General features: G+C 37.3%; 51 protein-coding genes and 2 pseudogenes (2 of these 53 running past the window's edge). 44 read left to right on the top strand and 9 right to left on the bottom strand.

From position 1 onward, the window contains the following. The 31 genes and pseudogenes from RT723_RS07410 to RT723_RS07260 all read left to right on the top strand — a co-directional run. Positions 1-1001, top strand: the 3' portion of a protein-coding gene (locus RT723_RS07410; RefSeq protein WP_216054514.1) for a protein-glutamate methylesterase/protein-glutamine glutaminase. The gene continues 169 nt to the left of window position 1, outside the view; the window shows 1001 of its 1170 coding nt (coding positions 170-1170); the start codon falls outside the window, past its left edge; it ends in the stop codon at positions 999-1001. Continuing rightward, positions 994-1743: a flagellar motor protein gene (locus tag RT723_RS07405; RefSeq protein ID WP_315946512.1), complete on the top strand. Its 750-nt coding sequence runs from the start codon at positions 994-996 to the stop codon at positions 1741-1743. The genes RT723_RS07410 and RT723_RS07405 overlap by 8 nt, the downstream gene beginning before the upstream one ends. 11 nt (positions 1744-1754) lie before the next feature. Beyond that, positions 1755-2720: an OmpA family protein gene (locus tag RT723_RS07400; protein WP_315946511.1), complete on the top strand. Its 966-nt coding sequence runs from the start codon at positions 1755-1757 to the stop codon at positions 2718-2720. 9 nt (positions 2721-2729) lie between these two features. Continuing rightward, positions 2730-3497: a ParA family protein gene (locus RT723_RS07395; protein WP_315946510.1), complete on the top strand. Its 768-nt coding sequence runs from the start codon at positions 2730-2732 to the stop codon at positions 3495-3497. Between the two features lie 5 nt (positions 3498-3502). After that, positions 3503-4321 (top strand): annotated as a pseudogene (locus RT723_RS07390) (chemotaxis protein CheW); the annotation flags it as partial. Positions 4322-4393: 72 nt separating this feature from the next. Continuing rightward, a complete protein-coding gene (locus tag RT723_RS07385; RefSeq protein WP_315947168.1) occupies positions 4394-4888 on the top strand; it encodes a chemotaxis protein CheW in 495 nt (164 codons plus the stop codon). Positions 4889-4959: 71 nt separating this feature from the next. Continuing rightward, entirely contained in the window at positions 4960-5397 is a 438-nt protein-coding gene (locus RT723_RS07380; RefSeq protein WP_315946509.1) for a DUF2802 domain-containing protein, read from the top strand. Positions 5398-5580: 183 nt separating this feature from the next. Beyond that, positions 5581-6348, top strand: coding sequence for a flagellar basal body rod protein FlgF (locus RT723_RS07375; protein WP_315946508.1), 768 nt, complete (start codon positions 5581-5583; stop codon positions 6346-6348). A 22-nt stretch (positions 6349-6370) separates the two neighbouring features. Further along, positions 6371-7159 (top strand): flagellar basal-body rod protein FlgG, encoded by a 789-nt coding sequence (gene flgG, locus RT723_RS07370; protein ID WP_216054506.1) that lies wholly within the window; start codon positions 6371-6373, stop codon positions 7157-7159. An 18-nt stretch (positions 7160-7177) separates the two neighbouring features. Beyond that, positions 7178-7900, top strand: coding sequence for a flagellar basal body L-ring protein FlgH (gene flgH, locus RT723_RS07365; protein ID WP_315946507.1), 723 nt, complete (start codon positions 7178-7180; stop codon positions 7898-7900). Positions 7901-7909: 9 nt separating this feature from the next. Beyond that, positions 7910-9004 (top strand): flagellar basal body P-ring protein FlgI, encoded by a 1095-nt coding sequence (locus RT723_RS07360; protein ID WP_315946506.1) that lies wholly within the window; start codon positions 7910-7912, stop codon positions 9002-9004. 46 nt (positions 9005-9050) lie between these two features. Then, the gene (locus RT723_RS07355; RefSeq protein WP_216054504.1) at positions 9051-9461 is read left to right on the top strand and encodes a hypothetical protein; all 411 of its coding nucleotides are present in this window, start codon (positions 9051-9053) and stop codon (positions 9459-9461) included. A gap of 211 nt (positions 9462-9672) precedes the next feature. Continuing rightward, on the top strand, positions 9673-10749 hold the full coding sequence (flgJ, locus tag RT723_RS07350) for a flagellar assembly peptidoglycan hydrolase FlgJ (protein ID WP_315946505.1): 1077 nt from the start codon (positions 9673-9675) through the stop codon (positions 10747-10749). Between the two features lies 1 nt (position 10750). Then, a pseudogene (gene flgK, locus RT723_RS07345) lies at positions 10751-11685 on the top strand (flagellar hook-associated protein FlgK); the annotation flags it as partial. 183 nt (positions 11686-11868) lie between these two features. Continuing rightward, entirely contained in the window at positions 11869-12762 is an 894-nt protein-coding gene (locus RT723_RS07340; RefSeq protein WP_428983647.1) for a flagellar basal body rod C-terminal domain-containing protein, read from the top strand. A gap of 10 nt (positions 12763-12772) precedes the next feature. Then, on the top strand, positions 12773-14284 hold the full coding sequence (gene flgL, locus RT723_RS07335) for a flagellar hook-associated protein FlgL (RefSeq protein ID WP_315946502.1): 1512 nt from the start codon (positions 12773-12775) through the stop codon (positions 14282-14284). 314 nt (positions 14285-14598) lie between these two features. Then, complete coding sequence (locus RT723_RS07330) at positions 14599-16140, top strand: flagellin N-terminal helical domain-containing protein (protein ID WP_315946501.1); 1542 nt, start codon at positions 14599-14601, stop codon at positions 16138-16140. Positions 16141-16507: 367 nt separating this feature from the next. After that, entirely contained in the window at positions 16508-18085 is a 1578-nt protein-coding gene (locus RT723_RS07325; protein WP_315946500.1) for a flagellin, read from the top strand. Positions 18086-18251: 166 nt separating this feature from the next. Beyond that, entirely contained in the window at positions 18252-19814 is a 1563-nt protein-coding gene (locus RT723_RS07320) for a flagellin N-terminal helical domain-containing protein (RefSeq protein WP_315946499.1), read from the top strand. Between the two features lie 105 nt (positions 19815-19919). After that, complete coding sequence (locus RT723_RS07315; protein WP_315946498.1) at positions 19920-20366, top strand: flagellar protein FlaG; 447 nt, start codon at positions 19920-19922, stop codon at positions 20364-20366. A gap of 36 nt (positions 20367-20402) precedes the next feature. Then, positions 20403-21827, top strand: coding sequence for a flagellar filament capping protein FliD (gene fliD, locus RT723_RS07310; RefSeq protein WP_216054496.1), 1425 nt, complete (start codon positions 20403-20405; stop codon positions 21825-21827). Continuing rightward, positions 21827-22108 carry a hypothetical protein gene (locus RT723_RS07305; RefSeq protein WP_216054495.1) on the top strand — a complete coding sequence of 94 codons (282 nt, stop codon included), beginning with the start codon at positions 21827-21829 and terminating at the stop codon, positions 22106-22108. Before fliD ends, RT723_RS07305 begins: the two co-directional genes overlap by 1 nt. Before the next feature lie 12 nt (positions 22109-22120). Then, entirely contained in the window at positions 22121-22495 is a 375-nt protein-coding gene (fliS, locus tag RT723_RS07300) for a flagellar export chaperone FliS (protein WP_216054494.1), read from the top strand. A 70-nt stretch (positions 22496-22565) separates the two neighbouring features. Next, positions 22566-24422, top strand: a complete 1857-nt coding sequence (locus RT723_RS07295; RefSeq protein WP_315946497.1) for a hypothetical protein — start codon at positions 22566-22568, stop codon at positions 24420-24422. Further along, entirely contained in the window at positions 24415-25035 is a 621-nt protein-coding gene (locus tag RT723_RS07290) for a phytanoyl-CoA dioxygenase family protein (protein WP_315946496.1), read from the top strand. The genes RT723_RS07295 and RT723_RS07290 overlap by 8 nt, the downstream gene beginning before the upstream one ends. Before the next feature lie 300 nt (positions 25036-25335). Further along, the gene (locus RT723_RS07285; RefSeq protein WP_315946495.1) at positions 25336-26277 is read left to right on the top strand and encodes a hypothetical protein; all 942 of its coding nucleotides are present in this window, start codon (positions 25336-25338) and stop codon (positions 26275-26277) included. After that, a complete protein-coding gene (locus RT723_RS07280; RefSeq protein WP_315946494.1) occupies positions 26262-27284 on the top strand; it encodes a hypothetical protein in 1023 nt (340 codons plus the stop codon). Before RT723_RS07285 ends, RT723_RS07280 begins: the two co-directional genes overlap by 16 nt. Before the next feature lie 44 nt (positions 27285-27328). Next, a complete protein-coding gene (locus RT723_RS07275) occupies positions 27329-28093 on the top strand; it encodes a TylF/MycF/NovP-related O-methyltransferase (RefSeq protein WP_315946493.1) in 765 nt (254 codons plus the stop codon). A 9-nt stretch (positions 28094-28102) separates the two neighbouring features. Then, positions 28103-28948, top strand: coding sequence for a phytanoyl-CoA dioxygenase family protein (locus tag RT723_RS07270; protein ID WP_315946492.1), 846 nt, complete (start codon positions 28103-28105; stop codon positions 28946-28948). Between the two features lie 45 nt (positions 28949-28993). Continuing rightward, positions 28994-29749 carry a hypothetical protein gene (locus tag RT723_RS07265; protein ID WP_315946491.1) on the top strand — a complete coding sequence of 252 codons (756 nt, stop codon included), beginning with the start codon at positions 28994-28996 and terminating at the stop codon, positions 29747-29749. Next, on the top strand, positions 29749-30432 hold the full coding sequence (locus RT723_RS07260) for a class I SAM-dependent methyltransferase (protein WP_315946490.1): 684 nt from the start codon (positions 29749-29751) through the stop codon (positions 30430-30432). Before RT723_RS07265 ends, RT723_RS07260 begins: the two co-directional genes overlap by 1 nt. Here the strand turns inward: RT723_RS07260 and RT723_RS07255 are convergent. Together RT723_RS07255 and RT723_RS07250 are read right to left on the bottom strand one after the other, a co-directional pair. Beyond that, positions 30405-31136, bottom strand: a complete 732-nt coding sequence (locus RT723_RS07255; protein WP_315946489.1) for a WbqC family protein — start codon at positions 31134-31136, stop codon at positions 30405-30407. The genes RT723_RS07260 and RT723_RS07255 overlap by 28 nt on opposite strands. A 20-nt stretch (positions 31137-31156) precedes the next feature. After that, on the bottom strand, positions 31157-32284 hold the full coding sequence (locus tag RT723_RS07250) for a DegT/DnrJ/EryC1/StrS family aminotransferase (protein ID WP_315946488.1): 1128 nt from the start codon (positions 32282-32284) through the stop codon (positions 31157-31159). 267 nt (positions 32285-32551) lie between these two features. On the opposite strand from RT723_RS07250, the gene RT723_RS07245 reads away from it, so the two are divergent. The 4 genes from RT723_RS07245 (at position 32552) to RT723_RS07230 (ending at position 37485) form a co-directional block, all read left to right on the top strand. Then, the gene (locus RT723_RS07245; RefSeq protein ID WP_315946487.1) at positions 32552-34117 is read left to right on the top strand and encodes a flagellin N-terminal helical domain-containing protein; all 1566 of its coding nucleotides are present in this window, start codon (positions 32552-32554) and stop codon (positions 34115-34117) included. Between the two features lie 127 nt (positions 34118-34244). Next, on the top strand, positions 34245-36017 hold the full coding sequence (locus RT723_RS07240) for a flagellinolysin (protein ID WP_315946486.1): 1773 nt from the start codon (positions 34245-34247) through the stop codon (positions 36015-36017). A gap of 93 nt (positions 36018-36110) precedes the next feature. Then, on the top strand, positions 36111-36923 hold the full coding sequence (locus RT723_RS07235; protein WP_315946485.1) for a flagellin N-terminal helical domain-containing protein: 813 nt from the start codon (positions 36111-36113) through the stop codon (positions 36921-36923). A 109-nt stretch (positions 36924-37032) separates the two neighbouring features. After that, complete coding sequence (locus tag RT723_RS07230; protein WP_315946484.1) at positions 37033-37485, top strand: DUF2919 family protein; 453 nt, start codon at positions 37033-37035, stop codon at positions 37483-37485. 18 nt (positions 37486-37503) lie between these two features. On the opposite strand, the gene RT723_RS07225 is transcribed toward RT723_RS07230, so the two are convergent. Continuing rightward, positions 37504-39141, bottom strand: coding sequence for a response regulator (locus tag RT723_RS07225; protein WP_315946483.1), 1638 nt, complete (start codon positions 39139-39141; stop codon positions 37504-37506). A 156-nt stretch (positions 39142-39297) separates the two neighbouring features. Further along, positions 39298-40449 carry a methionine adenosyltransferase gene (gene metK, locus RT723_RS07220; protein WP_315946482.1) on the bottom strand — a complete coding sequence of 384 codons (1152 nt, stop codon included), beginning with the start codon at positions 40447-40449 and terminating at the stop codon, positions 39298-39300. 271 nt (positions 40450-40720) lie between these two features. Here metK and RT723_RS07215 point away from each other — a divergent pair, with 271 nt between their 5' ends. Both RT723_RS07215 and RT723_RS07210 read left to right on the top strand, forming a co-directional pair. Further along, positions 40721-43534 (top strand): M16 family metallopeptidase, encoded by a 2814-nt coding sequence (locus tag RT723_RS07215; protein ID WP_315946481.1) that lies wholly within the window; start codon positions 40721-40723, stop codon positions 43532-43534. 209 nt (positions 43535-43743) lie between these two features. Beyond that, on the top strand, positions 43744-45912 hold the full coding sequence (locus RT723_RS07210; protein WP_315946480.1) for a M3 family metallopeptidase: 2169 nt from the start codon (positions 43744-43746) through the stop codon (positions 45910-45912). Positions 45913-45992: 80 nt separating this feature from the next. Here RT723_RS07210 and RT723_RS07205 read toward each other — a convergent pair whose 3' ends face one another. Further along, entirely contained in the window at positions 45993-46493 is a 501-nt protein-coding gene (locus RT723_RS07205) for a DM13 domain-containing protein (protein WP_315946479.1), read from the bottom strand. 279 nt (positions 46494-46772) lie between these two features. On the opposite strand from RT723_RS07205, the gene tkt reads away from it, so the two are divergent. From tkt to RT723_RS07190, 3 genes are all read left to right on the top strand, one after another. Further along, positions 46773-48764 (top strand): transketolase, encoded by a 1992-nt coding sequence (gene tkt, locus RT723_RS07200; protein WP_315946478.1) that lies wholly within the window; start codon positions 46773-46775, stop codon positions 48762-48764. Between the two features lie 108 nt (positions 48765-48872). Further along, complete coding sequence (gene epd, locus RT723_RS07195) at positions 48873-49907, top strand: erythrose-4-phosphate dehydrogenase (protein WP_315946477.1); 1035 nt, start codon at positions 48873-48875, stop codon at positions 49905-49907. A 59-nt stretch (positions 49908-49966) separates the two neighbouring features. Further along, positions 49967-51130: a phosphoglycerate kinase gene (locus tag RT723_RS07190; RefSeq protein ID WP_216054470.1), complete on the top strand. Its 1164-nt coding sequence runs from the start codon at positions 49967-49969 to the stop codon at positions 51128-51130. Positions 51131-51225: 95 nt separating this feature from the next. On the opposite strand, the gene RT723_RS07185 is transcribed toward RT723_RS07190, so the two are convergent. Then, positions 51226-51957: a glutathione peroxidase gene (locus RT723_RS07185; RefSeq protein ID WP_315946476.1), complete on the bottom strand. Its 732-nt coding sequence runs from the start codon at positions 51955-51957 to the stop codon at positions 51226-51228. Positions 51958-52056: 99 nt separating this feature from the next. After that, on the bottom strand, positions 52057-53133 hold the full coding sequence (locus RT723_RS07180) for an energy transducer TonB (RefSeq protein WP_315946475.1): 1077 nt from the start codon (positions 53131-53133) through the stop codon (positions 52057-52059). Positions 53134-53275: 142 nt separating this feature from the next. Between RT723_RS07180 and RT723_RS07175 the strand changes: the two genes are divergently transcribed. Beyond that, positions 53276-54403 carry a MalY/PatB family protein gene (locus RT723_RS07175; RefSeq protein WP_315946474.1) on the top strand — a complete coding sequence of 376 codons (1128 nt, stop codon included), beginning with the start codon at positions 53276-53278 and terminating at the stop codon, positions 54401-54403. Between the two features lie 75 nt (positions 54404-54478). On the opposite strand, the gene RT723_RS07170 is transcribed toward RT723_RS07175, so the two are convergent. Then, positions 54479-55153: a nitroreductase family protein gene (locus RT723_RS07170; protein WP_315946473.1), complete on the bottom strand. Its 675-nt coding sequence runs from the start codon at positions 55151-55153 to the stop codon at positions 54479-54481. 100 nt (positions 55154-55253) lie between these two features. Continuing rightward, positions 55254-55760 (bottom strand): DUF3087 domain-containing protein, encoded by a 507-nt coding sequence (locus RT723_RS07165; RefSeq protein WP_315946472.1) that lies wholly within the window; start codon positions 55758-55760, stop codon positions 55254-55256. Positions 55761-56012: 252 nt separating this feature from the next. Here RT723_RS07165 and RT723_RS07160 point away from each other — a divergent pair, with 252 nt between their 5' ends. The 3 genes from RT723_RS07160 to RT723_RS07150 form a co-directional block, all read left to right on the top strand. Further along, entirely contained in the window at positions 56013-56441 is a 429-nt protein-coding gene (locus tag RT723_RS07160; protein WP_315946471.1) for a hotdog fold thioesterase, read from the top strand. After that, on the top strand, positions 56441-57214 hold the full coding sequence (locus RT723_RS07155) for a HupE/UreJ family protein (protein ID WP_315946470.1): 774 nt from the start codon (positions 56441-56443) through the stop codon (positions 57212-57214). Before RT723_RS07160 ends, RT723_RS07155 begins: the two co-directional genes overlap by 1 nt. Positions 57215-57443: 229 nt before the next feature. After that, positions 57444-57671 carry the start of an enoyl-CoA hydratase gene (locus RT723_RS07150; RefSeq protein ID WP_315946469.1) on the top strand. The gene runs 522 nt beyond the window's last position, so 228 of the gene's 750 nt are visible here — the first part of the coding sequence; it begins with the start codon at positions 57444-57446; the stop codon falls past the right edge of the window.

Raw genomic sequence — 57671 nt, 5'->3', positions numbered from 1 at the left:
AAATGCCGGTGATGGACGGTATTACCGCTGTCCGTCATATAATGAAAGAGTCACCGACACCAATAATCATGTTTTCATCACTGACTCATGATGGTGCTAAAGCGACTTTAGATGCATTAGAAGCCGGTGCTTTAGACTTTTTACCTAAAAAGTTTGAAGACATTGCAAAGGATAAAAAAGAAGGGACCAAGGTTCTTCAAGACAGAGTACATGCCTTAGGTCGACGCTCTGGCATGATGCGACGACCTGTAAGAGCGCCTTCGTCAACGTTGACCAGTTCAACCTCCACAAGAACTCCTACATCTAGTTTATCCAGACCTACTTCAGGTATATCTGCTAGGTCTACAACATCGTCATTATCAAATAACTTGGGCCGTCCATCGATTAGCCGAAGTAATGTGGCTAGAAAGTCGTCAGGCAAAAGTTATAAGTTACTAGCGATAGGCACTTCAACTGGAGGTCCTGTAGCATTACAAAAAGTACTTACAAGTTTACCAAGTAATTTTAATTTACCCATCATTTTAGTACAGCATATGCCAGCAGCCTTTACACCAGCATTTGCGGTTCGATTAAATTCGTTATGTAAGATCTCAGTAAAAGAAGCTGAACATGGCGATGTATTAAGACCTGGGGTTGCATATTTAGCGCCTGGCGGTAAACAAATGTTGATTGAAGGACGAGCACCAAACGCGACGATAAAAATATTAGAAGATAATTCAGCCAAAATGACGTACAAGCCTAGCGTTGATTTATCTTTTGGTAGCGCCGCAAAAATATATGGTGGTGATGTGTTAGGGGTCATTCTAACTGGCATGGGAGCTGATGGCCGTGAGGGTTCAAGAATGTTGAAACAACGCGGTGGTAAAATTTGGGCTCAAGACGAACAGAGCTGTGTTGTTTATGGAATGCCTCAAGCGGTCACGGTTGCTGGTATTGCAGAAGAAAACATCTCATTAGATGAAATGGGGCCTGCAATTTTAAAAGAGCTAAACTATGGATAAGCTTGCCTTTACAGGCTTAGTGATTGCTATCGCTGCTGTTTTTGGTGGTTACGCGGTTGAAGGAGGTGGCATATCCGCTTTATTTCAGTTACCTGCTTTTATTATTGTGTTTGGTGGCACTTTTGGTGCCGTTATGTTGCAAACGCCAAAATCAGATTTTATTCATAGTATTACCTTGTTTCCATTAATTTGGAAATCGCCAACTTATGACTTCAATTTATATAAACTGAAACTTTGTAAATGGGCTGACATCGCTCGACAAAAAGGTTTTTTAGCGCTTGAACATCAGGTCCATACAGAAACAGATCCCTTTGTAAAAAAAGCTTTAATGATGTTAATCGATGGCGTGGATAAAGACGTGCTTAGAGAATCTTTAGAGTTAGAAGCCCAGCTAGAAAGTGAACATAAAAATAGAGCGGCTAATGTATACGAATCACTGGGGGGATATAGTCCAACTATAGGGATTATTGGGGCTGTATTAGGCTTGATCCAAGCAATGGCCAACATTAATGATCCTCTTGTCTTAGGCCAAGGTATAGCAACGGCATTTGTAGCCACAATATATGGTGTTGCCAGTGCAAATTTATTATTTATCCCTTTTGGCGAAAAGCTAAAAACACAAATTGATGAAGAACTTTTATACCGCGAAATGATCATTCTTGGTTTGCTAAGTACTGCAAACGGAGAAAACCCACAGAATATTTCCAGAAAGTTAGACGCTTATCAACGTGAATTTGTATAGAGTAATAACGTATGGGCCGACTAAGACGCGTTAGTGAGTTAAGCAAACATCCAAGTCAAGAACGTTGGATGGTTTCCTATGCTGATTATATGACCCTTATGTTTGCTTTATTTGTTGTTTTATATGCTTCTGCAATCGTGAAAGAAGATTCTTTTAATGTCTTATCAGAGTCGTTGGGCAAAGTTTTTCAAATCGCTGGCGATAAAGGCAAAGGTTCTCAAGGTGAAGGTTTATTAATGAATCAAGTTGCTCAAAACGAGTTACTTGACGGCAATCACTTACTGCCAGAGAAAGGACCTAAGTTAACCACTGAAGATTTATCAATTACAGAGTCTTTAGATAAAAAACTGGGTAACCCTTTACAAGGTTTAAAACATGATATGCAAATGGCATTGTACCAATTGACTGAAAATGGATTAGCAAAGTTTGAGTTGGATGATGATTGGTTAACGATTGAGTTAAATTCAGGTATGTTATTCGCATCGGGTAGTGCCACAGCAAGCCCTGCGGCTTCTATAATTTTAAATCAAATAGCTAAAGTATTATCGAGTGTAAATAACCATATTGAAATAAGAGGTTATACGGATAGCCTTGCTATTAACAATGAAATATTTACTTCTAATTGGCAATTATCTGCAGCTCGTGCTGCATCTGTAACTAGTTTGTTAGAAGATTTTGGCATCACCCAACAACGACTTGCAATTAAAGCCAATGGTTCAAATGATCCCATTGCGACAAATGAAACCGTTGAAGGCCGAGCGAAGAATCGCAGAGTTGTCATTGCATTATCGAAATTTGGGTTAGAGCATGATGAAGTATCGGATGATAAAGTTAAATTACAACAAGATTTAACGGATAAAGTATCTAAGATGGCGTCTGATGAAGATGAGATCCAAGTTATAAAACTACCACATGGTGGTTTGAGGATCACAACCAGAAAAGATCAAGAACGAACAGCAAACGATAAAGACCAGTAGGTGAATAAATTGAAGATCTGGACAGTTGCGAATCAAAAAGGTGGAGTCGGTAAAACGACAACCGTCGTTACTTTAGGTGCTATTTTGGCCCAACAAGGCCATAAGGTCTTAATGTTAGATACCGATCCACATGCTTCATTAACTTATTATTTCGGTATTGATTCAGAAGAGCTTGAACACGGGGTATACAATGTATTTACTCAATCAGATAGCATGAACCGTGATGATTGGAATTTATGTATCTGGGAAACGCCAGTAGACAATTTAAGTATATTACCCGCCACGATGGCCATGGCGACATTAGATGGTATTTTAAGTAAAAAGCCAGGAATGGGATTAATTGTCAAAAAAGCGCTCACTAAGTTTGCAAGTGACTTTGATTATGTCTTAATTGACTGTCCACCGGTATTAGGTGTATTGATGGTAAATGCACTTGCCGCATGTGACAAAGTATTAATTCCAGTACAAACTGAATGTATGGCGTTAAAGGGCTTAGAGCGCATGTACCGAACAATGGAGTTGATCCAAACATCTCAATCTAAAACCTACGATATTTGTGTTATACCAACTATGTATGACAAGAGAACAAAAGCATCGATTGCCGCTTATCGTGAATTACGAGATACCTACGGTAATAAAGTGTGGGAAGGTGTTATCCCCATTGATACAAAATTCAGAACGGCCAGTATGGAAAAGCTGCCTTTGCCTGTGTATGCAAAAAATGCCCGTGGTGTTTTTGCTTATTCAGAATTATTGAAAAAATTAATATCAGAGTAATATAGATGTTCGCAAGTGAAAAAGTAATGTTGGACTATTTAGGTCAACTGTTAAATGAAGATGAAAATGCGATCGAATCAGTTGGCGATAGCAATTCGTCGTTAAAACAAGCTACTCAAAATCTAAGCTCTGATTATTTGGCTAAAGCGCCACTACCTGAAAAACAACAATCCCAATTGAGACCAATTGTGTCAGCGGTAAGTAATGTGAAAGCTTATAAAGAACAACCTGAGCCGCTAATTGCAGAGCCAAATGCAGTTGAAAAGTTGTTGCAACAGGTGAACGTTGAACAAGAATTACAAATAAATATTAAAGATGAGGCTAAATCAGTCGATTTAGTGAGTACGGAAGTAGATATTCAAAGCCAAGCTGAAGTTGTGGTTGAACCGCAGCAAAAGGCGGTTGTAGTAGACGAGTTTCCTGATAAACCATTTCAAGCTTTATTTTTTGAGGTCGCAGGTTTAGTGTTAGCCGTGCCATTAAAAGAGTTAGGTGGTATTCATAACTTAACGGAAGTGAATAGTTTGATTGGTAAACCAAAGTGGTTTAAAGGTGTCATGTTAAACCGTGAGAAAAAATTAAATGTGGTTGATTCTGCTCTTTGGGTAATGCCAGAAAAGTACGATGCAAACATGAAAGACTCGATCGATTATAAGTACTTAATAACCTTAGGTGAGAGTGATTGGGGATTAACGGCAGAAAAGCTCGTTGAAACTGAAACGATTCACCCTGACGCAGTAAAATGGCGTAATGGTCAAGGTAAAAGACCTTGGTTGCTAGGTACGATTAAAGAAAAAATGTGTGCTTTGTTGCATGTCAGCGATTTAATTGCCATGCTTGAACAAGGTGTAAATGCTAGACAAAAAATAGTAGGTTTTCAATTAGGAGTTGCTCAAATGAGTGAAGAAAGAGCCCCAGTAAATCATGTAGCCGATGGCAATGACGAAGTATTGCAATGGGTAACGTTTAAGCTAGAGGAAGAAACCTACGGTATAAACGTTATGCAAGTTCAAGAAGTCTTGCGTTATACAGAAATTGCACCTGTACCAGGTGCGCCAGATTATGTTTTAGGCATTATTAATTTACGTGGTAATGTAGTGACGGTTATCGATACTCGAGCTCGTTTTGCGTTAATGTCAGGTGATGTGAGTGATAATTCTCGTATCGTCATCATCGAATCTGAAAAACAAGTTATTGGCATTATGGTAGATAGTGTTGCTGAAGTGGTTTACCTTAAGACGTCTGAAATAGATAGCGCACCAAATGTTGGTACCGAAGAAAGTGCTAAATTCATTCAAGGTGTAAGTCATAGAGGCGGTGAGCTACTAATTTTAGTAGACTTAAATAAATTAATGTCTGATGATGAATGGGACGAAATATCTGATTTATAATTATCGGATATTTATTAATTTAAGGCAGCTATCGCTGCCTTTTTTATTCTAATATTTAAAATGGTTTTATCATGTATTGGCCTGCAATAAACAGTGTTGTTATCTTATGTTTTGCTATTGTTATTATTTTAGCGTTTAGTCAAATTATACGTCGTTTAGCCGACAAACAAGACGATATCGATGTGCTGAAAAAACAGTTAGATGAGCAAAACGACAAAATAACAATATATGAAAATATCACCAACCGACAGCAGCAGCAGATAACTGATATCAATAAAAACCTTACCGCTTGTTTAGCTCCACTTGAACAATTAGAAGTCCGAATTGAAGAAGTAGCAAGCACGACTCAATTATTGCAAAGTAATATTGACTCAGAATCCAGTGAACATAAGTTGTATGGTCGGGCTAAGAAAATGATAGAGATGGGCGCAGACATTGATGAACTCGTTGTTGAGTGTGAAATTCCTCGTGCAGAAGCGGAACTATTAATTTCTATTTATAAAAAATAAGTAATTTACATCAACATATTTAAACATTTCACAAAATCAGTCTAGCTTAATCTATCTCTAGGTTATAAGCCTTTAAATACGATACAGATCTATAACCCTTCCAAATTTCATATCCTTTGGCACGTTTAGTGCAATCTCAAAACAACAGTAATAATCACGTCGAAATATTGACAGGGGACACCAATGGACAAGCTTTTATATGTATCCATGTCCGGAGCTAAACAAAACTTAATTGGCATTTCAATGAATGCTAATAACTTAGCCAATACCCGAACAGCCGGTTTTAGGTCTGATTTTGAACAACAGCGTTCTATGCAGGCATTTGGTGAAGGTTTACCTACACGGGTTTTTGCAATGGCTGAACGTCCCGGCTCTAATATGGATCACGGTTCAATTTCGACGACAGGCCGAGACTTAGATATTGCAGTATCTGGTAGAGGTTGGTTAGCTGTACAAGATAAACAAGGTGACGAAGCTTATACACGAGAGGGTAATTTACAAATTACCAACGACGGTATGTTAACGACGGCAAAAGGAACACCAATCATAGGTGAGAATGGTCCTATTATTATCCCATTACCTATAGAAAAAGTCGAAATAGCTGGAGATGGAACCATCACTGTGAGACCACAGGGGGCACCTGCAAACTTCCTTGAAGTCGTTGACCGAATTAAATTAATAGAACCACCAACCGACGGCGCATTAACAAAAGGTGCGGATGGTTTATTTCGTTCTAAAGAATCAATTTTATCAAATGAATTATGTAGCTTTTGTGAAGCATCGCCAAATATCGGCATTGTAAGTGGCGCGTTGGAAATGAGTAACGTCAATCCTGTTGATGAAATGGTGCAAATGATATCTCACCAGCGCCAATATGAATTGCAAATAAAAATGATGACCAAGGCTGAAGAAGTAGATAAAAGCCAAGATCAGTTATTACGAATTGTATAAAAGAATTAATTAGGAGACTTCTATGCATCCAGCATTGTGGATAAGTAAAACGGGTCTAGACGCCCAACAAACAGATATAGCGGTTATTTCTAATAACTTAGCGAATGCGAGTACGGTTGGTTTTAAGAAAAGTCGAGCAATATTTGAAGACTTGTTGTATCAAAACATCAATCAACCAGGTGGGCGCTCTTCTCAAGATACGGAAATGCCCAATGGTCTAATGGTGGGTGCTGGCACAAAAGTTGTAGCTACTCAGAAGAATTTTTCGCAAGGTAACATGACCACCACAGATAATAGTTTAGATTTCATGATCCAAGGAAATGGATTTTTTGAAATACAACGTCCTGATGGCACCTTGGCTTATACCAGAAATGGACAGTTTTCTATTGATGAAAATGGTCGTTTAGTCACATCTGGTGCGGGCTTCCCATTACAGCCTGAAGTTAATATTCCTGAAGATGCACAGTCAGTAACTATCTCACAGCAAGGTGAGATCAGTGTTCAAATTCCAGGCCAAGGCGCTGGTGTGGCAATAGGGCAGTTAACCATTACTGACTTTATTAACCCTGCTGGTTTAGAACCAATTGGACAAAACTTATTTACTGAAACTGGAGTCAGTGGTGCGCCTAATCAGGGTAATCCTGGACTTGATGGTTTAGGTATTGTTGTTCAAGGCGCATTGGAAACATCGAATGTAAATGTAACGGAAGAATTGGTAAACATGATTGAAAGTCAACGAGTTTATGAAATGAACTCAAAAGTTATTTCAACAGTAGATCAGATGCTTAGCTTCATTACTCAGCAACTTTAATCGAGTAGGAAAATAATTATGAATCAAATTTTTCAACAACGACTAATCAAAAAAATGAACCGTTGTGGGCGTTTAATCTTAGTTACAGGGCTTGTTAGTTTTTTGACGGCTTGTGCTGTGAACCATAACGTTGAAAAAGAAGATCCATTTTTTGCTCCGATTATGCCAGAGATACCTACAGAAAACGTGGTATCTACCGGTAGTTTATACCATACGGGTTGGTCTAATGGATTGTATTCAGATACTAAGGCTAGGCGTGTTGGCGATATTATAACGGTATTGTTATTGGAAAATACTCAAGCGTCAAAAACAGCAAAAACTGAAACTAAAAAAGAAACGGATGCGAGTTTGTCGCCTTTAGTTGGTTTAAATGGACTGGCTCCTACTATTGGTGGAAATACTTTAGAGTTAGGGCTTGAGTCCGATGGCAATTTTAAGGGCGATGCTAAATCAAATCAAAGTAACAGTTTAAACGGCAAGATCACCGTACATGTGTTGAGAGTATTACCTAATGGTAATTTAATCATACGCGGTGAAAAGTGGTTAACACTTAATACAGGTCAAGAATTTATACGTATTACCGGTATTGTTCGCTCAGAAGATGTAGCGTCAGATAATACAGTCGAATCGACACGAGTGGCTAACGCTCGTATTTCTTACAGTGGTAAAGGCTCTTTAGCTGAAACTCAAGAAGCGGGTTGGTTAGCGAGCTTCTTCATGAGCACAGCGTGGCCGTTTTAGGAATACGATATGAAAAAATTACTATTAAGTTTATGTTTATTCACTTTGATCATTTCGCCGATAGCTGAGTCTGTTCGGATAAAAGATGTGGCCATGGTGCAAGGTATTCGTACTAATCACCTAGTTGGTTACGGATTAGTGGTGGGTTTACCAGGTACTGGTGAATCAACTCGGTATACCGAACAAAGCTTTAAAGCTATGTTGGCTAATTTTGGTATTCAATTACCAAGTAGCTTAAAACCTAAAATTAAAAATGTTGCAGCCGTTGTGGTAAGTGCTGAACTTCCAGCTTTTTCAAAACCAGGTCAAACCATTGATATCACGGTGTCATCCGTAGGTAGTGCAGCAAGTCTGCGTGGCGGGACATTATTACAAACCTTTTTAAAAGGTGCGGACGGTAATATTTATGCAGTCGCTCAAGGTTCGTTAGTGGTTGGAGGATTGGGAGTGCAGGGGCTAGATGGTTCTCAAGTTGTCATTAATACGCCAACAGTAGGAAGAATACCTAATGGAGCTTCAGTGGAGCGAACGGTACCAACGCCTTTTGGCAATGGTGATTACATTACTTTTAATTTAAATGAACCTGACTTTACTTCGGCAAAAAGGTTATCTGACACGATTAATAATTTGGTTGGACCTAATACGGCCAATCCAATAGATGCTGCATCAATAAAAGTATTAGCTCCAAGAGACATCTCACAGCGAGTTGCGTATTTATCGGAATTAGAAAATTTAGAATTTAAACCAGCAGATGCATCCGCAAAAATAATTGTCAACTCACGTACAGGTACCATAGTGATTGGTAAAGATGTGCGGCTAAGAGCTGCCGCTATCACTCATGGCAGTTTAACGGTCACCATTGCAGAGAATCAGCAGGTCGATCAACCAGAGCCATTTGCTAATGGTGAAACGGTTGTAACCAATCAAACCATCATAGATGTCGCTAGAGACGATACCAGAGCGTTTGTATTTGACCCAGGTGTCAGCTTGGACGATCTTGTTCGCGCTATTAATCAGGTGGGCGCAGCGCCTGGTGACTTGATGGCAATTTTAGAAGCATTAAAACAAGTAGGTGCTATTGACGGTCAACTGATTGTTATTTAACAGCTATTAAAACGTAAGAAATAACTAGAAATAAAGGGGAATAGTTATGAATTTTGCAAACACACTTGTTACCAACGTAACAGCAAACCAGGATACTAACATTGCCGTTTTGGAAATGTTAGAAATGGATACTAACCAAGAAGTACAATATCATGTTTATGAAGTTGCCTTCGCAGACAAAAAGATATTCTGCTGTTTATCTGGTGGTATCATTGCAGACAATGAAATTCAATTTACACCAATTGGCTTAGGTGCTTTTGAAGCAATGACTAATATTAAAACAGAAGTTGAGTTTGAATATTTTGCAGACGAGATTAATAAAGCCAATGGCAGTATTTCAGATCAAATTGAAGAAATTTTCACCCGCGTTCCAAATAACGCACGTGTATGTCTAATTGGTGACATTACAGGTGAATTAAAAGATGAGTTAAGTAAGTATTTTAAACTACTTCACTAATCGCATTGAACCCTTCTGATGAACCTGTCTAGTTAGGCAGTTTTCATCAGGGGATTTCATTTTATATAACCACGTAAAACCTTCCTTGAATTTAATCATTTTTTTGTAAAATTCCGCGCATTTCCATCATTAAAAACCACCTAATTAACATCTTGGCTCAGTTTTTGATATATCCCATTATCGAATAATTGGAAAGTCAAAAGAATGTCAAATGAGTAAGATCGGCGATGTTAACAACCACCTTGATTTAACTGGCCTACAGCAGTTAAAAGCACAGGCAACGAAAGATCCGGAAAGTAAAGAGGCGCTTAAACAAGCGGCAGCTCACTTTGAATCTATCTTTATTGGCATGATGTTAAAATCAATGCGTCAAGCTAATGCTGCATTTGAACAAGACAATCCAATGAATTCCAATACTACTAAGTTCTTTCGTGATATGTATGATCAACAATTGGCGACAGATATGGCGTCAAATGGTAGTATGGGACTTGCTGATATCATTGTTAAACAATTAAGTAATGATACTGAGAATTATAAAGCGGCAAGTACATTAAGAAATAACGCAGATTTAACTAGGCAATCATATTACCTAGACAATAAACCAACACAAACACAAACACTAACAAATGCAAATACCGATACGGTATCCAAACCTGATTCTCTGCTAAATGATTTTAATAAAGTCATTGATAAAGGCTTTTCGGCTATTGGCTCTGAAAAACCAGTGGCATCAGAACTCAGTCAAACCCAACATAAATCCAATAAGGCGCCGGTTAACTTTGAGTCTCCGGAGCACTTTGTAGATTCATTGTGGCAGTTCGCTAAGAAAGCCGCGAGCAAAATTGGTGTTAATCCAGCCGTTATCATTGCTCAATCGGCGCTTGAAACCGGCTGGGGGCAGCACATCATAAAAGATAAACAAGGTGAGTCTAGTTTTAATTTATTTAATGTCAAAGCGCACAGAGATTGGGATGGTGAAAAAGCCGCACAATCAACCCTAGAATTTGAGAAGGGGGTTGCGGTTAGAAAAACGGAACCATTTAGGGTTTATAATAACTTCACCGAAGCGTTTGATGACTTTGTAAAATTTCTTAAAAGTAATTCTAGATACGAAGGTGCTTTAGAAAAAGCAGCTGAACCGGAACAATTTTTGCAACAGCTACAAAAAGCGGGATATGCCACAGATCCAAGATACGCAGATAAAATCATTGGCATATTAAATAGCAGTACATTCAAAGATGTTGTTGGCAAAGTTATACAGTCAACGAACAGCAAGGTAGGGGCATAACATGGCAGGTGGTATTTTAGGTACAGGCGTATCTGGATTAGCAGCAGCACAATATGGTTTAGATACCACAGGTCACAATATCGCAAACGTAAATACCGAAGGGTACAGCCGTCAGCGTGTTGAAACCGTGTCCACTGTTGGTAACGCTTTTAGAAGTACATTTTTGGGTAACGGTACTCAACTTTCAGCAATCGAAAGAACGTTTAATGAATATAACTTTAAAGAAGTTATGTTCAACTCGTCGCAGTTTGAATATAACAATACCAATTATGTAAATGCTTCAAGAATAGATAATTTATTAGCGGATCCTGATACAGGCATCACTGTCACATTTGAAGAAATGTTTGACGGTATTAACGGTATTGTTGAAGAACCAACAATTATATCTGCACGTAATGTACTCATTGGCCGATCAGAAACGGTAGCCAATCGTTTTAATACACTATTTGAAGAAGTTGGTTTACAACACTTAGGTGCGATTAACGAAGAGATCCAAACATCTGTCCTAGAAATCAATTCAATGACTGAAGAAATTGCCTTCTTAAATACTAAAATTCAAGTTGAAAACGCAGTTGGTAGCCAGGGTTTTCCACCCAATGATCTATTAGATAAACGAGATTTGTTGTTAAAACGGTTAAGTGAAAAGATCCAAGTAAAAACAATTGAGTTACAAGACGGTACGATGAACGTAACTGTAGGGCAAGGTATAACGTTAGTGACGGGGGGATTTCAATTCCGTTGTCGGCAGAAAGAAATGAATTTGATAGTAACATGATGGAAATTGGTATTTCTGCCAATTCAACGACTGAAAATAAATCAATTATCACCAATCAATTAGATGGTGGTTCATTAACCGGCTTGTTTGATACCCGAGACAACATGATACTGCCAGCTATACAAGAGCTTGGTAAATTAGCAATTGCAATCGCAGACAGTTTTAATCGTCAACAATCATTAGGTTTAGATTTGAACGGGGATGCGGGACAGAATATTTTTAGAGATATTAACGATCCTCAGGATGTATTAGCAAGAACGTTAAACTCATCAAATAATACAAATAAGACTAATTTTGAACTGTACATCAGAAATACTGAGCAGTTAACTTCTCAAGAATTTGATATGGAATACGATGGGACAAATCTTGATATCTATGACGATGCCGGTAATTTAGTACAACAGTTTGACCCTGCCGATATTGCTGCAATGTCAGCAGGCACACAGTTGATTATAGGTGATACAGGTTTAGCGATGGCTATTGATGTTAATCAATTATCCGCTGGTGATGAGTTCAGACTGAGACCAACATATTATGGTGCTAATCAAATAGAAAGCATTATTGACGATCCTGAAAAAATAGCGGCAGCTGGAAATCCATTAGATATTGCGGAAGTTAATAACCCAAACAACGTTAAATTTAATTTATATGAAATAACCGGTAACTCTAGTGTGGCACCTGGACCTTTACCAGATGATTCAATTAGCATCGAAATTGATGCAACAGGTACAACATATCAAGTTCTGGACTCTGGCGGTGCGGTAATAAGTGGCCCATCGGCAATACCTGCAGACCAAATAATAGATGACCCAATCACGGGTATCCGTTTTGAACTTGAAGGTGTGTTAGCCGGAAGTGAGGTGTTTACAGTAACCCATGCTGATAATCCTGGGGTGAACGAAACTAAAGCGTTTGGCCCAGGTAACAATGAAAATATTTTAGCTATGTTAGCGTTTCAATCCGATCGAAGAATGGATGGCGGAACCAATAGTTTTTCTGAAGCTTATGCGGATCTTGTAACGTCAGTGGGTGTGGAAACTAAAAGTCGAGCAATATCAGCAGATTCTTTTGGGACTTTGTTGTCAGGTGCCGAACAAAGGTTAGCGGGTATCCAGGGAGTAAACCTTGATGAGGAAGCTGCTAATTTAATTCAATATCAGCAATCGTATGCAGCAGCAGCTCGAATAATTACGGTTGCTCGTGAAACTTTCCAAACGCTGTTATCGGCAGCGGGTTAGGGAGTAAATTATGACTAGAATTGCAACAGCTAACTATTTTGCTAGAAACATGGCGAGCTTACAGTTGAGACAATCGAATTTAGATCGTGCTCAAATGGAATTATCTACCGGTAAACAAATCATAAAACCGTCAGACGATCCAACCGGCTCGAATTCGATGATACGTTTGCGTCAAGAAATTGAAGTATCTAATCGTTATATTGTGTCTCAAGAATCTGCGGAGCGTTTTAATTTAACCAGTGAGTCAGCAGTGGCCAGCATGACTGATGTGATCTTTCGTGCTGAAGAGTTGATGTTGCAATCCATCAACGGAACCATGGATAAAAATAGTTTGGCGGCAATTGCAGAAGAGTTACAACAACGTTTAGAGCAATTTGAGGGCTTAACTAATACAACTAACGCGAATGGTGATTTTATATTCTCGGGATTTCAAACCAATACACAAACCTATGTAGTTGATGATTTTGGTTATCGCCAATATCAAGGTGATAGTGGACAAAGAGAAGTGTTGATTGCTGCGGGTTTTAAAGTCAAAGTTGGCGATCCGGCAAGTCAATTTATCGAAAATGTACCTTCAACATCTGCGTCATATGTGCCAACAGCCAATGCCGCAAACCTGTCAAGCTCGTCAATTTCTATGGGATTTGTCACTCAATCTGCAGAATATGAACGTGCAGCACAGAATGCGCCATTTACGGTGAATTTTATTGCTGGAGCGGGCGCTGGGCAGGTGAGAGTTGAAGTGCTAGATAATGGTGGAGTCGCTATTCCGTTAGAACCAAACAAGTCAAATTTTTTAGACATTACACCGGGCGATAAAGTACAGTTTAATGGCATTGAGTTTTCGACCCAAGCGAATCCAGCTCCTGTCGCAGGCGATTCATTTCAGTTTGATAGCTCATCAAATACAAGTGTCATGTGGACTTTGCAAAGAGCCATTGATGCGATGGGAATGGTCAGCTCCAGTTATACTGGCTCGCCAGATATAACAAATGCGTCAACGGCAACATTAACGGGCGGAAATATAGTGGACCCTGCGGTTGGCCATACAATTGATGATTTCACCGTGAACATTTTAGCTGGCGGATTATATGAAGTGTATGACAGTGCAGGCTCTTTAGTAGAAGGTCCTAGTGATTATACTAATGATAATAAAGTCACCTTTAATGGGGTTGAATTTGATGTTGGTGGCGTACCCGCAGCTGGAGATGTTTTTCACATCGATAGACCTGACTCTCAAGCTAGAACTGACTTAGTTAGTGATTTATTAACTGAATTAAAGTCTGGGTTGACGACAGTTGATAACACTCGTTCATCAATGGGCGCTCGTTTAAATGCGATTGAAGTTGAAATGTCAGCCCAATATCGTTTTCAAGAAGTCACTAAATCAACGTTGGCGAATATTGAAGAAATTGATATTTATGAAGCCATCACTAATTTAGAAATGTCGAAAACTGGACTGCAAGCATCACAGCAAAGTTTTGCAATGATGCAAAAATTATCATTGTTTGATTATATCTAATCATTATTAAGGACTAAGGGGTATTTATACTAAGTCCTAATTTAAAATTTGGCGTCAAATTGCCGCCATCCTTCCCAATTTTGCCGATAACACAAGTTATTAAAAATCCTACTAACAAAGCCTATATTTCCACCACATCTCTAGTGTTAATTTTCAATACCATCGTAAGTTATTGATTATAGTCGTTTTAGTGAATTCCTTTGTAATTATTCTTAATAAATAAGTTTGACAAATAAGTTGGCACGTAAGATGCAAATCGTAGTTTGGAGAAAGAACTTTAGGTTATTTATCTATAAAGTTCTAAGGAGAAAACAATGGCATTATTTGTAAATACTAACGTTGCGTCAATTAACGGCCAACGTAACTTAATGGGCTCAACAAACGGCCTTGAAACCTCGATGAATAGATTGGCATCGGGATTAAGAATTAACAGTGCACGAGACGATGCGGCCGGTTTGCAAATTTCAAATCGATTAACATCTCAAATTAACGGTCTTAATGTAGCAATGCGAAATGCAAATGATGGCATTTCAATGGCTCAGACTGCAGAAGGCGCGATGCAAGAATCAACGAATATCTTGCAACGTATGCGTGACTTATCTATCCAGGCGGCAAATGCCACCAACTCAACAGTAGATAGAAAAGCACTACAAGAAGAAATTATTCAGCTTAAATCTGAATTAGACCGAATTGCGAATACCACAACATTCGGTGGACAAAAATTATTAGATGGTTCGTTTGGTGTTCAACAATTCCAAGTAGGTTCACAAGCAAATGAAACCATAGCAATATCTATTAATTCGGCTCAAATCGATGATCTAGGTAGTGCAAGATACAACATGGCAGGCTCAAACCTTGCCGCTTCGGCAAATACTACATTAGGTTCCGCTGTTGATTCAAATAGTCATTTAATGGCTACAGCAGCTGAAACATTAACTATTGCAGGTATTAATACTGGTCAAGTATCTATCGCACAAAATGATTCTGCGGCAAATATCGCCTCTAAGATAAACTCAATATTTAATACAACTGGTGTAAATGCAGATGCTAAAACGGTATTACGTTTAGAAAACTTTGCAAATGCAGCTGCTGGTGATGGTATTAGTTTTGATTTATCCAACGGTACTGCAACGGAAACCATTTCATTTACAGCTACCGGTGTAGTCGAAGATGATTTGCAAACGTTAGTGAATAAAGTTAATGAAAATGCGGCCGTATTAGGTATAGGCGCTGTATATGATGCCGCATCTACATCTATTATCATGACCTCGGAAGCGGGCGATAATATTGGTATTACTAATTGGGCTGATTCTGGCGGTGGCGATGCGACTGTTGATATTCAAGGTCGCTCTTATGCGGATGACCAAGACGTTGGTGCTGCAGTAACTTTAGATGCTGGAACGCCTGCAGATACAGATGCGACTGTAAAAGGTCAATTACAAATGGACAGTACGGTATTGTTCAGCGTAAGTTCAAATACGGCTAATAGCGATTTATCCGGTTTACCTGGCGCAAATGATTTGGCACAAGCCGTTGAAGTTTCGATTGAAACTATAGATGTGACAACCGCAATTGGTGCTCAAGATGCAATTGCGATTATTGATGGCGCTTTAAGTAAAATCGATAGAAATCGTGCAACATTAGGTGCGGTCCAAAATCGTTTACAATCAACTATTCGTAACTTAGCAAACATTGTTGAAAACTCTTCTGGTGCTAGAGCACGTATTAGAGATACAGATTTTGCTCAAGAAACTGCTGAATTGACTCGTAACCAGATCCTTCAACAGGCGGGTACTTCAATCTTGGCGCAGGCTAATCAGTTACCACAAGCAGCATTGTCACTTCTCCAGCAATAACGCTTGGTATTTAGCTTTAAAATATCCATTTTGTTTTCTCATAAAAAAAGCCTTGTTTTTACAAGGCTTTTTTATTGCCGATCAGTAAAAAGTTGCCGTATTTGGCACTTGATTGCCGTTTATTATCTGCCGTTATATTTGTAATTAAGTTTGTTTTTATAGCTTTGATAGTCAAAGTTGAAAAAACGCATCCCCTTATGGATAAACGCTTTGAAAAGAACTTTTTGTTATAAATTTAGATTACTTTAACTAACTGGCACACTACTTGTATTGATATCAATAGGCGAATTAAAGTGCTGCCCGAAACCTTTTTAGGGTTCAGTGCTTGATTTCATATTATAGAAATCATACCAATCAGGAGAGTGTGATGGCGTTATTTGTCAATACTAACACTGCCTCCCTAAACGGGCAGCGTAATTTAATGGGGGCTTCAGGCGGCCTTGAAACTTCAATGCAACGTTTGGCTTCAGGCCTTCGTATAAATAGTGCGAAAGATGATGCCGCAGGTTTGCAAATATCAAATCGTTTAACATCTCAAATTAATGGCTTAAACGTCGCTATTCGAAATGCTAATGATGGTATATCAATGGCTCAAACGGCTGAAGGTGCGTTGCAAGAATCAACAAATATACTTCAACGTATGCGAGACTTATCTATCCAAGCAGCAAATGCGACTAACTCGACTGTAGACCGAAATGCGATCCAAGAAGAAGTAGTACAGTTAAAAGCAGAGCTTAATAGAATTGCAGATACAACTACCTTTGGTGGCTCTAAATTATTAGATGGTTCATTTGGTAATCAACAATTTCAGGTGGGTGCTCAAGCAAACGAAACGATAGGTCTAGCCTTTAACTCTGCACAAACAGATGACTTAGGTAGTGCTCGTTTAACGTTGCAAGGTTCTCAAATGGGTGCTGTATCATCAAATGGTGCTGATGCTGCAACCGCCGTCGCTAACTTAAACTTAGGCGCGACCTCTGAAAACTTAATTATTGACGGTGTTAATTCTTCAACCGTTGCTATCGGTCAATCAGATAGTGCGGCAACAATGGCGGCTAAAATTAATGCAGAATTTAATATAACCGGTGTTAAAGCTGATGCTCGTAATACAGTTGTATTAGAAAATTTTCTTAACTTAGATGCTGGTGACGGTATAAGTTTTGAATTCTCAAACGGAGATCCATCAAAATCTTCAACGGCAACTGAAATCATTTCTTTCACATCGACCGGTGTATTAACAGATGATATGCAGCTACTTGTTAATAAAATTAATGAAAAAGCGGCAGTTATGGGGATAGGTGCCACTTTTGAATCAACAGGTGATACAACTGGAGCACTGCCAGCTATAAAGTTAACATCTGAGTCTGGTAACGATATTGTAATCGCAAACCTTACAGATGATGATGCTGGTGCGGGTAATGCGGCAAGCTTTGATGTGGTTGGTCGTAACTATGACGATTCTGGTTTTGTAGGTACACCTGTGACAGTAGATACTGCAGCAGCTGGAACAGATTCAATTGCAGTGCGTGGTCAAATCCAATTAGACAGTACAATTGGCTTTGGTGTGACAAGTTCTGCAACAGCTGAAATATTAGGGTCTGGAACCACGGCAAGCCGAGCTTCTGAAATTACTATAGATACTGTTGACTTAACGACAGTGGAAGGTGCCCAATCAGCGATTAATGTAATTGATGGTGCATTGGCCAAGATTGACCGTAACCGAGCAACGTTAGGTGCGGTACAAAATCGTTTAAACTCGACAATCAATAACTTGTCTTCTGTTGCCGAAAACTCATCAGCAGCTCGTTCAAGAATTAGAGATACAGACTTTGCAACTGAAACAGCTGAGTTAACTCGTAACCAGATTCTACAACAGGCTGGTACGACAATTCTTGCACAGGCTAATCAGTTACCACAAGCTGCTTTAAGCTTACTTGGTGGTTAATTAGTAAAAAAATAATCAGTTAACTGTTTGAAAAGCGGCAATAAAATGCCGCCTTTCGGCAGTTTTTGTAAAAAAACATAAAATTTATTAAAGGAGCAAAATAAAGCGCCGATATAGCTAGTGACTGAAAAATAATTCAACCCGATTCGCGGGGTAGGAGAACATCATGGCTTTAACGGTAAATTCAAATCCAGCCTCAATAAATGCTCAGAATAAACTATCTGGCGCATCAGGTGGCCTATCAACATCAATGCAACGTTTAGCATCTGGTCTTAGGATCAATAGTGCTAAAGATGATGCTGCTGGTTTACAAATCTCAAATCGATTGACTTCACAAATCAACGGCTTAAATGTAGCGGTTAGAAATGCAAATGACGGTATTTCTATGGCACAAACAGCTGAAGGTGCGTTGCAAGAATCGACTAACATATTACAACGTATGCGTGACTTAGCTGTACAAGCTTCGAATGCCACGAATACAACAGTAGATAGAAAAGCAATCAATGAAGAAGTAACACAGCTTAAATCTGAACTAAACAGAATAGCAGATACTACTACATTTGGTGGTCAAAAACTATTAGATGGTACGTTTGGTAATCAACAATTCCAAGTAGGTGCAGATGCAAGCCAAACTATTGGTTTAGCAATTAACTCATCTCAAACTGATGATTTAGGTAGTGTACGTACAATGTTACAAGGTAGCGTGATGGGCCAAAATGGCGCAGCTAATGCAACTGACGCTGCTGGTGCGATAGCACAACTCAATTTAGCTACAGCTTCAATGAACTTATCAGTGTTTGGTGTAAATGACGCCGACATTAATATTGGTCAATCTGATAGTGCTGCTACTATGGCATCTAAGATTAATGCTGAATTTAATACTACGGGTGTTAAAGCCGATGCAAGAACGTCAGCTATTATTGAAAACCTAGCTAACATTGAAGCTGGAGACGGAATTAGCTTTGAGTTGTCAAATGGAGATCCAGCTAATGGCGCTTCTACAGCAACTATCTCTTTTAGTGCCTCTGGTGATGCTGCTACCGATATGCAAACACTAGTTAATAAGATTAATGAAGTGGCTTCTGAAACGGGTATTGGCGCTAAATTCGAATCAACAGGTAACACTGGTGGAACCGGTTTAGCAATTGCATTAACCAGTGAAGCTGGTGATGACATCGTTATTTCTGACTTTACGGATGACTTAGGTGCAGGTGCTAATGTAGGTTCTATCACAGTAACTGGTCGTAATTATGATGGTACAGAGAATGCGGCGGCAACAGGGATTGCAATAACTAATACGGATGACTCGGTAGCTGTACGTGGACAAATCCAGTTAGATAGCACACTTGGATTTAAAACGAGTGCTGTTGCTGCTGAAATAACAACTGCTGCAGGTGTGACGTTAGCTGAAGAGCAATCAATCGATAGCGTTGATTTAAGATCGACTGCAGGCGCTCAATCAGCAATATCAATTATTGATGGTGCGTTAGCTAAAATTGACAAAAACCGTTCTACTCTAGGTGCTGTACAAAACCGTTTGAGTTCAACAGTGAACAACTTAAGTTCAATTGTTGAGAATTCATCGGCAGCACGTTCACGAATTCGTGATACTGACTTTACGGTTGAAACTGCTGAATTGACTAAGAACCAAATCTTACAACAAGCAGGAACTTCAATCTTAGCGCAGGCTAACCAGTTACCACAAGCAGCATTGAGTCTGCTAGGTTAATAGGTTCAATAGCCTAGGTCTGACCTAGGCTATATTAACCTTAGAGAATTAGAACCAATATCAGTTTACCTTGATGTTGGTTTTAGTGTTTAGGAGGATGGTAGAATGAGTGATTTAATTTCAAATACAGGTATTACGAATTCGGTTGTATCCGAAATAGTAAACAAAAAAACTGAAAAATTGAATAACGATGACGTTCAAACCAATCAAAGTGAAGTTGTAAAAGTTGAGTCAAAACAAATTGATAAAACGATTGCAGAAGCACACACGGAAAAACGATTAGCAGTTAAAGAATTAGAAGACGCCGAAGAACAGAAAGCCATAGAGGAAGTGGCGTCAAAATTGCAAGATTTTGTTAATTTGATCGACAAACAATTACAGTTTCGAGTAGATGATGATTCAGGTCGTCACGTAGTGACTGTTTCTGATAAACTGAGTGGTGACGTCATTCGTCAAATACCTTCGGAAGAAGTATTACGTCTAGCTAGAAACTTATCTGATCTAGCAGATACAGCAAATCGTTCTGGTAAAATTATCGTTACTGAAGTTTAGCCGGAGTGTTTAACGTTATAATTTGAGGTACTTAAAATGGCAACTATATCATCCCCAGGTATCGGCTCTGGCTTAGATGTAACAGGTATTGTTACAGGCTTAGTTCAAGCTGAACAAGTTCCTTTTGAAGCTCGAATTAAAGATCAAGAAGACACAACAACTAATAAAATTACCGCTCTTGGTAGTCTTGTAAGTGCAGCTGCTGCATTTGAAGATGCTGCTGCAAAATTAAACTCTAGTTCTTTATTTGAAGTAAATAAAATTACTGGCTCCAACGACTACTTTACAACATCGGTGGATTCTACTGCCGTCGCAGGAAGTTATTCTGTAGAAGTAAAATCTCTAGCTCAAGGGCAAAAACTTGCCTCTCAAGGGTACGCTTCGGATGATTTTGTCGGTTCAGGTACAATGACGATCGATGTTAACGGTGTTGATATGGAACTAACGTTTGATGGTACTGAGACACTGTCAGACATGAAAGACATGATTAATGATGCGCAAGATAATCCGGGGTTATACGCTTCAATTATTACCGATGATGACGGTCAACATTTAATTTTAAATTCTAGAGAAGTAGGTAAAGACAACGCGATTTCAATTTCGGTGATTGATGACGATGCGGATAATACCGACTCATTAGGTTTATCGGCATTTTCGTTTTTAGATCCTAATGCAGATCCTGATTCACCAGCGCCAGTTGGCAATAATATGAATCAAACGCAAGCCGCATCAGATGCTGTTATCGTTATCGATGGCGCTTTAACAGTAACGCAAAGTAGTAACGTATTTAAAGACGCCATAGAAGGCGTCACTATCATTGCGAAAAAAGTTAATGACGAGAACGATACAAACACGATATCCGTATCTCAAGACACGTCACAAGTTGGCTCTGCTCTGGCTGATTTCGCAGCGGCTTATAATACCTTTCTTGAAACCTCGGTTACTCTTGGCCGTGTAAATACTGACTCTGGTATTGTTGGACCCTTAGTTGGTGAATCGATACTCAGAACATTAACCTCACAAGTCCGAAATGTGTTAAGTGAAACTATCGATTCCCAAGGAGGAGTAAATAGCTTAGCCAGTTTGGGGATTACATCGAATCGAGAAGGCTTGTTAGAAGTTGATGAATCGGTGTTAGCCAATCAAGTAAATGATAATTTCGAGGATGTTAAAGCATTATTTGTTGGTGACAATGGCATCATGAATAAGTTAACAGATTCATTATCTGGTTATACGGGCGGTGGTGGTGTTATTCAATCTAAAATTGATAGTTATAAGTCTACATTGGACCGATTATCGATTGAGAGAGAAACCTTTGCTGAAAAAATGACAGCTCTAGAAGCTAGGTTGTATACACAGTTTAATACGATGGATTTGTTAGTTGGACAATTAAATTCAACTGGTGATTATTTACAAGCTCAATTAGATAACTTACCAGGTGTAGTAAGACAAGATAACTAATGACTGAATTTAGTGATTTAGAAAAAACCTTTAACACAGCGATATCTACTGGTGACGTTGAGGAATTACAACAGGTATTAGAATCGTTCGATAAAAAATGCAAACAGTTAATTGAGCAAGAAACGGATCAAAATACTAAAAAAGCATTAATAAATACATGCATGCAACGCCAACAAAATTGGCAAGAAAAAATAATTGAATTAAAAGCAAAAGTTAAAAGAGAATTGGCCGATATAAAATCAAACGGCAAAAAAATTCAGAAATATCTGACCTCTTATTAAGGTAAATTATTTATGCGTAGTGCGATTAAAATGTATACCCACATGAATGCGCAAACACAGTTGACCGATGCATCACCACATAAAGTAATCCAACTGCTAATGGCTGGTGCCATTGATCGTCTGATAAAAGTTTCGGCCATGATGGAGAATCAAACCGGTGGATACCATGATACTTTATCCAACGCGATTGATATTATCTTAGCTTTAAATTGTGCATTAGATATGGAAAAAGGTGGAGAAATATCTCAAAACTTAAATGCACTTTATGACTATATGCAACTTCAATTAGTACAAGCTAATATTGAAAAAGACTATAAAAAAGTAGATGAAGTCGTAGATTTAATAAAAACAATTAAAGATGGTTGGGATCAAATCTCAGATCAATAATAACTTTACTCTTGGTATAACTATTGTATAAAAGCAGGCATAAGCCTGTTTTTTTTATGGAAAAATTATAGTGAAAGCTGACAACAGTACAATGACCATCCAAGAATTAGAATACGCTATCGTCGCTAAAAACTTTGCTGAAGCTGAGAGGATTCTTATTTATTTAACGACGGTTTATACAGAAGATAAAGTCGAACTTACTGCTGCACCATTTAATCGAGCGTTAACTAAAGAACAAAAGGTGTTAGAAAGCTATCAGGTTATAGAAAAATTAGCGACGTTAATTACCACTTGGTTTTCTGATTGGAGTTATACCCCTAGCAAGGAAACTTATGCATTTATCTGTTTACAAAAGTCATTCATAAACAACTTATTTACAGCGAGTTCATACCATTCCACAGATCATATTTTAACTAATTTGGCATTAATTAATAAAACTGATTATACACCCGAGCAATTACGTCGTTTGTTGTTCGTTATCACTGTAGAAACTGCTATTGATGTACCATGGGCACAATTATTTAAACATATTCCCGACCTGACAGTGTTATCATTTTCAGGACAAATACGTTCAATTAGTATTCAAATGAGCAATCGGTGCCAACGTAATATTGGACAGTTAATTGAAGGTGCTAAACACGCACCTATAGTACATACAAAAGATCCTGAAAATTTATCACCACTTATCGCTACATTTTTTAATTGCAGTAACCTGGCTCATCCTGAAAAGTATGAAATAAAAAAGTGGATAGTGCGTTGCTTTGAAAGTTTTATGCAGGAATATCTTACACCTGGTCTTAAAAAGCGAATAAATAATGATGTTAAGGCTAGGCCAGAGACCAATAAACCAACTATTTTAGTTTTCCACGAGTTTTATCATTACAACCATGCTATGTATCGAGGGCACCATCCAAGAATCGCCGTCTTACGTGAAAAATTTCACGTTGTTGGAATGGGAATCGATAGTCAATTCGATAGTCTAGGTCAGGAAGATTTTGATGATGTTATCGTAATCCCTGAAGCTGAAAAGCTAGACTTAAATTCGATGGTAAAGAAAATTCTGAAAGTAAAACCAGATGTTGTCTTTTATCCTTCAGTTGGCATGACTATTTATGTTCCTTTGATTGCGACGTTACGCTTAGCACCAATTCAAATAGCTTCTGCCGGTCATCCCGCAAGTACTTTCATCCCTAACATAGATTACTTTCATTGCTTGGATATCGGAATAAGTGAAAAAGTTATGGAATCTATTATTTCTGAAAAGTGGATGCCTGGTAAACGAAAAGGCTTATTTAGGAAAGAAACACCAATTAATTTAACCCCCACTCATATCAATAAAGAAATAGTGAATATAGTTGTTAATGGCGTCATCCAAAAGATATCTCATGAAGTGATAGCTGCTTGTACAAAAATTACTGAAAATTCTAATAAAAGTGTTAAATTTCACTTTTTTATGGCTCATCCTAAACAAGACATTGAATTCTTTTCTGCTAGTTCTTTACTCAGACGATTTTTACCAAATTCTGAAATACATCCATTTTTAAGTTATAACCGCTACATGAGCGTTTTGAATGACTGTGACTTTGCGATCGCAACTTTTCCTTTTGGTGGAACTAATAGTAATGTTGATCTGGTTCGTTTAAATAAACCTAAACTATTTATTCTAGATAAGAGTGATGTTTGTGGTCTTACCGATATGGATATTTGGGGTAGTTTGGATTATCTATCTGGTCTATGTAGCTCAGTGGATACGCTTGTTGACAAGGCTACAAGTTGGGTGAATGATGAAGCTATGCTAAAAGATGAAATTCTTAATATGAAAGGTGCGTGTTTAAATGAGAAATTTAACACAGCTGAGCAAAGCAGTCTGAGCACAGAATTATCTGATGGTATTTATCAGTATATTTTAGAGGCGAATAATGACTAATTACTTGGATACCTTAACTCATAGAGGGTGGGTAAAGTTTGACGATGTTTTTTCTACTCAATTGGTCGATGAAATTTTGGATGAATATTTAACTAATGAACACCACTTTGTGAATATTCAAAATCAAAAAGGCATTGCACATTTAGTTGAAAATGCGACTCACCATAGTTTTGTAATTTGCAGGAAAATGTTAACACTATTAGAAAACCCAATACTTGGGAAATTTCTAACAGAGTATTTTAATGGCGCATATATTTTGAATACGATGGGCGTTAGTCGAATTACAAAAGTAAATAAAACTTATACCCAAAACATCCATCGAGACATTCGTAGTTTTTCTGGTTCAAATAAGTTGTGGTTAAATGCAATAATCTTATTGAGCGATTCTACTGAAGAGAATGGTGCAACTTGGATGTTGGAAGGTTCTCAAAACTTTCCAAATAAACCAAAAGAAAAAGAATTTTTTGATAATGCGATCCGTGCGACAGGCAAAAAAGGGGATGTGATCTTCTTTGATGGGAATATGTGGCATGCAGCGGGTAAAAATTTAACGGAAACTGATCGATATATTATTACTCCTTTTTTTCAAAACCTTACATCAAACAACAATTAGATTATCCAAGGGCACTTGGCATTGATTTTGGGAAAACAGTAACACCACAATTAGCTCAAGTCTTAGGATATAACGCGATGGTACCTGTATCTTTAGAAGAGTTTTATCAAACTGATGAAAATAGATTCTACAAAAAATCTCAAGGTTAATAAAATGTTCCAAGATCTTTTTATTATAATGTTCGTGTTAAAATCTAAAAAAGCTAAATCTGTCGAAAAGGCACCTAAATAATATGCATATAGAATTGAAAAACACGCTTTTAAACTACAATAGTGAATGGTTGATACTTAATAAATGACAGTGTCAATATTAAGTGCCTTCTCCAGCGAAGCATTTCTCAAATTCAGCCAAGGTGAATCTGAGCAACCAGCACAATTAGTCGGCAGTGATCCGTACAGTAAGTACCCTTTATTTATTAAGCGCTCCAATAATCTTATATTTAAGCCGAATTCTACCGTTTGTTTTACACCAATTTGTTTATCAGGCCCAGTTCAATTTGATCTCCACAACGAAATCTCATATTTGTGTGACAATAACCCATACTTATCTGCTGGATTTATTCAAACCCGAAAGATATTAAATAGGGCCAATCAGGAAAATCAGCTGATATCAACACAGTTTGGTTTTGTTAAGCAAGAAAGCAGAACAAATTATATGTTGAAGCTTGGAGATGTAAATGACACCTTTTTAGCTGGTCTCAAACGTGATTCGAGATCTAGAATAAATAAAATTATGAAACAAAAGGATGAATTTGATTTTACTCTAGCCTCAACCGTCAGTGACCTTGAATGTTTTAGTGAACTTTATGATGAGACTGCTCAGCGTAATAATTTTTCACCTTCATATAAGTTTGGTTTGCAACATTGGAAAGTATTACTCGAAAACGAAAGTTGGAATTTATATCTATTGAAACACCAAAATAAATTGGTTGCTGGATGCGTTGTGTCGACTGTACCAGATGGGTATGACTATACATTCATGGCCCATGTACCCGGAACGTTTGATTATAGTCGAGCGATTGTATATTTTTTATATCAATACTTATCAAAAAACTCTAATGCTTATTTGTCATTAGGCGGTGGTATTGCAGAAGGTGATTCTCTAGCAAGGTATAAATTAAGCTTGGGAGGTCAAGCCGTCTCTTTTAGCAGAGTTAAGTTTGTAGTAAATAACCGGTTAAGTAACCGTTTATCTGAAAAGGAGTTATTTCAATTAATGGAGGTAAAATGGCCTCCTCAGTAATAATTCATATTGGTAACCCAAAATCTTACTCTACAACAATACAAAACTCTGCATCTTTATGTGAACGAAATAATGGCATTGTTTATACAGGGTTTAGACCCAATGAAGATCTGACATCTTGGTACCAATCTGCATTAGAAAGCAAACTGCTCAATGTCGGTTTACGTTATCAAAATCGATTCCACTTTAACGAAATGTTTCAACAGTACCAGGATTATGTTGGTTCACAGTTAGTGTTAGCAGAACAACAGCAACTTGAATATTTTGTTTCAAGTGAGAATATTGCAATGAAAGGGCTAACGAATGAACTTGATTCGTATGAAAAATTGCGACGTTTGAATTCACTATTTCCTGAAAGAAAAAAGTGTGTGCTAATTTTCAGAAATATAAAACGTGCTGTTTATTCAATGTATAAAGAATACGTTAATCACGGCTATAGTTTTAATTTTCAGTGTTTTTTAAATGAAGTTTATAAGTATCGGGAGTTTAATTTTCTCGATGCATTACTCCCTAATTTGATGTTAAAACAAATTGCTGAAACTCAATCAGATAAAACGACAATCGAATTTGTATTTACCAATAACGTGCCTAATTACAATTTATTGAAAAATAGCTTTTCGTTTTTAGAGCTCTATGGGGAAGCTCACCGCAAAAACACAAGCGAATCAATGCAAGTGTGTGAGGTAATCTCAAAACTAAACGCTAAAAACTCAATAGGTTTAAGCATGTTAGGGATGAGTGAAACTCACCGTTTATTTTGGCACGAGCTTGATAAAGACGATGACTTCTACTGGCTAAAACGTAGAATCATCAAACAAAATATTAAAGTTGGAATACAAAGTGTATGTAACTCAAATAATAAAAATCACTTTGATCAGCATTTTTATAATAGTGCGCTATACGAGTATTTAAAAGCGAATAAACAAGCAATGTTACATAACCTGGAGAAAGTTGATCAGGTACTTGTAACTAGAGGTGATATTGAAGATGTATGGCAAGGTATATAAAAATACACTTCATATAACCAACTAAAACAAGAATCGGGAAAAAAATGGAAAAGCAACAGTTTAATTATAAAGGCAGAGATCAACGTCGATGGGACGTTTTAGAGCGTTTAACCAAAGAACACGATTTATCGTTAGAGGATGTACTAAAAAACTTCCCTGCATTTCTAAGACGTAGAGAGCTGCCTCGCTTTTTGGCTCATTATGAATTGTTTAAACATGTAATTGATTTACCAGGATGCGTACTTGAGATGGGCGTGTCTAAAGGGGTAAGTTTAATTACTTGGGCTAATTTAATGGAAACATTTTGTCCTGGGGATAGAACTCGATTTGTCTATGGCTTTGATCATTTTCAAGGGTTGCAAGATTTTTCTGAAAAAGACGGTCACCCAGAACAAGGCAGTACTGTAGGGAATGAAGTTGGAGGTTGGCAAGCACCTGAAGCATTAGCAAAAACATTAGTTGAATTATTTAATGAAGACACCATGCCGCCCAATATCGATAGGGTTAAAATCGTAGATGGTGATATTTTTGACACCTTGCCTAAATTTTTAGAGCAACAACCAGGTTTAAAGATTTCACTATTACATATGGATGTAGATTTATACAATGTAACTAAATATTGTTTAAATGAGCTGTATGATAAAGTTTGTACTGGTGGTGTGATTATATTTGATGAGTATGGTTTAGTTCCTTGGCAGGGAGAAACCTCAGCTGTAGATGAGTTCTTTAAAGAAAAAGGCATTGCACCAGTTTTTAAAAAGTTTCCTTTTTCTGCTACGCCAAGTGGTTATTTCATTAAACAAGATTAGGTAACGGTTTTGAATATTGGTTGTTTTAAACTCTCGGACTTTACTGACCCCGATAAAATTATTGAAATTAAAAGTGAATTTGTCGATCAAGGTATTGTAAAAGTTTCAGGACTTTTTAATGAAGCACAATTAGAGCAACCAATTCAAGATCTACTGGCTGTTATTAGTGGTTGGTCCAATACAACAAATTTCCCTAATGACCCGGATGAAGCATTTAACTTATTATGTAAAAATAATGTTAAGTCAGCAGATATTGCTTTACGTATAGCAAAGGATTTACCGAGTTTTCAGAGCCTTATATCTAATCAAAACCTTTACTCGGTGATTGGTCATTTATTGGGTGAAAAACATTTACTTTCCCCATTTGACTGGTCGTTATTTCGAATTGACGGGCAAAGTACAAAGGTAAGCCATTTTGAATGGCACCAAGACTATCAATATAATGTTATAAGTACCAATGCGGTTACTTTCTGGATAGCTTTGAGAGATGTTGAGCTTGATATGGGCCCTTTAAAATTTGTCCCTAAAAGTCATAATAAGATACATGCTATTCATAAAGAAACTGAGGTGGAAGCCAACAATCCTAACAGGATTAGGATCGTAAAAAATGATGAATTTGAACAATTAGTGCTTAATCAAACAGACGTTGGTGTGATCAAAAAAGGTGAATGTATTTTGTTCAATACTTTATTATTACACGCAAGTGGTATAAACAAATCAGAAAAATACCGTTGGGTAGCAAATGGTAGATATGCCCCTGCAAATGATAAAGAATTAATGGCGCGTGATTTTTATATGGCAAGAACAAAGTATCCTAGGTTTTTTGAATCAGCACACCAAGATCTCGTAATTTAACGTATTAATTACGCTATTAACCCTTTTAAGATATAGGAAGTAACGATGAGCACGGAATTCAATTTTCAACATCATTTAAACAATGGTGAAGTAGAGTCTTATCAAGCATTAGTCAAACAACTACATGATAGCCCCATCCCGGACAACGAAATTTTAGCTAACATGGGTTTGTTTTTAAATCGCAGTTCTTTAGCAAGAATTTTGTTTTTCTCAGATTTATACAAAAATATATTAAATAATCACGGGGTAATAATGGAGTTTGGCGTTCGTTGGGGACAGACTTTAAATTTGATGTCTTGTTTACGCTCTATGTATGAACCATTTAATACCAGCAGGAAAATAATTGGTTTTGACACTTTCTCTGGTTTCCCGTCAGTGTCTGATAAAGATGGCAGTACGGAAAAGTCTCAAGTTGGTAATTATTCAGTACCAACTAACTATGAAAAAGTACTAGAACAACATCTTCAGATTCAAGAGTCTTTGAACCCTAAAGCTAATGTGAAAAAATTTGAATTAGTCAAAGGTGATGTTAGTCAAACGTTACCAAACTATCTAAGCAGACACCCTGAGACTATTTTATCACTGGTATATTTTGACTTAGATTTATACGAGCCAACTAAGTTTTGTTTGGAGCAGTTGTTACCTTATTGTCACAAAAATACAATCTTCGCGTTTGATGAATTATGTTATACCGACTTCCCAGGTGAGACTTTAGCATTAAGGGAAGTGTTTCAAGGACGTGAATATGAAATAATACGCAGCCCAATTTCACCCCAACAAAGTTATGTGGTGTTAGTTTAATGACTCAACGTTTATCGGCTTCGACTCAATGGAAGGAGTATTATGCTTCGTTATCTAAGACGAATAATTTCTATCCAGAAAACTTTGTTACTCGTGTCTTTTTGTCAAAATCACCTGTCGAGTTTTTAAATGATAATTATATTGGCAAAACTATTTTAGATTTGGGGTGTGGACACGGACGAAGTATTCCATTTTTAGTTAATAATGGTTTTGCTGTGACAGGGTTAGAAGTATCAGAAGAGCAAGTAAACTTGTTGGAGACTCGCTTTCCTGAACAACACTTTTTAATGGGGGTAGCAAACAATATACCTGCCTCGGATAAACATTTTGACTATGTTTTAGCTTGCAACTCAATTTATTATTTAGATCAAGACCAAACTACATTACATGATAATTTTGCAGAAGTGGCAAGAGTATTAAAAGCAGATGGTCGATTTGTTTTTTCATTATTAGGCCATCAACACAGTATTTTTGATGGCTCTGTAGAACTTCCTAATCATGTATTTAAAATAAAACATGATTTTTTAGGTTTTAGGCAGGAGTGTCGAGTCCAAATTTTTAACCATGAATTAATCAATAATGAATTGGCCAAGTTTACTATATTACATCATGGTGAATTATTAGAGACTGTGGCTGGAACGACAAGACATATACATTATTTTGTGGCGAGCCTTAAATTATAATTTGTAACTCTATTCTGTATTTCAGTGAACGGCAGGTTAGCGATAAGGTCTAATATTGATAAATAGTTAACAAATGTGCTGCTGTTAAACTGTTCATATTCGACTAACTCTGGTTGGATATAATGCAGCTTTATGCCAAATTTGTTAAAATTATCAGGTGTGTATAATCCTAATTTCTCAGCATTGGGCGGGTTAATATAACTTGAAGCCTTTAATTGTTGGCAAATATCTATGATCCTAGTTTCAGATGACAAATTTAATTCATTTGGGATGTTAGATGATAGCAAAATTTGCGTATTTAAATTTAACTTGTCTATTAATACTTGGATGCTGCTTTGTAATAAAGTAAGTAAACTATTTGCCTCAATTTCATATTGAGGGGGGCGCTCGTTTGGCAATTCAAGCTGTGATAAAAAAGTATCAAGCTGTTGGTACTGAGGTGAATCTTGGTAATTGACTCGAATCTGTTTAAATAATTTACTAATATTTTCTTTGGGATTAAATATATTATGTTGGTTGATTTTTCTATTTTGACTGGCTTTTTCCACAGGTAAATTAAACCGCTCTATCCCTTTTTTACTCAATATATTATTTCTATTTATCCACCCACGTTTAATGTAATTAACATCATCAAATATAACGAAGATATCCACACTGTGTATTATTTGAAAATACCCCAAATATGGAAATAAATATGGTTGCATTATCGCGACTTTCATAGGCGTTAAACGTTTTGCTTAATAATCGTCGATATATTCGTGACGTGATTTTTACTTAAATTATGCATTAATGGTAAACATAATATTTTATTAGAAATAACATCACTCACTGGTAAAACGGAACGTACCGATTCATTTAAAAACTTATGATTTTTAGGGTAAAAATACCGACGACTCAAATAACCTTTATGACCGAGTTGTTCTCTGGTATTTAATAAGGCATCTTCAGTTTCAAATTTTATTGGCATATACATAGGTGGCGTATAAGAGTCATAATTGGAACACTGGAGAGTTACAGCGCCAGCTAATTGCGAGTGATATCGTGTTAATGACTTTTCTCTGTTTTCAATTAACATTGGCAAATCGTCTAAAATACATAACCCCATAGCAGCATGTAATTCACTCATCTTGGCGTTAATACCAGCTTCTTCTACTACACCATTCTCGCCGATACCAAAATTAATCAACCGTTTAGCTCGTTCATAATCATCTTTTGAATTAAAGGTGATAGCACCACCTTCTACGGTATGGAACAGTTTAGTGGCATGAAAACTCATGCAATGTATATCACCGTATTGTAAAACACTTTTCCCTTTAAATTTTGACAGCATCGATTGTGCTGAGTCATAAATAATAGGGATGTTATGTTTTGAACCTATTTTATCAAATGCCTCCATGTCACAAGGCATACCAAAAATATTGACAGGTACAATAGCGTCAACTTTAGTAGTTGTTAGATGTTTTTCTACAACCTTAGGATCCAAGTTCCAGCTGTTTTTATTAATGTCACTTAATTGTATGTTGGCGTTCTGCCACTCTAACGCTGTTGTGGTCGCGGGGAAGGTGAATGGAGTACTGATCACCGTTTTATTCGTTAAATTTTTTATTTTATACGCTAACTGTAATGCCGCTGTTCCGTTGCTAACTAATAAAAGGTATTTCACTCCTAGATAGTCTTTTAACCTGTCCGTTAACTCTTTTAACAAAGGACCGTCGTTGGTTAGCCATTTTGCATCAAAAGCTTTTTCTACATAATGCATGTATTTATCTAGAGAAGGCACATAAGGTTGAGTCACTAACACTTTGGACTTAAGAGGCGATAGAGGTAACTGAACGACCTTGGATTGTTGCATAACACCTCCTAACTAATATTAATTAACTTTGTAATACATTTATAAATGTAATCGTAATGACTCGTTATCTAGGCAAATTGTATACCAAACAAGAAATCGACTACGCCTCTACAGTATTTACTGTATCGGACTCGATAACTAAAAACATTAATTAAATGCATAAAAGCATTCAGGTATCGACAGCAAATACTAGTTATTATAGTGGCGTAAAAATTGCTAATCATTCTCATAGTATAAATTTCAAACTAAATTTATTGAGTGCGAGCCATGCAAATAGCAACAAATACAACATCTCGAAATATCAGTAATGAAATGCGTGAAAACCAATTGCATCTTAGTGATAGGTTAACAAATTTAACCACTGGTAAACGTATTAATTCATCCTCAGATGATTCAGCAAACCTACAAATATCGAATAGGCTTGGCAAACATAATACTGGGATGAGTGTCGCTATAAGAAATGCGAACGACGGAATATCAGTTGTTCAAACCGCAGAAGGGGCAGCACAAGAAACCACAAACATATTGCAAAGAATGCGTGAGTTGGCGATTCAGTCAGCTAATGCGAGTAATACAGGTCGAGATAGAGAAGCCCTACAAGAAGAAGTCATTCAGTTAAAACAAGAACTTGATAGAATTGCCGATACGACTACGTTTGGTGGTCAGTTGTTGCTCAATGGCAGTTTTGGCTCTCAACAATTTCAAGTCGGCTCGGATGCAAATGAAGTGATTACATTATCGTTAACTTCATTACACACCTCTGACTTAACGCACAATGAATTTGCGTTAAATGGTCAGGCGACAGACAATATATATTTAGATTCAAGTTTAGTTGGTGCTAAAGCAAAATTAACATCTGAAGGTTTTGGAAATAATGCCGCAGGTCCTCAAACGGAAGTGTTAACACTGCAAGGCAAAAGCTCACAGTCTGTAGCACTGAATTCGGATGATTCTGCCAAAGCAATAGCAACAAAAATTAATGCAGAATTTGATAAAACCAATGTATCAGCCAATGCTAAAACGGAAGTAGCTCTGCATTTTCATGATGGTGTTACGACCAACAGAACCGCTTTTGAAGCAGATGAATTGGTAAGTTTCGATATAGGTAATGGCTCTCAAACTCGTACTGTATCGATTACCGCTTCCGGAAGTATGAATGAAGATATGGTTGCGTTACGAAATAAGATTAATGAAGAAGCTGCGTTAACTGGTGTTGGTGCAGAATTTGATTCAGTTTCAAACCAATTAATTTTGACTAATAACTTTGGCGATAATATCGAGATATCTAACTATTTTGAAAGCTCTGAAGGTGTTGATAATCAAGTCGCTTTAACCACGATAGATTTAAATGGTGCTTTTAGTCAATCGGTTAACATGAGTAATGATGGTTCAGCAGCCGTCATCAGAGGACATGTTGAATTAGAGTCGGTTTCTAACTTCAAAGTTAAATCGAATATTGACTTTGGTACCGTAAACAACGCTATTGCAAGTAATACGCTTACTCACCAGTCTGTAGAAGAGTCAATTGAAAATATTGATTTAACGACGATTCAAGGCGCACAGGATGCTATATCCGCTATCGATAGTGCATTAAGTGCGGTAGATAAAATACGTTCTAACTTAGGTGGGTTACAAAATCGTTTTTCATCGACGATAAATAACTTATCTACTAATCACGAAAATAGTAATGCGGCAAGGGGGCGGTTAGTTAATGCCGATTACTCTAAAGAGGCGGCAGAACTTGCCAGACTACAAGTTACTCAACAAGCTACAACAGCGTTGTTAGGGCAGGCAAACTCTATGCAAGATCAGGCGATCCGCTTATTAGGTTAATTGAATAATATAATCATATTTTTCAATAGCTTATAAAATAATCAAAAAATAATTAAAAAAATCCTCAAGGGCGGCAAAAAATTGCCGCTAACGTCATATGAGATATTATTTTATGTGATCCTATATAGTGATAATTAATACCAATGTGAGTTCGTTACAGATAACGGGGTTGTTCCGTAAAAACAACCGTGCGTTAACTAATACGTATAATCAGCTCTCATCAGGTTCACGTATCAACTCCGCTGCTGACGATGCAGCAGGTTTACAGATATCCACTCGGTTAACTTCCCAAATTAATGGAATGAAAGTCGCGTCAAGAAATGCGAACGACAGTATATCGATGATGCAAGTCGCCGAAGGTGCGATGCAACAAGTGACTAATAATTTGCAACGAATGCGGGATATTGCACTTCAAGCCGCTAATGCGACCAATACCGTAGTTGATAAAAAATCGCTAAATGAAGAATACCTGCAATTAAGTGAAGAAATAGATCGTATCAATGAAGCCACAACATTTGGTGGGCAACGTTTATACGAAAGCAATCGTTCATCAATACCTGATCAGTTCGAACGAGAAATGGTTCGTGGTTTGCAAAGCACCTGGCTAGGTGAATCTGAAAAAATTATTGAGCAATATTTTGGTATTACCGGACAAGGCGAGTTGAAACTCGATTTAGAACGTGATGCCGATGATGGCACACTAGCATGGGTTACTAATGCAACTGTCGGTGGCGTTAAGCGAGTCACTTTGACTATAGATTTAGCCGAATTCAAAGATATAGATAGTATCCATAATGGTTTGGATAATTATGGTGGCACCAAATTAGATGAAATCGTTCTTCACGAAATGGTTCATGCCACAATGGTTTCAACGATGGATGAGTTTAATAACTTACCTGCTTGGTTTAAAGAAGGTGCGGCAGAAGTATTACGTGGCGGGGATGATCAAATTGCCGGAAACTCAGGCGCAGCAGTATTAGCGGCGTTTAATGCTCAAGGAACAGGAACCACAGTAACCAATAATTTAGGTGCTTATGGTGGTGGTTTTGTGGCTATGCGCTACATGGAGCATACCTTAGGGGATAGAGGGCTAAAAAATGTAATGCAAGAACTCGCCAGTGGAGCAACTTTTGATAATGCATTAAACACGGCATCAAATGGAAACTGGTCAAATGAAGCTGATTTTAGAGCTGAATTAACCGGTGCTGCTAATGATACTGGTACATATGCAAGTCGTATGGAAGAGTTTATGGCAGAAGAAATGGACTCTACCAATAAAGACAATGGTGCGTTAGGTGGGGAAGACGCTAACAATGGTTTCACCCGTGAAAACGTAATGACGGGTTATGGTAGTGGTGACCGTAGCGGTACTCGTGGATTTACTGAAACAATTATACTTAATGATAATGATAGTGACCAAACTGACTTTGCTGTTAATTCTAATTGGGTTGACACTAACAGAGGCGATATAGCGTTACAGGATTATGAATTAGATGTTACTAGCGCTGGTGGTCCATTACATACCTTCCAAATAGGTGCTGATGCAAATCAAACCATGCAAGTGAACTTCGGTGCCTTTAGTACAACAACTCTAGGCTTGGATAATGTTGATATTGTAAATCGGTCACAATTTGCCATCTTTGCAATTGATGATGCGCTAAAAATTGTAGATAAACACCGAGCTATTTTAGGTGCGACACAGAATCGCTTAGAGAGCACGGTTAATAATTTAAATAACGTGATGGAAAATCAAATATCTGCGCGTTCACGTATTCTAGATACTGATTACGCCACAAAATCAGCTGAATTAGCTCGCTATCAAATAATGCAACAAGCTTCGATTTCATTAATGAGTCAAGCTAACCAGTCACAAGAGTTAGCATTAACTTTATTAGGCTAACTCTGACTTAATTAATAAAGGCCTTCAGGCTAATTGTATTCGCTATTTTATTGAACTAGACTCAGGATGTAACATTTTCTATGGGGGTAGAACATGAAAGTAGGTAGTAATAATATATCGTTATCATCTTCAAATACGTCTTCGACAAGTCTGAAAGAGCAGCAAGAAAGTGCAATGAAACGCTTGGTTTCAGGCCTAAAAATCAATTCAGCAAAAGATGATACCGCGGGCTTACAAATAGCGAACCGTCTTGCAAATCAATCGTCAGGTATTCAAGTAGCGATGCGTAATGCAAGTGATGCATTTAGTTATAGCTCAGTTGCAGAAAGTGCATTGTCAGGTATTAATGATGCTGCAGGTCGCATTAACGAGCTGTCATTAAGAGCTGCTAACGCATCAATGAGCGCAGCAGATAGAGACAGTATTCAACAGGAAATAGTGCAGCTGCAAGGGCAGGTGAGTGATATTCAGTCACAAACGAGTTTTGCGGGGCAAACTATTTTTACTCAATCAAATAATAATCAATTTCAAGTCGGTGCCAATGCCAATACAACGATTGGTTTAAGTCTCTCCTCAATTAATGAACAAATTGACGCGATGAATAGTATCGATGTGACTACTATAGCAGGTGCACAAGATGCCATTTCGATTAGCCAAACTGTTAACGAAAATATTAGTGGTCAACGAGGGCAAATTGGTGCGTTTCAAAATAGAATAGAATCAACAATAAACAATTTAAGTAATTCATATGTGCAATCCGAGTCGGCAAGAAGCCGCATTGAAGATACTGATTACGCTAAAGCGACAGCTGATAATATTCAAGCTTCTATAATGGGACAAGCGAATGTTGCTGTTCAAGCACAAGCCAATCTATCTAAAGGTTTGGCGTTGAATTTATTAAATTAGCCCTCATAAACTGCCCATCATTTAATAAATAACCTTATTTGTTATTGGCCTGGTTAACCTCAATGTTATATGAATTGAGGTGATAGGTTTTTGTTATGGAATAATTTAAGTGCAGTGGCAAGATTTTGACTTTGAAGGACGACTTAAGATACCACTTGGTTTTTATTTAGGGATCTTATATCTGTTACGCGGTTTTATCATATGGATCATATCGTTGACCTATTCAGATGACCGTAGTTTGTTAATTGGACTTATATATTCAAATGTATCTTTGTTTACGTTAACCATTTTAACGGGGGCGCCAGCATTGATTACTTTTTTCATATTTTCATTAAAAAAACAAAGGGAAAAAGTTTGGTATAAATCGATTTGGTCACTGCAAAGTAAAATGTTATTAATTGCACTTTTTACCGATTTAGTCATACAGTTTTATACGATTTCTTACCATATTACTCAGGTGCATTGGGTACAAATGGTGTTACTTATACTGGGAGTTTATTTATTTTGGTATTGGTTAAAATCTAATAAACTGAAACGTTTCTTTCACAACTGGTTGTTGTAGATAAGCACAAGTAGTTGATTATAAATATTGTTGCTCCAACATCTCATTTAACTTTTCAAATCTAAGTGTCTGCGCTTCAGTTAACTCGGACTGCAGTATCGTTTTTTTACAGCGAATGATAATTGTTTTTAACTCATGATGTTCAATATTTAAATTAGACTCAATCAAAGTTTGCATTAAATTTAATGCGATAGTTGAGCTTTTGGGCATGACTTTAAATGCACTATCAAAGGCTTTAAGTGCGTCATCCAAATGACCTGCCTCAAAGAAACTTACCGCTTTATTATTTAGCTCTTTTGGTGATTCCTTAATGTCATTGCGAAGTGATTTTTCGACAGCGATGTATTGGCTAAATAAGGATGAAGCCTCTGGCGATTGGCAGTACTCCGCGAGTTCATTAAAAAGAATGTGCGATAACTTGTGTAAACCTAACTCATGGAATGCTTTTGCCAAGTCTAATACGTCATCTTGATTAGTTTCATCAATGTATATTTTCTGATGTTCAACGAGCTTAATACTGTCAGATAACAACTCCTTAGCTTTCGTCTTTTCATTTTTCAAATTAAATAATCTAGCTTGCACAACGTCAATTTGACTAGTAATTGCATCACTTTTGAAGCTACCTTTAATACTACCTAATATACTTTGGCTAGAATGAATCAAACGTAAAACGTCTTCCTCTTCAAACGACGTTAACCCTAGGTCAATGGCGGAGCGTACTGCAGATAAATATATTTGCGGCGAATCGTGAATCGAAAATTTACTATTGCGGATAATGTGATTACTGGCTTCATGTTGACATTCATAGTCGTGTGTTAATCGGGCTACACTGACCAGCTCTTTTAAACGATTGATATTTCTAGGAGATATTTCCGTGGCTTGTTTTAATACAACTAATGCCTTATCAAAATCATGTAGTTTTTGGTTAATAACACTTAAATGATCCAATGCCGCTAATTTAGTTTGAGGTTGATTAAATAGTTGCTCAATTGATGTAAGAGCCTCCTCTGTTTTTTCAAGGTGGATCTGACATTCAGTTAACCCTAATAAAGCCCAAGGATGTGGATGAATACTAATGACTTTACTAAAAAAACGTTCGCCTGAATCCCAATGTTGTAATGATAAAATGATGTCACCTTTCATTTTCATTAAGTATGGGATCTTAAGGGGATTTTTATTGTTACTTATATGGTTATTTAACTTTAAATTAGCCGCTTTGTAGTCATACTGATCTAGTTTAAGTAGTACGTCTTTTATCGCTATTTTTTTACTTAAAGAACGTATTAGCCTTTTTTCAATATTTTGCGTTGTAAAAGGTTTTAAAATTACATCATCTGGATTTAACTCGATGACACTTTGACTTGATGCTAGGTCATTTTCAGAACTTAAATAAATAAACGTCATCGAAGGTAATAATAAACCTTCCGCTACAATTTGTTCGTACAACTGATATCCATCGGCGCCTTTGCTAAGATCGGAAGCACAAATAATTAAATCATAACGGTTAGTTTTTAATGCTCTTAACGCTAAATATGACCGGTCAACGATATCAACGTTATCAAATCCAATATTAGTTAATGAATACTTTAAATGACTTTGGGCTAAAGGTTGTTGCTCAATGATTAAAGCTGAATGTAAGTGATTTTTTAGATCCATAAAAAGTTCGTTTAGCCCAAGTCTTAAGTTAATACTAGAGACTAATGAAGTGAATGCAATCAAACAAAATATTTAAATTGATTATAGGGCGATAGTTTTATTTTTCAGATAATAAAAAACCCTGACGTGCAGGGTTTTTATTAATTATAGATTAGGTTATAAACCAGCATCCGATCTTAAAGCTTCAACTTTATCCGTCGCTTCCCACGGGAACTCAGGACGGCCAAAGTGACCATAAGCTGCAGTAGCTCGATAAATTGGACGTTCTAAATCTAACATTTGAATTAAGCCATATGGTCTCAAATCAAAGTGTCTACGAACTAATTCAATTAATTTATCTTCGCTTAACTTGCTTGTTCCAAATGTTTCAATACTAATAGACGTAGGTTCTGCAACGCCGATAGCATAAGATACTTGTAACTCAGCTTTATCAGCTAAGCCTGCCGCAACAATATTTTTTGCAACATAACGTGCCGCGTAAGCTGCTGAACGATCAACTTTTGATGGATCTTTACCAGAGAAAGCACCACCACCATGTCTTGCCATACCTCCGTATGTATCAACAATGATTTTACGACCAGTTAAACCACAATCACCCATAGGTCCGCCAATGACAAAACGACCGGTAGGATTGATAAAGAACTTAGTCTCTTTATTTAATAAGTGGGCTGGTAAAGTTGGTTTAATAATGGTTTCCATTACCGCTTCAACTAAATCATTTTGAGCAATACTGTCACAGTGCTGAGTTGATAAAACTACAGCGTCGATGCCGACTGGTTTGCCATTTTCATATGCAAAGGTAACTTGAGATTTTGCATCTGGACGTAACCAAGGCAATGTACCGTCTTTACGTACTTCAGCTTGGCGTTTCACTAATCGATGCGAATATTCAATTGGAGCAGGCATTAAAACGTCAGTTTCGTTACATGCGTAACCAAACATAAGACCTTGGTCTCCAGCGCCTTGTTCGTGTAGTTCTTTACGGTCAACACCTTGATTAATATCTGGTGATTGTTTACCTATTGTATTTAAAATTGCACATGAGTTTGCATCAAACCCCATGTCCGAATGGACATATCCAATTTCACTTACAGTTTTACGAGTTAACTCTTCAATATCAACCCAAGCGCTAGTAGTGATTTCACCACCAACCATAACCATGCCAGTTTTAACATAAGTTTCACAAGCAACACGTGCTTTAGGGTCTTGTTCTAAAATAGCGTCAAGTACAGCATCAGAAATTTGATCTGCAATTTTATCAGGATGCCCTTCAGACACAGATTCAGAGGTAAATAAATGTTTAGCCATTAATAATCTCACTTTGTAAAATCCAATTTGAAACTGAATTTGAGGTTTTTAAATGTCGAATACAGTAATTTTAATATAAAAAGGATACAAACACCTAGAACTTTCTGCGTCTAGACGTCTATACGTTTTAAAATTGATGGAGTTTAGTGTTATAAAATCGTTACACTTATGTGAAGTTGTAAAAAATAGTTACAAAATAAATATAACTATTTTTGGAAATATTGATTTAGATCCTTTATAAACAGGGAACTTTAAAATAGGAACTTATTGAATGACGATTATCACTCATCTCACAAAGCCAAGGTTTAGTTTAGCTAAAACTTTAATATCTTCAGCTGTAGTCTTTACTTTATCAGCTTGTTCAAGTAACTCATCAGAATCAGATATAGCCGTAAAAGCCAATCCCAAAATGGCAACGCAAGCAGCTAAAATTGAATACGTTCGTAATGTAGAAGGGATTGATGAATATACCCTTACCAATGGTATGAAAGTGTTGTTATATCCAGATCCTGCACAGCCAAAAACATTAGTGAATATTACCTATCGTGTTGGTTCTATCCACGAAAATTATGGTGAGACCGGTATGGCTCATTTGTTAGAGCATATGTTGTTTAAAGGCTCTACAAGTTATAAAGAAATTGATAAAGAGTTTAATAAGCGTGGCATGAGAGTAAATGCTACAACTTGGTTAGATAGAACTAACTACTTCGAACTTTTCGAGTCTAATGAAGAGAACTTAGCTTGGGCTTTAGGAATGGAAGCAGACCGTATGGTTAACGCAACCTTCTCAAAAACTGAATTAGAAAGTGAAATGACAGTTGTACGTAACGAAATGGAACGTGGTGAAAATAGTCCATTTAGAATGTTAAGTGCGCGTATGGGCTCAACAGCATATTTATGGCATAACTACGCAAACTCCACCATTGGAGCTCGCTCAGATGTTGAAAACTTTCCGTTTGCCAAACTTCGTAAATTCTACGATAAACACTACCGCCCAGATAATGCGGTATTAACTATCGCAGGTCGTTTTGATAAAAATAAAACACTGGCTTTAATCGAACAAACATTTGGAATGTTGGCTAAACCAGCAACTGAAATAGAAAAACTGTATACGGTAGAACCTGTACAAGACGGTGAGCGTATAGTGAATTTACGTCGTACAGGCGAAGTGCCTATTGTTGCTGCGCAATATCATGTGCCTTCAGCACTTCATGAAGATACGCCAGCTATTCAAGTTTTAGTTCAGTTGTTATCTGATAATGCCCGTGGACGTATGCAAAAAATGTTAGTAGAGCCTGGTGTTGCATCAGGTACTGGCGCTTATTCTTATTTAAGAAAAGATCCATCAGCGCTTACTATTATTGCTCAAGGTTTTAAAGGCAAAGATATAAATGAAATGGAAACGGCGTTATTAACATTAGCCGAAGATATTAAAACAAAGAAAATTTCAGCCACAGAAGTTGAACAAGCGAAAGTATCTATTTTAAAAGAAACGGAAGACGGGTTACGAAATGTAACTTCGGTTGGTATGGAATTATCAGAGTTTATTGCAATGGGGGATTACCGTTATATATTCTTCTTCCGCGATTTAGTTGAAAAAGTAACGGTAGAAGATGTGCAACGTGTTGCTGAGAAATATCTAATTGAAAGTAATCGTACTTTAGGGCGCTTTATTCCAACTAAAGACCCTGTAAGAGCAGAAATCACACCAGCTAAAGACATCAACGAAATTTTAGCGACTTATAAAGGCCGTGAAGCTATCGAAGCGGGTGAAGTATACGACAATAATGTTGAAAACATCACAGCTCGTTTACAAGAATTTAATTGGAATGTGGGCACTACGTTAAGTGTTTATCCTAAAAAACTACGTGGTGGTGAAGTTCGAATCGAAATGACATTACCGACTGGTAACATTGATTCACTTAAAGGTTATGAGCAAGACTTTAAATTAATGGGCGGTCTTTTATATAGCGGTAATGCTAAATACTCTAAAGAAGATATCGCTTCTAAATTAGATGAACTTAAAGCGTCAGTGAATATTAGTACTAATTCGATTGGCACTATCAATGTAAGTATTAAAGCGGTTAAAGCGCATTTAGATGACACCTTAGATTTTGTTCACGAAATGCTAGCCACTCCTTTATTTGAAGAATCTGAAATTAACATAGACCGAAATGCAACGGTAACCAGTCTAGAGTCAAATAGAAATGAGCCTTCAGCTATCGCTGCCGCCACGCTTCGTGAATCTATTAATGGTCACCCAAAAGGTCACCCGTTAGCGTTCAAAACTCTAGATCAACAAATTGATGCTCTTAATAAAGTCACACGTGCTCGTTTACAAAAAGTACATAAAGCACATATGTCAGTTAAAAATGCTCATATTGGTGTTGTAGGTGATGTAGATGCGAAAACCTTTTCAGAAAAATTCGAAAAGTTATTCTCGGATCTTAAAGGCACTGCTAAATACGTTGAGATGAAAGGCAACTTAAAAGATATTTCAGGAATTGATAGCTGGATTGAAACGCCAGATAAAGCCAACTCTATGTTATTTATTGGTCATAGAGTTGAGTTAAATAAACAACACCCTGATTATCATGCTGCGACCGTCGCAAATTCAATATTTGGTGGTAGTGGTTTTGCTTCACGTTTAATGCAGCGTATTCGTGTTAAAGAAGGTTACAGCTATGGTACAGGTTCAGGCCTGCAATTAGATTTCAATGAGCCAAATGGCTTATATTATATGCGTGCTATAGCAGCACCAGAAAATATGAAAAAAGTGGTTGCAGCGTACAAAGAAGAAGTTGCAAAAGCCGCCACTGAAGGGTTTACGCAAACTGAAGTTGATAATGCGATTGAAGGTGAGTTGAAAAGCCTACGAGTGTCATGGTCAAATGATGGCACCATCGCTAACTTATTAGCTGATAATAAACAGCTTAAGCGTGATTTAACTTGGTACACAGAATATGTGGAAAAAATGAATGCATTAACATTAGATCAGGTTAATGCTGCATTTAACAAATATATTGCTACTAAAGAGTTAAATATTTTTACAGCTGGTGACTTTGCTAAAGCGGCAAAAAAATAATACTTAAGTACAAAGTTTAATTATCTTTAGATAAAAACGGGATAAACAAAAACGCGATGAGCATTTTCATCGCGTTTTTTTTGTTTAAAACAAAATGCATTTATAACATTGGCTGTCATCGTGATAAACGTGACGTTTACCTTACTGCATCTTGTTCCAAATATAACAGTCTGATTAGATATGATAATAATTATAACAATAGGAATATCATGAAAAATAAAATAACAATTGCTGTCGCTATTGCTTTAATGGCCGGACTTACAGGTTGTGGGCAGTCTTCAAACTCATCTGAAACGTCAAATCCTAAAAAAATTGAACAACAAATAAATAATACAGTTTTAGCAAAGTGGACAGGTCCGTATTCAGGCGTTCCAGCGTTTGATACCGTAAAGCTTGCCGATCTTAAACCGGCATTTGAAATAGCCATGGCTAAAAAGTTAGCTGAAGTTGACGCTATTGTGAGTAACTCTGAACCCGCAACATTTGAAAATACTATTGTGGCAATAGAGCGTTCAGGAGCAGATTTAAACCGTATTTACACATATTATGGTATTTGGCGTTCAAATAAATCAACAGCAGAAACCAGAGCTGTTGCTGGTGAACTAGCACCAGTGTTATCAACTTTCTATTCAAAAATAAATCAAAACAAAGCACTATTTAATCGTATAAAAGATGTTTTTTTAAGTGATGAAATGAATACCTTGCGTAAAGAACAGCAACGTATGGTGACCGAGCAATACCAAGGATTTGTTCGTAGTGGCGCCTTGCTTAACGAACAAGATCAAAAACGTTACGCAGAAATTAATCTAGAACTGTCAGAATTACACACCCAATTTGGTAACAATGTATTAGCTGACGAAGAAAATTATGTAACGTATTTAACCAAAGAACAGCTAGGTGGATTACCGGAGTCAGTTATATCTGCGGCAGCTTCAGCAGCAAGCTCTATGGGGAAATCTGGGCAATACGCTATTACTAATACGCGCTCTTCAATGGACCCATTTTTAACTTATTCAACAGAACGAGCTTTACGTGAACAAGTTTGGAATACGTATTACAGCCGCGGTGATAATGGTGATGAATTTGATAATAATAAAATCATTGCTGAGATTTTAAAACTTCGTCATGAACGTGTTCAATTGTTGGGATATGACAACTATGGACAGTGGCGTTTAGAAAACCGCATGGCGAAAAACCCTGATAATGCATTTAAATTAATGAATGCAGTTTGGCCGGCAGCGATTGCACGTGTGGAACAAGAAGTTGCAGACATGCAAGCAGTTGCAAATGAAGAAGGCGCTGATATCAAAATTGCTCCTTGGGATTATCGTTTTTATGCCGAAAAAGTACGAAAAGCAAAATACGATTTAGACTCGGACGAAGTAAAGCAATACCTACAACTAGACAATTTACGAGACGCGATGTTTTATGTTGCTGGCGAATTGTTTGACTTTAAATTTACTGCTATTACCGACAATAGTGTGCCTGTATTTGACCCTGCTGACGTCACCGTTTGGGAAGTGACAAAGCTATCAAATAATGAACACGTTGGCGTTTGGTATTTAGACCCATACGCTAGAAAAGGTAAACGTTCAGGTGCATGGGCAACAACGTATCGTAGCCATACCAGCTATGATGGTAAAACGAATGTGTTAGCGTCAAATAATTCAAATTTCATTAAAGGTGAAGCCGGTAAACCAACGTTAATCTCTTGGTCAGATGCAGAAACCTTATTCCATGAATTTGGCCATGCGTTACACTTTTTAGCTTCAAACGTAGAGTATCCTTCACAAAACGGTGGCGTTCGTGATTACACTGAATTCCAGTCTCAATTATTAGAGCGCTGGTTAACCACTGATCCTGTGATTGATAACTACTTAGTGCATAATAAAACAGGTAAACCAATCCCAGCAGATTTAGTGGCTAAAATTAAAAAGGCAGCCACGTTTAATGAAGGCTTTAAAACCACGGAGTATTTAGCGTCTGCAATTATTGACTTAAAACTGCATACAATGGATCCAACAGGTATTGATATCGACAAATTTGAGCGTGAAACTTTAGCTGAAATGAATATGCCGAAAGAAATGGTGATGCGTCACCGTACACCGCATTTTGGACATGTGTTTTCTGGTGAAGGTTATTCTGCGGGTTATTACGGTTACATGTGGGCAGAAGTTTTGACCTCAGATGCTGCAGAAGCATTTGAGCAAGCGCCAGGCGGTTATTATGACAAAGGAATGGCCAAGAAGTTAGTTGATCATTTATTCTCTGTGCGTAACGCCGTTGACCCAGCAGAAGCATACCGTGCTTTCAGGGGGCGTGACGCAAAAGTTGAAGCATTAATGCGAGATCGTGGATTTCCAATCCCTAAAAAGTAACTTAATTGTTTTAACAAACGTAATAAAAAAGCTTCAATGTTGAAGCTTTTTTATTTATCCAAAATAGATTTAAAGATTATTTAATTAAATAAACTGTCCCCAAAACTCACTCCCACATCCGAACACCAAATACTAATACCATTTAAATCATCCAAAGTTTTATTTTCTGGCAATTGGACGGTGAAAGTTTGGTTTTCATAACGAGTACCAAATATATTGTCGCTGATCGCAAACCCTATAGGTGGGTGATAATTTTCATTTATACCGGCATACACTTCAACGATGATGCCTCCACCGTCATAATTAAAATTGGTAATTTCAATGGTACAGTCATTCAAAATAGTGGCGGTACCACTAACACTATGAGCTAAGGTGCTTAGCTCTCCTGTTTGCCCCACCATTTCATGAGCAGATGAACATTCTCTTAATTGAACCTCAGGGCTGTCCTCATCAGTTGTATTATCGGAGCCATCAGTAACTTCTATGATATCGCTAGGTTGTTTTTCAAGATCTGGATCGCCACTACTGCATGCTGATAAAAAACTGATGATTAGTATTAAGATAAAGTGTTTAAAAATCACAATATTCTCCAATTGATATAGTGAACCGCTTATGGGTAAAAATGAATAACCGTGAATTAGAATGTGACTAATTTACAAGGTTGTTATCAATAGACCTTATAAGCAGACTTTTAATTACAAAGTTGATTTATTAAATAAATCGATTCAGTTAAATCAATATAATTTGCTTTATTTCATTTTTATCTTAGTTAATCACTTAGAGTAATTGCTTTCATTGGCATTTTTAGGTCAAATAGCCCCAAGCAGAACTTCACTATAATAAAAATTTCAGGATTTCACATGACGACAAAACGAGACTTAGCTAATGCGATCAGGGCATTAAGTATGGATGCGGTGCAACAAGCCAACTCAGGCCACCCAGGTGCACCTATGGGAATGGCAGATATTGCCGAAGTATTGTGGAATGATTTTTTAAAACATAATCCAACTAATCCAAACTGGGCGGACCGCGATCGTTTTGTATTATCAAACGGTCATGGATCAATGTTAATTTATTCATTATTACATTTATCAGGTTATGACTTACCTATTGGTGAAATCAAAAACTTCCGTCAATTACATTCTAAAACACCAGGTCATCCAGAATACGGTTATACACCAGGTGTAGAAACCACAACGGGTCCTCTAGGCGCAGGTGTTTCTAATGCCGTAGGTATGGCGATTGCTGAAAAAACGTTAGCGGCACAGTTTAACCGTGAAGGCCACGATGTAGTTGACCATTTCACTTATTGTTTCTTAGGTGACGGCTGTTTAATGGAAGGTATTTCCCATGAAGCAAGTTCATTAGCTGGCACATTGAAGCTTGGAAAATTAATTGCTTTTTATGATGACAATGGCATCAGTATTGATGGTGAAGTTGAAGGCTGGTTTACTGAAGATACCTCTGCACGTTTTAAAGCTTACGGTTGGCATGTTGTTGAAGCCATCGACGGTCACGATGCCGCGGCGATAAGCGCAGCGATTGCCGAAGCGCAATCGGTTACTGACAAACCGTCAATGATCATTTGTAAAACTACTATAGGTTTTGGTTCTCCAAACAAACAAGGTACCCACAACTGTCACGGCGCACCATTAGGTGACGATGAAATTAAAGCCGCACGTGAATTGTTAAATTGGCCACATGCACCTTTTGAAATCCCTGCAGACGTATACGCCGGTTGGGATGCTAAAGAAGATGGTACGGAATTAGAAAATGAGTGGAACGAAAAGTTTGTTGCCTATAAAAATGCACATCCTGAACTTGCTGCCGAATTTGAACGTCGTGTAATTTTAGGTGAATTACCAGAAGGGTTCTCTGAGAAAGCTTATGCCTACGCATTAGAGTGCCAAGAGAAAGGCGAAAAAATCGCATCTCGCAAAGCATCACAAAATACAATTGAAATGTTCGGCTCATTATTGCCTGAGTTATTAGGTGGTTCTGCAGATTTAGCGGGTTCAAACTTAACACTTTGGTCTGGTTCTAAAGGCATTCAAGATGACGCTGCCGGTAACTACATTTATTACGGTGTACGTGAATTTGGTATGAGCGGCATAATGAATGGTATTTCATTACACAGTGGTTTCATTAACTACGGTGCAACTTTCTTAATGTTTATGGAGTACGCACGTAACGCTGTACGCATGTCAGCATTAATGGGCATACAAAATATCTTCGTTTATACCCATGATTCAATTGGTCAAGGTGAAGATGGCCCAACTCATCAACCAATCGAACAAGTAGCTAACTTACGTATGACGCCAAACATGCATACTTGGCGTCCAGCTGATGCAACGGAAAGTGCTATCGCATGGAAGTCTGCAGTGGAATATACAGACGGTCCTTCAGCACTAATATTTTCTCGTCAAGGTTTACCGTCAAATGCTCGTACAGCTGAGCAAGTTGCACAAATTGAGAAGGGCGGTTACGTACTTGTTGATTGTGAAGGCACACCTGAGGTCATTTTAATCGCCACCGGTTCTGAAGTTGAATTAGCCGTAAATTCACAAAAAGCATTAACGGAGCAAGGGATAAAAACCCGTGTTGTGTCTATGCCTTGTACTAACTTATTTGATCAACAAGATGCTGAATATAAACAGTCAGTATTACCAAATAGCGTAGTGAAACGTGTTGCTATCGAAGCGGCACACGTTGATTACTGGGCTAAATATGTTGGTTTCTCTGGGGCCGTTGTTGGTATGAGTACCTTTGGTGAATCAGCTCCGGGTAACGTTTTACTTGAGCATTTTGGCTTTACAGTAGAGAACGTAGTTAATACGGTTAAAGCGTTATAAATAAAAACTAATAGTTAGTCGATATTTATAAAATTGAAAAAGCGGGTATGATATACCCGCTTTTTGTATCTCACTTTCCAAGTTTTAATATCCAATGGAACAAATTTAATGACCCAACAAGCTCGTCCGATTAATGTTGCCATCAATGGTTTTGGCCGAATAGGTCGTAATGTATTACGTGCCGTTTATGAAACCGGTCGTGCATCTCAGATCAATATTGTCGCGATAAATGAATTAGCCGAGCCTGAAGGTATAGCGCATTTATTAAAATACGATACATCACATGGTAAATTCGGTTTTGACGTTAAGTTAGATACGGATAAAAACTTACTGGTAGAAAATAGAAAAATTGAATTACTGTGCGTAAAAAAATTATCTGAGTTGCCTTGGCAACAACTGAATGTTGATGTGGTCTTAGATTGTACGGGGGTATATAAAAGCCAAGAAGACGGACAAGCCCATATTGATTCAGGCGCTAAAAAAGTAATATTCTCGCATCCTGCAGATAATGATATTGATGCAACTATCATTTACGGCATTAATCATGATTTATTGACTTCAGAACATAACGTTATTTCAAATGGCTCATGCACAACCAACTGTATTGTTCCTGTCATCAAAGCATTAGACGATGCCTTTGGTGTAGACAGTGGCACAATTACGACCATACATTCATCGATGCACGATCAACAAGTTATTGATGCGTATCACCCAGATTTACGAAGAACCCGAGCAGCAAGCCAAAGCATTATTCCAGTAGACACTAAATTGGCTGCTGGAATAGAACGCATTATGCCGCAATTTGCCGGCCGATTTGAAGCCATTGCTGTGCGTGTACCAACGATAAATGTGACCGCGATGGATTTGAGTGTTTATGTAAACACAGATGTAGATATCGCCAAAGTGAATCAAGCCATTAATAAAGCATTATCAAATGGATTAAGTGGCATCTTAGGTTACACCGAAGAGCCTTTGGTTTCGGTAGATTTTAACCATGACCCTCATTCAGCCATTGTTGATGGCAATCAAACACGAGTCAGTCATAAACGGTTAGTAAAAGTGTTAGCTTGGTGTGATAACGAGTGGGGTTTTGCCAACAGAATGTTAGACACCACATTAGAATTAAGAAAATATTTAAATTAATAATAAAATCATAAGCCACTAATTAGCTTAGTGTTTATATATCAATAAGAGGAATAAAGATGTCAGTATTAAAAATGGCTGAGTTAGACTTACAAGGCAAAACGGTATTAATTCGTGAAGACCTTAATGTTCCAGTTAAAGATGGTGTTGTGACGTCAGCGGTTCGTATTAACTCTGCGTTACCAACTATTAAATTGGCGTTAGAAAAAGGCGCTAAAGTATTAGTGATGTCTCATCTTGGTCGTCCTGTTGAAGGTGAATACGATGAAGCGTTTTCATTAGCTCCTGTGGTTACATATTTAACAGAGAAATTAACAGTTCCTGTTCGTTTAGAAAAAGATTACTTAAATGGCGTTACGGCTAATGCTGGTGAAGTTGTTATTCTTGAGAATGTTCGTTTTAACGTTGGCGAAAAGAAAAACACAGATGAGTTAGCCAAACAATATGCAGCTTTATGTGATGTGTTTGTTATGGATGCATTTGGTACAGCTCATCGTGCACAAGGTTCAACTCATGGTGTTGCTAAGTTTGCACCTGTTGCATGTGCTGGTCCTTTATTATCAGCTGAGTTAGAAGCATTAGGTAAAGCACTAGATAACCCAGCTAGACCGTTAGTGGCTGTGGTTGGTGGTTCTAAAGTTTCTACTAAGTTAACGGTATTAGAGTCGTTATCTAAAATCTGTGACCAACTAATTGTAGGTGGTGGCATCTCAAATACATTTGTTGCTGCACGTGGTTATAATGTTGGTCAATCTTTGTATGAAAAAGACTTGATCCCACAAGCTCAAAAACTAATGGCCGATCTTGATATTCCAGAAGTAACAGATGTTCGTGTTGGCACAGAGTTCTCTGACACAGCAGTAGCCACGATAAAGCCAGTTGACCAAGTGCAAGACAATGAAGAGATCATGGATTTGGGTCCAGACTCTGCACAAGCATTAGCTGACATTTTGAAAAATGCTAAAACCATTTTATGGAATGGCCCTTGTGGTGTTTTTGAGTTTGATAACTTTTCTAAAGGCACAGAAGTGGTTGCACAAGCCATTGCAGACAGTGACGCTTTTTCAGTGGCAGGTGGCGGTGATACGCTAGCGGCTATCGATAAATATGGTTTAGCGGATAAAGTTTCTTATATTTCTACCGGCGGCGGTGCGTTCTTAGAGTTTGTTGAAGGTAAAGTATTACCTGCTGTTGAAATTTTAGAGCAACGCGCTAAGTCTTAATATTAAATGCGAATATTAAGATGAAATAACAAAAGCCCAAATATGAAAATTCATATTTGGGCTTTTTAGTATCTCTTATTAAAAGCTGAGCTAAATTACTTTTCTAGGTATTCAGCGAGTGCTTCACTTCCACCAATATGTTTACCTTCAACAAACACTTGTGGAACCGTTTCTTTGCCTGTCATAGCTTTTAAACTGGTTAAGCTTGCATCTTTACCCAATGTAATTTCTTCAAAAGTGTAACCAGCATTAGTTAACATTTCTTTTGCTGCTATACAAAATGGGCAATCTGGTTTTGTGAATAACGAAATCGCTTGCGGTTTTGCTGCGCTTGGGTTGATGTATTCCAACATAGTATCCGCATCAGAAACTTCAAACGGGTCACCCGGTTTTTGCGGCTCTATAAACATTTTTTCGATAACGCCATTTTTAACTAACATGGAATATCTCCATGAACGTTTACCAAAACCAACTTGAGACATGTCAACAATCATGCCCATCTTGTCTGTGAACTCACCATTACCATCAGGGAACATAGTAATGTTTTGAGCTTCTTGATCTTTAGCCCAAGCATTCATCACAAAACTGTCGTTGACTGATACACAAACAATCTCATCTACGCCGTTTTTATTTAACGTTGCTGCAAGTTCGTTATAACGCGGTAAATGAGTAGAACTACACGTTGGGGTAAATGCACCAGGTAGTGAAAATACAACAACCGTTTTGTCTTTAAATAATTCACCTGTGTTGATAGATTGCCAATCGTTCCCTACACGAACTGGAATAGTAACGTTTGGGATAGTTTGACCTTCAATTGATTTAAACATGTAATGACCTCTAAAATTGTTAATTGCGTTAACTGATGTAGTAATAATAACGCGCCACATTAATTATTAAAATTAATTAAAATGGATGTTGATAATCGATTAAATAGATTGATTGAGTTCGATTAATTTAAAACTCGCGTGTTTTTGGCCTTCAACTAATACACTACATTGTCCCCAAGAGTCTGGGATAGTCCATTGATTATCAGGTTGGACAGTGAAAATATTTCGTTTATGTTGGCAACGTACTTCTAATTTATCTAAATCGCCATGAATATTAGTAATAGAAAAGCTATTTCTAATTAACTCATGTGTCCATACGTTTTTTGTTAATTCTCCTTGCACTAAAATTGGCGTTTCACTCTGCACCAAGTGTTGGATGTTTTGTATAATAGACTTATTACTTTTAACAAATTGTTGGGCAGCCTCGTTTTCAAATTTAGTTAAAAGTTCAAAAGTAGACATAGCTTTAGTAAATAATTGTTTCTCCAATTGGAAAATAAATAAACGATGTAAAATATCTACACTAATAGATTCCGGTAATGTACTACTCATTTGCTTAGTGGCAGGTTTCGCATAGCGAGATACTTGTTTTAAATGATGGTATTGTTCATTTTTATTTTCAGTTAATAGGTAATAACGGAATTGTAAATAATGTGCCCAAGCAAGATCAGATATGTTTTTATTTTTGTAGTTATTTATATCATCGATAGATTCTTTTAATTCAGTTATGTTTTCTTCATCTAGACTTGTTGATGCTCGGTCAAATATTCGTTTGAATTTTTTAGATATTCCACTTTTACCTAGGCGGAAATCGAGTTGAACTGAATTTTGACAAGATTCTATTGCATCCCCGTTACTATTTAATGCAGGACTATAATGCCATTTCTTAACGGCTTTTTTTGCCTCGGCAATAAAGTCGTTGGAACCTGCATTGTTTAATACAAGTACGTCTTCAACGTCACCATCTTTTGATACAACAAAACTTAATTGAACCCAGCCCTCTTGACCTGACCGTGCCGCTCTTGAGGGATATTTAGGCGCAATTCTTTTTACTGGCGTTGCTAATATAAGGCTGTCAATTAATCTGGAAACTGCATCTGGTTTTGTTTCAAGCTCACTTGCAAGGCCTTGAAAAGAAGCAATGATTAAGATTGAGGATAGTAATTTGTATAACATGAAAATTCCTTTTTTTATGTGAGCGGTTACTTTAACCTTTTGAAAAATAATTTCAAAATTAACTTATGCCAAATTAACAGTTGATTTTTGGACGTTTAGATGGCTATATGTGCATTATGTTATTTAAGAGTAGGTACGCCTTATGAGTTTTGATCAAGTTGTAGATAGAAGTGGCACATTTTCATTTAAGTGGGAAAGATATAAAGGCAAAGATATATTGCCGCTTTGGGTAGCCGATTCAGAATTTAAATGCGCACCGGCAATAGTTGAAGCGTTACAGAAACGTGTTGAGCACGGTGTATATGGTTATCATTTACCGGGAGAATATGAGCCTGCAATTAATGCCGTGGTTCGTTGGTTAAACGACAAACACGATTGGCAAATAAAGCCAGAGTGGATTGTATGGACTCCGGGTGTAGTACCAGCATTTAATGTGGCGTGTAAAGCCTACTGTGAGCCGGGTGATAAAGTACTAATACAAACACCTAATTATCCACCAATGTTCGCAGCACCAGCTAATAACGATTTAATTCGTGAAGAAGTAGGCACTGTTTTAGAAAATGGCCGTTGGACATTAGACTTTACACAGTTAGAGGAAAAGGCATCTGATCCCAAAACCAAACTGTTTATTATGTGTAACCCAATGAATCCAGTGGGCACAGTAATGACAGAGGAAGAGTTAAGTAAGGTTGAGGCTATCTGCTTAAAGCATAACGTTGTTTTATGTTCAGATGAAATTCACTGTGACTTAATTTTAGATGAAAATGCTACTCATATTCCGGCGGGGAAATTAGCTGAAATCGGTTCTCAAACCATAACGTTAATGGCAGCAAGTAAAACCTTTAATGTTGCAGGTTTAGGCACATCGTTCGCTATTATTCCTGATGCGAGTGTCCGTTTGAAGTTCACTAAAGCCAGTGCTGGAATTGTACCTTGGGTAAATTTTATGGGCTTAGTAGCAACTGAAGTTGCATTTACTCAATGTGATGATTGGCACCAAGAGCAACTTGAATATTTAAGGGGGAATTTGGATTACGTGGTTGAACAAGTAGAAAAATTAAATGGTTTTTCTATAATCAAACCACAAGCCACTTTCTTAGCTTGGATTGATGGTTCTGAGTTAGGTGTTAGTAATGTTCATACTTACATGGAATCTAAAGGTGTGGGTCCGTCACCGGGTAAAGACTTTGGCTGGCCTAAATTTACTCGTATTAACTTTGGTTGTCCGCGCAGTATGTTAGAACAAGCGTTTGAACGTTTAAATAAATAAACATTCATAGTTGTTTGCCAAGTTGTTTCTGGTTAAGCCCTAATCATTATTAGGGCTTTTTTGTGGTTACAATATTTATAAAAAACTGGCTATCTGTGCCAATGTTTTTTTAGTTTGAGCGTGCTCTGGGACACTTGCATCTGCAGCAGGGTAACCTGCAATAATTAACATATACGGGCGTTCATCTTCTGGCCGGTCACAAATTTTAGATAAGAAGTGCATCGGTTTTGGCGTATGAGTAAGGGTAACCAGTCCGGCATTGTGTAATGCATTTATCAGGAAACCCGTGGCGATGCCTACCGATTCGTGCACATAGTAGTTGGTGTTTTTATCTTCCGCATTCACACCACCTTTTTTCTGACTAAACACAGCGATTAACCATGGAGCATGTTCTAAATAAGGTTTATTTGAGTCAGTACCTAAAGGCTTTAACGCTTCCAGCCACTCTTCACCAGCTCGGCCGGAATAAAATCCTCGTTCATGTTGTTCTGCTTGTTCTCGCACTTGCTGTTTTACTTCATGTGAATGTATAGCGGTGAAATGCCACGGTTGATGATTCGCGCCACTTGGTGCAGTACCAGCTGCTTTTATGCAGTTTTCAATAATAACTTGGTCGACGGGGCGGTCACTGAAACTTCTAATACTGTGTCTGCGTTTGATATCGAGATAAAACTGCTCAGAACGGGCTAACATTTCATCAGCAGGGTATTCTATATAATCAGTTAATGGGGTTGAATCGTGTTGTTTCATTGAGGCTCTCCGTGATTAATCGTCTATAGATTAACGATTTAACCACGGGTTAAGCAAGGATGGATTAGTTAATTTATCAAAATGTTAATCAGTATTTGTATTAGTAAGCTGACAAGCTTTTTCGTTCGAAATTATCAGTGCTTATAGTTAAATTAAGGCTTGCAATTTGCCTGTCTAACTCAGCCGCTTTAATATTTAATGAACTAAGCGTAATAGTATTGTCATCTAAGGTGTATAACTGAATACAGGCTTTATAGTAAAAGTACATAATCTCGATGGCTGTTACGTCGTTCTCATTAACCGCTAAGTTAATCTTTTTGCTCTTTCGATGAATTTGATTAAGGACTTGTTTTAGATCCCACACATAAGCAATTTCATACATAAAAGGATGTTGTTTATATTTTGCTAATATAGAACCAATAATAATTGACGCGATTACGACCCCTGCAAAGTTGATCCAAAAGTGCGAGCTTTCACCATCGTTCACCAGATAAATGACTAAGGTTGAAATGGAGAGGGATAGTACAATTAATCCAACAATACATGCCAAAATGACTTTGTTTAGATGTTTTCTATATCGAGTTTTATCAATGTTTTCTAGTTTCATTTTTCACTTATTCAGCAATTAAATTAAATAGGTTGTGTATTAAGTTGTGCACTTAATATGACGGAATATTTAGAATATAACTAATTTTATAACATTGAGTATACATTAAGGTGAATAGCGAATGAACGTAAGTCTACGAACTAAGTGCTTGTTTCGATGAAAAAGCCAAAATTAGCGATAAAGCATTAATATTTCGATATAAATTACGTTAATATAGCGGCAATAGTAAACGTGATTAAGGTTGTTTATAACATGAGTATTTGGTTTTCACCTCCGGAATTGAGTGTCATTAATTCATGGAACAAAGGTACTATGTTGGAGCATTTAGGAATTGAAATAACGGAAGTTGGGGAGGATTACATTGAAGGGACTATGCCTGCTGATAATCGCACTTTTCAACCGTTTAAACTCGTTCATGGTGGTGCCAACGTTGTTCTCGCTGAATCGTTAGGTTCGATAGGAGCTCAGTTAACCATTGACCCAGCCCAATATTATTGTGTTGGTCAAGAGGTAAACGCAAATCATTTACGAGGGGTTCGACAAGGAACGGTTCGTGGCAGAGCTGAACAAGTTTATAAAGGTAAAACGTCTCAAGTTTGGGAAATAAAACTGTATGATCAACGTAATAAAATGACCTGTATTTCTCGATTGACGGTCGCTGTAGTTAAGGTAGTAAAATAATGAAAAATGCAATAATAATGACTTTGGTTCTGTTTATATCCATGATGACCTTATCCAGCCAAGCGATTGAAACTGGGGATAAAACGGAAAATAAAAAAGTAAAAACAACGGATAAAAAAACCATGACCATCTCGCCAGAGATGAAAGCAGCTATGGTAGCAAAAGATAATAACAGCAATACACAGCCCGCTAATGTGGTTGATGGATTATCTACGTCAGAACGCTTTGTAAAATACTTACATTCAGGCTTTATTCATATTATTCCAAAAGGCATTGATCACATTTTATTTGTGCTTGGATTATTTTTATCCACCATCATGTTCAGAAAACTAGTATGGCAAGTCACTACGTTTACTTTAGCGCATAGCATAAGTTTGGGGTTAGCCGCGTCAGGGGTGATTTCTATAAGTGCGGATATTATCGAGCCGCTTATTGCATTAAGTATTGCGTTTGTTGCTTTTGAAAATATCAGAAACTCAGAAGCCGGCTCCTCAAGATTGATCATGATCTTTATTTTTGGTTTGTTGCACGGTTTAGGCTTTGCTTTTGTACTCACTGAATTTGGTTTGCCTTCCAACTCTTTCTTAACGTCATTATTTGCCTTCAATATAGGTGTGGAAGTAGGGCAGTTAACTGTTTTGGCTTTAGCTGGAATACTTTTATATTCTTGGAGTAAAAAGCCAAGTTATAGAATGTTCGTGCAAATTCCCGGCTCAGTGTTAATAGGTTTTGTTGGACTTTATTGGACAATTGAAAGGTTATTAAATATTTAAGTTGAATTCAGATCTAGCAACAGTTAATGTATTTCCGATACATTTAGCTGTTGCTTTATGACAGTAGAGTTAATTTCCAACAAAAATAATAAATAGGAAATGTTATGCATTCATCAAGTCGAGGTATCGGTCTAGGTACCGTCATAGTATTAGTCGTACTAATCGCTTTAGCTACATTTATAACTAAATTGTAACTGACTTCTAAATTAAACTTCAAAAGGCAATAATTGTGGGTAATAACCATATTATAACGTCCATTGCTAATCGTATTTTAACGATTACTATTTCAAGAGAATCTGCAAAAAATGCGTTGTCGTTAAGTATGTATAGCGAATTAACTAATGCATTAAAGTTATTGGATAACGATCCAGATTTGTATGTTGCAGTGATAACTGGCAGCCAAACTTGTTTTACGGCAGGTAACGATTTAAAAGACTTTATGTCTGGTGGAGCTTTA

Origin of the sequence: Psychrosphaera aquimarina (assembly GCF_032461525.1) — a bacterium.
Lineage (GTDB): Bacteria > Pseudomonadota > Gammaproteobacteria > Enterobacterales > Alteromonadaceae > Psychrosphaera > Psychrosphaera aquimarina.
Note: the sequence above shows the minus strand (reverse complement) of the source record. Positions and strands in the feature narration are given on the sequence as shown.

What these genes read in the sequence shown, in the direction of transcription:
- flgG (WP_216054506.1), top strand. Translation starts at nt 6,371, where the DNA reads ATGCATCCAGCATTGTGGATAAGTAAAACGGGTCTAGACGCCCAACAA.
- RT723_RS07380 (WP_315946509.1), top strand. Translation starts at nt 4,960, where the DNA reads ATGTATTGGCCTGCAATAAACAGTGTTGTTATCTTATGTTTTGCTATT.
- metK (WP_315946482.1), bottom strand. Translation starts at nt 40,449, where the DNA reads ATGGCTAAACATTTATTTACCTCTGAATCTGTGTCTGAAGGGCATCCT.
- RT723_RS07360 (WP_315946506.1), top strand. Translation starts at nt 7,910, where the DNA reads ATGAAAAAATTACTATTAAGTTTATGTTTATTCACTTTGATCATTTCG.
- RT723_RS07245 (WP_315946487.1), top strand. Translation starts at nt 32,552, where the DNA reads ATGCAAATAGCAACAAATACAACATCTCGAAATATCAGTAATGAAATG.
- RT723_RS07250 (WP_315946488.1), bottom strand. Translation starts at nt 32,284, where the DNA reads ATGCAACAATCCAAGGTCGTTCAGTTACCTCTATCGCCTCTTAAGTCC.
- RT723_RS07155 (WP_315946470.1), top strand. Translation starts at nt 56,441, where the DNA reads ATGAAAAATGCAATAATAATGACTTTGGTTCTGTTTATATCCATGATG.
- RT723_RS07260 (WP_315946490.1), top strand. Translation starts at nt 29,749, where the DNA reads ATGACTCAACGTTTATCGGCTTCGACTCAATGGAAGGAGTATTATGCT.
- RT723_RS07210 (WP_315946480.1), top strand. Translation starts at nt 43,744, where the DNA reads ATGAAAAATAAAATAACAATTGCTGTCGCTATTGCTTTAATGGCCGGA.
- RT723_RS07355 (WP_216054504.1), top strand. Translation starts at nt 9,051, where the DNA reads ATGAATTTTGCAAACACACTTGTTACCAACGTAACAGCAAACCAGGAT.
- RT723_RS07235 (WP_315946485.1), top strand. Translation starts at nt 36,111, where the DNA reads ATGAAAGTAGGTAGTAATAATATATCGTTATCATCTTCAAATACGTCT.
- RT723_RS07305 (WP_216054495.1), top strand. Translation starts at nt 21,827, where the DNA reads ATGACTGAATTTAGTGATTTAGAAAAAACCTTTAACACAGCGATATCT.
- fliD (WP_216054496.1), top strand. Translation starts at nt 20,403, where the DNA reads ATGGCAACTATATCATCCCCAGGTATCGGCTCTGGCTTAGATGTAACA.
- RT723_RS07280 (WP_315946494.1), top strand. Translation starts at nt 26,262, where the DNA reads ATGGCCTCCTCAGTAATAATTCATATTGGTAACCCAAAATCTTACTCT.
- RT723_RS07340 (WP_428983647.1), top strand. Translation starts at nt 11,869, where the DNA reads ATGGAATACGATGGGACAAATCTTGATATCTATGACGATGCCGGTAAT.
- RT723_RS07405 (WP_315946512.1), top strand. Translation starts at nt 994, where the DNA reads ATGGATAAGCTTGCCTTTACAGGCTTAGTGATTGCTATCGCTGCTGTT.
- tkt (WP_315946478.1), top strand. Translation starts at nt 46,773, where the DNA reads ATGACGACAAAACGAGACTTAGCTAATGCGATCAGGGCATTAAGTATG.
- RT723_RS07290 (WP_315946496.1), top strand. Translation starts at nt 24,415, where the DNA reads ATGACTAATTACTTGGATACCTTAACTCATAGAGGGTGGGTAAAGTTT.
- RT723_RS07215 (WP_315946481.1), top strand. Translation starts at nt 40,721, where the DNA reads ATGACGATTATCACTCATCTCACAAAGCCAAGGTTTAGTTTAGCTAAA.
- epd (WP_315946477.1), top strand. Translation starts at nt 48,873, where the DNA reads ATGACCCAACAAGCTCGTCCGATTAATGTTGCCATCAATGGTTTTGGC.
- flgH (WP_315946507.1), top strand. Translation starts at nt 7,178, where the DNA reads ATGAATCAAATTTTTCAACAACGACTAATCAAAAAAATGAACCGTTGT.
- RT723_RS07170 (WP_315946473.1), bottom strand. Translation starts at nt 55,153, where the DNA reads ATGAAACAACACGATTCAACCCCATTAACTGATTATATAGAATACCCT.
- RT723_RS07265 (WP_315946491.1), top strand. Translation starts at nt 28,994, where the DNA reads ATGAGCACGGAATTCAATTTTCAACATCATTTAAACAATGGTGAAGTA.
- RT723_RS07320 (WP_315946499.1), top strand. Translation starts at nt 18,252, where the DNA reads ATGGCTTTAACGGTAAATTCAAATCCAGCCTCAATAAATGCTCAGAAT.
- flgJ (WP_315946505.1), top strand. Translation starts at nt 9,673, where the DNA reads ATGAGTAAGATCGGCGATGTTAACAACCACCTTGATTTAACTGGCCTA.
- RT723_RS07175 (WP_315946474.1), top strand. Translation starts at nt 53,276, where the DNA reads ATGAGTTTTGATCAAGTTGTAGATAGAAGTGGCACATTTTCATTTAAG.
- RT723_RS07185 (WP_315946476.1), bottom strand. Translation starts at nt 51,957, where the DNA reads ATGTTTAAATCAATTGAAGGTCAAACTATCCCAAACGTTACTATTCCA.
- RT723_RS07190 (WP_216054470.1), top strand. Translation starts at nt 49,967, where the DNA reads ATGTCAGTATTAAAAATGGCTGAGTTAGACTTACAAGGCAAAACGGTA.
- RT723_RS07385 (WP_315947168.1), top strand. Translation starts at nt 4,394, where the DNA reads ATGAGTGAAGAAAGAGCCCCAGTAAATCATGTAGCCGATGGCAATGAC.
- RT723_RS07400 (WP_315946511.1), top strand. Translation starts at nt 1,755, where the DNA reads ATGGGCCGACTAAGACGCGTTAGTGAGTTAAGCAAACATCCAAGTCAA.
- RT723_RS07255 (WP_315946489.1), bottom strand. Translation starts at nt 31,136, where the DNA reads ATGCAACCATATTTATTTCCATATTTGGGGTATTTTCAAATAATACAC.
- RT723_RS07375 (WP_315946508.1), top strand. Translation starts at nt 5,581, where the DNA reads ATGGACAAGCTTTTATATGTATCCATGTCCGGAGCTAAACAAAACTTA.
- RT723_RS07225 (WP_315946483.1), bottom strand. Translation starts at nt 39,141, where the DNA reads ATGGATCTAAAAAATCACTTACATTCAGCTTTAATCATTGAGCAACAA.
- RT723_RS07160 (WP_315946471.1), top strand. Translation starts at nt 56,013, where the DNA reads ATGAGTATTTGGTTTTCACCTCCGGAATTGAGTGTCATTAATTCATGG.
- RT723_RS07330 (WP_315946501.1), top strand. Translation starts at nt 14,599, where the DNA reads ATGGCATTATTTGTAAATACTAACGTTGCGTCAATTAACGGCCAACGT.
- fliS (WP_216054494.1), top strand. Translation starts at nt 22,121, where the DNA reads ATGCGTAGTGCGATTAAAATGTATACCCACATGAATGCGCAAACACAG.
- RT723_RS07315 (WP_315946498.1), top strand. Translation starts at nt 19,920, where the DNA reads ATGAGTGATTTAATTTCAAATACAGGTATTACGAATTCGGTTGTATCC.
- RT723_RS07325 (WP_315946500.1), top strand. Translation starts at nt 16,508, where the DNA reads ATGGCGTTATTTGTCAATACTAACACTGCCTCCCTAAACGGGCAGCGT.
- flgL (WP_315946502.1), top strand. Translation starts at nt 12,773, where the DNA reads ATGACTAGAATTGCAACAGCTAACTATTTTGCTAGAAACATGGCGAGC.
- RT723_RS07165 (WP_315946472.1), bottom strand. Translation starts at nt 55,760, where the DNA reads ATGAAACTAGAAAACATTGATAAAACTCGATATAGAAAACATCTAAAC.
- RT723_RS07275 (WP_315946493.1), top strand. Translation starts at nt 27,329, where the DNA reads ATGGAAAAGCAACAGTTTAATTATAAAGGCAGAGATCAACGTCGATGG.
- RT723_RS07180 (WP_315946475.1), bottom strand. Translation starts at nt 53,133, where the DNA reads ATGTTATACAAATTACTATCCTCAATCTTAATCATTGCTTCTTTTCAA.